At 37.5% G+C, this 57,671-nt stretch carries 53 protein-coding genes and 1 riboswitch (1 of these 54 running past the window's edge); of the genes, 42 read left to right on the top strand and 11 right to left on the bottom strand.

What is annotated here, in order from left to right; translation table 11 throughout:
- The 6 genes from D1Z92_RS02960 to D1Z92_RS02935 form a co-directional block, all read left to right on the top strand.
- Positions 1–155, top strand: partial view of a dipeptidase gene (locus D1Z92_RS02960; RefSeq protein ID WP_164931429.1) — the 3' end only. The gene continues 796 nt to the left of window position 1, outside the view; the window shows 155 of its 951 coding nt (coding positions 797–951); its start codon lies off the left edge, out of view; it ends in the stop codon at positions 153–155.
- A gap of 238 nt (positions 156–393) precedes the next feature.
- Positions 394–2,130, top strand: a complete 1,737-nt coding sequence (locus D1Z92_RS02955; RefSeq protein ID WP_128894170.1) for a 2-oxoacid:acceptor oxidoreductase subunit alpha — start codon at positions 394–396, stop codon at positions 2,128–2,130.
- Positions 2,130–2,996 (top strand): 2-oxoacid:ferredoxin oxidoreductase subunit beta, encoded by an 867-nt coding sequence (locus tag D1Z92_RS02950; protein ID WP_128894169.1) that lies wholly within the window; start codon positions 2,130–2,132, stop codon positions 2,994–2,996. The genes D1Z92_RS02955 and D1Z92_RS02950 overlap by 1 nt, the downstream gene beginning before the upstream one ends.
- 135 nt (positions 2,997–3,131) lie before the next feature.
- The gene (gene pduL, locus D1Z92_RS02945) at positions 3,132–3,701 is read left to right on the top strand and encodes a phosphate propanoyltransferase (protein ID WP_128894168.1); all 570 of its coding nucleotides are present in this window, start codon (positions 3,132–3,134) and stop codon (positions 3,699–3,701) included.
- A gap of 222 nt (positions 3,702–3,923) precedes the next feature.
- Positions 3,924–5,477: a tRNA (N6-isopentenyl adenosine(37)-C2)-methylthiotransferase MiaB gene (gene miaB, locus D1Z92_RS02940; protein WP_128894167.1), complete on the top strand. Its 1,554-nt coding sequence runs from the start codon at positions 3,924–3,926 to the stop codon at positions 5,475–5,477.
- Between the two features lie 70 nt (positions 5,478–5,547).
- On the top strand, positions 5,548–5,985 hold the full coding sequence (locus tag D1Z92_RS02935; protein ID WP_128894166.1) for a YlbF/YmcA family competence regulator: 438 nt from the start codon (positions 5,548–5,550) through the stop codon (positions 5,983–5,985).
- A gap of 137 nt (positions 5,986–6,122) precedes the next feature.
- Here D1Z92_RS02935 and D1Z92_RS02930 read toward each other — a convergent pair whose 3' ends face one another.
- Positions 6,123–6,977: a DUF4915 domain-containing protein gene (locus D1Z92_RS02930; RefSeq protein WP_128894165.1), complete on the bottom strand. Its 855-nt coding sequence runs from the start codon at positions 6,975–6,977 to the stop codon at positions 6,123–6,125.
- Positions 6,978–7,302: 325 nt separating this feature from the next.
- On the opposite strand from D1Z92_RS02930, the gene D1Z92_RS02925 reads away from it, so the two are divergent.
- Positions 7,303–7,995 carry a class I SAM-dependent methyltransferase gene (locus tag D1Z92_RS02925; RefSeq protein ID WP_128894164.1) on the top strand — a complete coding sequence of 231 codons (693 nt, stop codon included), beginning with the start codon at positions 7,303–7,305 and terminating at the stop codon, positions 7,993–7,995.
- 100 nt (positions 7,996–8,095) lie between these two features.
- Positions 8,096–8,797: a class I SAM-dependent methyltransferase gene (locus tag D1Z92_RS02920; protein WP_128894163.1), complete on the top strand. Its 702-nt coding sequence runs from the start codon at positions 8,096–8,098 to the stop codon at positions 8,795–8,797.
- 175 nt (positions 8,798–8,972) lie between these two features.
- Here D1Z92_RS02920 and D1Z92_RS02915 read toward each other — a convergent pair whose 3' ends face one another.
- A complete protein-coding gene (locus tag D1Z92_RS02915) occupies positions 8,973–9,698 on the bottom strand; it encodes a glycosyltransferase family protein (protein ID WP_164931428.1) in 726 nt (241 codons plus the stop codon).
- 166 nt (positions 9,699–9,864) lie between these two features.
- Here D1Z92_RS02915 and D1Z92_RS02910 point away from each other — a divergent pair, with 166 nt between their 5' ends.
- Genes D1Z92_RS02910 through D1Z92_RS02900 form a run of 3 tightly spaced genes read left to right on the top strand, consistent with a single transcriptional unit; the run spans position 9,865 to position 12,322 of the window.
- Positions 9,865–10,605 (top strand): sugar phosphate nucleotidyltransferase, encoded by a 741-nt coding sequence (locus tag D1Z92_RS02910; protein WP_128894161.1) that lies wholly within the window; start codon positions 9,865–9,867, stop codon positions 10,603–10,605.
- A gap of 25 nt (positions 10,606–10,630) precedes the next feature.
- Positions 10,631–11,488, top strand: coding sequence for a dTDP-4-dehydrorhamnose reductase (rfbD, locus tag D1Z92_RS02905; protein WP_128894160.1), 858 nt, complete (start codon positions 10,631–10,633; stop codon positions 11,486–11,488).
- 6 nt (positions 11,489–11,494) lie between these two features.
- A complete protein-coding gene (locus tag D1Z92_RS02900) occupies positions 11,495–12,322 on the top strand; it encodes a glycosyltransferase family 2 protein (RefSeq protein WP_240666550.1) in 828 nt (275 codons plus the stop codon).
- A gap of 15 nt (positions 12,323–12,337) precedes the next feature.
- Here the strand turns inward: D1Z92_RS02900 and D1Z92_RS02895 are convergent, their stop codons facing one another.
- Positions 12,338–13,333 carry a hypothetical protein gene (locus D1Z92_RS02895; RefSeq protein WP_128894158.1) on the bottom strand — a complete coding sequence of 332 codons (996 nt, stop codon included), beginning with the start codon at positions 13,331–13,333 and terminating at the stop codon, positions 12,338–12,340.
- Between the two features lie 241 nt (positions 13,334–13,574).
- Between D1Z92_RS02895 and D1Z92_RS02890 the strand changes: the two genes are divergently transcribed.
- From D1Z92_RS02890 to D1Z92_RS02840, 11 genes are all read left to right on the top strand, one after another.
- Positions 13,575–14,645, top strand: a complete 1,071-nt coding sequence (locus tag D1Z92_RS02890) for a glycosyltransferase (protein ID WP_128894351.1) — start codon at positions 13,575–13,577, stop codon at positions 14,643–14,645.
- A gap of 138 nt (positions 14,646–14,783) precedes the next feature.
- Positions 14,784–16,067 carry a hypothetical protein gene (locus D1Z92_RS17550; RefSeq protein WP_240666549.1) on the top strand — a complete coding sequence of 428 codons (1,284 nt, stop codon included), beginning with the start codon at positions 14,784–14,786 and terminating at the stop codon, positions 16,065–16,067.
- A gap of 213 nt (positions 16,068–16,280) precedes the next feature.
- On the top strand, positions 16,281–16,460 hold the full coding sequence (locus tag D1Z92_RS02880; protein WP_128894157.1) for a hypothetical protein: 180 nt from the start codon (positions 16,281–16,283) through the stop codon (positions 16,458–16,460).
- Between the two features lie 265 nt (positions 16,461–16,725).
- Positions 16,726–18,186 (top strand): polysaccharide deacetylase family protein, encoded by a 1,461-nt coding sequence (locus D1Z92_RS02875; RefSeq protein WP_128894156.1) that lies wholly within the window; start codon positions 16,726–16,728, stop codon positions 18,184–18,186.
- A 69-nt stretch (positions 18,187–18,255) separates the two neighbouring features.
- Positions 18,256–18,963 carry a hypothetical protein gene (locus tag D1Z92_RS02870; RefSeq protein ID WP_128894155.1) on the top strand — a complete coding sequence of 236 codons (708 nt, stop codon included), beginning with the start codon at positions 18,256–18,258 and terminating at the stop codon, positions 18,961–18,963.
- 43 nt (positions 18,964–19,006) lie between these two features.
- A riboswitch (cobalamin riboswitch) is annotated at positions 19,007–19,227 on the top strand.
- A gap of 194 nt (positions 19,228–19,421) precedes the next feature.
- Positions 19,422–20,231 (top strand): DUF4430 domain-containing protein, encoded by an 810-nt coding sequence (locus D1Z92_RS02865; RefSeq protein WP_164931427.1) that lies wholly within the window; start codon positions 19,422–19,424, stop codon positions 20,229–20,231.
- Positions 20,232–20,292: 61 nt separating this feature from the next.
- Positions 20,293–23,889: an S-layer homology domain-containing protein gene (locus D1Z92_RS02860; RefSeq protein ID WP_128894153.1), complete on the top strand. Its 3,597-nt coding sequence runs from the start codon at positions 20,293–20,295 to the stop codon at positions 23,887–23,889.
- Between the two features lie 150 nt (positions 23,890–24,039).
- Positions 24,040–24,558 carry a DUF4430 domain-containing protein gene (locus tag D1Z92_RS02855; RefSeq protein WP_128894152.1) on the top strand — a complete coding sequence of 173 codons (519 nt, stop codon included), beginning with the start codon at positions 24,040–24,042 and terminating at the stop codon, positions 24,556–24,558.
- Between the two features lie 4 nt (positions 24,559–24,562).
- On the top strand, positions 24,563–25,447 hold the full coding sequence (locus tag D1Z92_RS02850; RefSeq protein ID WP_164931426.1) for an energy-coupling factor transporter transmembrane component T: 885 nt from the start codon (positions 24,563–24,565) through the stop codon (positions 25,445–25,447).
- Complete coding sequence (locus D1Z92_RS02845) at positions 25,420–27,228, top strand: ABC transporter ATP-binding protein (protein WP_164931425.1); 1,809 nt, start codon at positions 25,420–25,422, stop codon at positions 27,226–27,228. The genes D1Z92_RS02850 and D1Z92_RS02845 overlap by 28 nt, the downstream gene beginning before the upstream one ends.
- Positions 27,216–27,914 (top strand): ECF transporter S component, encoded by a 699-nt coding sequence (locus D1Z92_RS02840; RefSeq protein ID WP_128894149.1) that lies wholly within the window; start codon positions 27,216–27,218, stop codon positions 27,912–27,914. The genes D1Z92_RS02845 and D1Z92_RS02840 overlap by 13 nt, the downstream gene beginning before the upstream one ends.
- 317 nt (positions 27,915–28,231) lie before the next feature.
- On the opposite strand, the gene D1Z92_RS02835 is transcribed toward D1Z92_RS02840, so the two are convergent.
- From D1Z92_RS02835 to D1Z92_RS02815, 5 genes are all read right to left on the bottom strand, one after another.
- Positions 28,232–28,657, bottom strand: coding sequence for a hypothetical protein (locus D1Z92_RS02835; RefSeq protein ID WP_128894148.1), 426 nt, complete (start codon positions 28,655–28,657; stop codon positions 28,232–28,234).
- Between the two features lie 270 nt (positions 28,658–28,927).
- Positions 28,928–29,884, bottom strand: a complete 957-nt coding sequence (locus D1Z92_RS02830; protein WP_240666548.1) for an aminoglycoside phosphotransferase family protein — start codon at positions 29,882–29,884, stop codon at positions 28,928–28,930.
- Positions 29,885–30,275: 391 nt separating this feature from the next.
- Entirely contained in the window at positions 30,276–31,241 is a 966-nt protein-coding gene (locus D1Z92_RS02825; protein WP_128894146.1) for an aminoglycoside phosphotransferase family protein, read from the bottom strand.
- Between the two features lie 505 nt (positions 31,242–31,746).
- Positions 31,747–32,061 carry a hypothetical protein gene (locus D1Z92_RS02820; protein ID WP_128894145.1) on the bottom strand — a complete coding sequence of 105 codons (315 nt, stop codon included), beginning with the start codon at positions 32,059–32,061 and terminating at the stop codon, positions 31,747–31,749.
- A 95-nt stretch (positions 32,062–32,156) separates the two neighbouring features.
- Complete coding sequence (locus tag D1Z92_RS02815) at positions 32,157–32,522, bottom strand: helix-turn-helix domain-containing protein (RefSeq protein ID WP_128894144.1); 366 nt, start codon at positions 32,520–32,522, stop codon at positions 32,157–32,159.
- Between the two features lie 369 nt (positions 32,523–32,891).
- Between D1Z92_RS02815 and D1Z92_RS02810 the strand changes: the two genes are divergently transcribed.
- Entirely contained in the window at positions 32,892–33,419 is a 528-nt protein-coding gene (locus D1Z92_RS02810; RefSeq protein ID WP_128894143.1) for a YfiT family bacillithiol transferase, read from the top strand.
- Positions 33,420–33,423: 4 nt separating this feature from the next.
- Here D1Z92_RS02810 and D1Z92_RS02805 read toward each other — a convergent pair whose 3' ends face one another.
- A complete protein-coding gene (locus D1Z92_RS02805) occupies positions 33,424–34,182 on the bottom strand; it encodes a hypothetical protein (RefSeq protein ID WP_128894142.1) in 759 nt (252 codons plus the stop codon).
- Between the two features lie 256 nt (positions 34,183–34,438).
- Here D1Z92_RS02805 and D1Z92_RS02800 point away from each other — a divergent pair, with 256 nt between their 5' ends.
- The 13 genes from D1Z92_RS02800 (at position 34,439) to D1Z92_RS02740 (ending at position 48,684) form a co-directional block, all read left to right on the top strand.
- Positions 34,439–35,098 carry a hypothetical protein gene (locus tag D1Z92_RS02800; RefSeq protein WP_128894141.1) on the top strand — a complete coding sequence of 220 codons (660 nt, stop codon included), beginning with the start codon at positions 34,439–34,441 and terminating at the stop codon, positions 35,096–35,098.
- Between the two features lie 333 nt (positions 35,099–35,431).
- Complete coding sequence (locus D1Z92_RS02795) at positions 35,432–36,280, top strand: hypothetical protein (RefSeq protein ID WP_128894140.1); 849 nt, start codon at positions 35,432–35,434, stop codon at positions 36,278–36,280.
- Positions 36,281–36,675: 395 nt separating this feature from the next.
- Positions 36,676–37,434 (top strand): YveK family protein, encoded by a 759-nt coding sequence (locus D1Z92_RS02790; protein WP_128894139.1) that lies wholly within the window; start codon positions 36,676–36,678, stop codon positions 37,432–37,434.
- A gap of 386 nt (positions 37,435–37,820) precedes the next feature.
- A complete protein-coding gene (locus D1Z92_RS17785) occupies positions 37,821–38,333 on the top strand; it encodes a VanZ family protein (protein WP_128894138.1) in 513 nt (170 codons plus the stop codon).
- Positions 38,330–39,217, top strand: a complete 888-nt coding sequence (gene galU / locus D1Z92_RS02780) for a UTP--glucose-1-phosphate uridylyltransferase GalU (RefSeq protein ID WP_128894137.1) — start codon at positions 38,330–38,332, stop codon at positions 39,215–39,217. The genes D1Z92_RS17785 and galU overlap by 4 nt, the downstream gene beginning before the upstream one ends.
- A gap of 36 nt (positions 39,218–39,253) precedes the next feature.
- Positions 39,254–40,633: an O-antigen ligase family protein gene (locus tag D1Z92_RS02775; protein ID WP_128894136.1), complete on the top strand. Its 1,380-nt coding sequence runs from the start codon at positions 39,254–39,256 to the stop codon at positions 40,631–40,633.
- On the top strand, positions 40,634–41,965 hold the full coding sequence (locus D1Z92_RS02770; RefSeq protein WP_128894135.1) for a lipopolysaccharide biosynthesis protein: 1,332 nt from the start codon (positions 40,634–40,636) through the stop codon (positions 41,963–41,965). It abuts the gene before it with no gap.
- Between the two features lie 22 nt (positions 41,966–41,987).
- Positions 41,988–42,794, top strand: coding sequence for a glycosyltransferase family 2 protein (locus tag D1Z92_RS02765; protein WP_240666547.1), 807 nt, complete (start codon positions 41,988–41,990; stop codon positions 42,792–42,794).
- On the top strand, positions 42,781–43,968 hold the full coding sequence (locus D1Z92_RS02760; protein WP_128894134.1) for a glycosyltransferase family 4 protein: 1,188 nt from the start codon (positions 42,781–42,783) through the stop codon (positions 43,966–43,968). Before D1Z92_RS02765 ends, D1Z92_RS02760 begins: the two co-directional genes overlap by 14 nt.
- Complete coding sequence (locus D1Z92_RS02755) at positions 43,959–45,098, top strand: glycosyltransferase family 4 protein (protein ID WP_128894133.1); 1,140 nt, start codon at positions 43,959–43,961, stop codon at positions 45,096–45,098. The genes D1Z92_RS02760 and D1Z92_RS02755 overlap by 10 nt, the downstream gene beginning before the upstream one ends.
- Positions 45,099–45,115: 17 nt before the next feature.
- Complete coding sequence (locus D1Z92_RS02750; RefSeq protein WP_128894132.1) at positions 45,116–46,264, top strand: glycosyltransferase; 1,149 nt, start codon at positions 45,116–45,118, stop codon at positions 46,262–46,264.
- Between the two features lie 123 nt (positions 46,265–46,387).
- A complete protein-coding gene (locus D1Z92_RS02745) occupies positions 46,388–47,194 on the top strand; it encodes a glycosyltransferase family 2 protein (protein WP_128894131.1) in 807 nt (268 codons plus the stop codon).
- Positions 47,195–47,325: 131 nt separating this feature from the next.
- Positions 47,326–48,684 carry a sugar phosphate nucleotidyltransferase gene (locus tag D1Z92_RS02740; protein ID WP_128894130.1) on the top strand — a complete coding sequence of 453 codons (1,359 nt, stop codon included), beginning with the start codon at positions 47,326–47,328 and terminating at the stop codon, positions 48,682–48,684.
- Here the strand turns inward: D1Z92_RS02740 and D1Z92_RS02735 are convergent.
- The gene (locus D1Z92_RS02735) at positions 48,665–50,329 is read right to left on the bottom strand and encodes a PA14 domain-containing protein (protein WP_128894129.1); all 1,665 of its coding nucleotides are present in this window, start codon (positions 50,327–50,329) and stop codon (positions 48,665–48,667) included. The genes D1Z92_RS02740 and D1Z92_RS02735 overlap by 20 nt on opposite strands.
- Positions 50,330–50,535: 206 nt before the next feature.
- On the opposite strand from D1Z92_RS02735, the gene D1Z92_RS02730 reads away from it, so the two are divergent.
- Positions 50,536–50,904 carry a YybH family protein gene (locus D1Z92_RS02730; protein ID WP_128894128.1) on the top strand — a complete coding sequence of 123 codons (369 nt, stop codon included), beginning with the start codon at positions 50,536–50,538 and terminating at the stop codon, positions 50,902–50,904.
- A 61-nt stretch (positions 50,905–50,965) separates the two neighbouring features.
- Here the strand turns inward: D1Z92_RS02730 and D1Z92_RS02725 are convergent, their stop codons facing one another.
- The gene (locus D1Z92_RS02725; protein WP_128894127.1) at positions 50,966–51,814 is read right to left on the bottom strand and encodes a DUF1259 domain-containing protein; all 849 of its coding nucleotides are present in this window, start codon (positions 51,812–51,814) and stop codon (positions 50,966–50,968) included.
- A 223-nt stretch (positions 51,815–52,037) separates the two neighbouring features.
- Here D1Z92_RS02725 and D1Z92_RS02720 point away from each other — a divergent pair, with 223 nt between their 5' ends.
- From D1Z92_RS02720 to D1Z92_RS02700, 5 genes are all read left to right on the top strand, one after another.
- A complete protein-coding gene (locus tag D1Z92_RS02720) occupies positions 52,038–52,586 on the top strand; it encodes a nucleotidyltransferase domain-containing protein (protein WP_128894126.1) in 549 nt (182 codons plus the stop codon).
- 15 nt (positions 52,587–52,601) lie between these two features.
- Positions 52,602–53,528 (top strand): AraC family transcriptional regulator, encoded by a 927-nt coding sequence (locus D1Z92_RS02715; RefSeq protein ID WP_128894125.1) that lies wholly within the window; start codon positions 52,602–52,604, stop codon positions 53,526–53,528.
- Positions 53,529–53,572: 44 nt separating this feature from the next.
- Positions 53,573–56,032, top strand: a complete 2,460-nt coding sequence (locus D1Z92_RS02710) for an excinuclease ABC subunit UvrA (RefSeq protein WP_128894124.1) — start codon at positions 53,573–53,575, stop codon at positions 56,030–56,032.
- On the top strand, positions 56,029–57,060 hold the full coding sequence (locus D1Z92_RS02705) for a serine hydrolase domain-containing protein (protein WP_240666546.1): 1,032 nt from the start codon (positions 56,029–56,031) through the stop codon (positions 57,058–57,060). Before D1Z92_RS02710 ends, D1Z92_RS02705 begins: the two co-directional genes overlap by 4 nt.
- A gap of 355 nt (positions 57,061–57,415) precedes the next feature.
- The coding region (locus tag D1Z92_RS02700) for a hypothetical protein (protein ID WP_164931423.1) at positions 57,416–57,671 on the top strand (256 nt) is incomplete at its 3' end.

The following is a 57,671-nucleotide window of genomic DNA, read 5'->3' as shown; positions in this document are numbered from 1 at the left end:
ATTTTGATGGTATTGCACAGTGGACGTTAGATTTAGAAGATTCGGGAAAATACAACAATCTAGTCAACAATCTATGTAAATACTATAGTGAAGAAGAAGTGCATCAATTTCTTTGGAAAAATTGGTTTGATTTTTTCATGAAATGGCTACCCTAGATTTTAGAGGGACGATGAGTATAGTATACGGGTGTGAAAGCATGAAAGCGCAATCAATCTAAATGCGGCATGAATTTGATCTAAAATAGCTATATGAAAGTTCACATTCATGCCTTGTTTTTTTTTGCTTAAAATCATATTATGAATATACAGTGAACAATTTTTTTTATCGAATAGTGTAAGTATCCTTATCGAAATTTAATATTTCCATTTAACAGATTAAAAGGGAGTGGGCGTAGTGGTTAGCCAACTATCGTGGAAAATTGGTGGACAGCAAGGGGAAGGATTAGAAAGTACGGATCGCATATTTTCAACTGCGTTAAATCGCATGGGATATTATTTATACGGTTATCGACATTTTTCTTCTCGTATTAAAGGCGGGCATACCAATAATAAAATAAGAATTGGTACGAAACCAATTCGTTCAATTTCAGATGATTTAGATATATTAGTAGCGTTTGATCAAGAGACTATTAATTTAAATGCACCTGAATTGCGTGATGGCGGAGTCATCATTGCGGATGCTAAATTTAAACCAACAAAAGATGATGATATTAATGCAAGATTGTTTGCAGTTCCGTTTACAGCTATTGCTGAAGAATTAGGTACATCATTAATGAAAAATATGGTGGCAACAGGCGCTTCCGCTGCTTTATTGGGACTTCCGATCGAATCAGTGAAGGAAGTTGTGGAACAAGAATTTAGCAGAAAAGGAAATGCTGTAGTAGAAAAGAACAATGAAGCCGTAGAAAAAGGCGCATCGTATATCATTGAAGAAGCAGGCACATTAATCGAAGATTTTAAATTAGAGCCAGCTGATGGTGAAAAAAGATTATTTATGATAGGGAACGAAGCAATAGGACTAGGAGCAGTAGCAGCAGGTTGCCGTTTCATGGCAGCATATCCTATTACTCCAGCATCTGAAATTATGGAATACCTTATTAAGCGCTTACCTGAGCTAGGTGGTACTGTGATACAGACGGAAGACGAAATTGCTGCTGCAACGATGACCATTGGTGCTAATTACGCTGGTGTTCGTGCATTAACGGCATCTGCTGGTCCAGGACTTTCTTTGAAAGCAGAAGCAATTGGTTTAGCAGGTATGACAGAGACGCCGATTGTTATCGTAGATACACAACGAGGTGGTCCAAGTACAGGATTACCTACGAAACAAGAACAAAGTGATTTGAACGCGATGATTTATGGAACGCATGGTGAAATTCCTAAAATTGTCCTTTCCCCAAGTACGATAGAAGAGTGTTTCTATGATACGGTAGAAGCATTTAATTTGGCGGATAAATATCAATGTCCTGTTATCGTATTAACAGACTTGCAGTTATCACTAGGAAAACAAACTTCAGAGATGTTAGATTTTGATAAAGTTGAAATAGATCGAGGAAAATTGTTAGAAGAGGCATCGGAAACAGATAAGGAACATCTTTTCAAGCGTTATGAATTCACAGAAGATGGTATTTCGCCTCGTGTGAAGCCAGGTACAAAACATGGAATTTTCCACGTTACTGGTGTAGAGCATGATGAAGAAGGTAGACCTTCTGAAAACCCAGTGAATCGTAAAAAAATGATGGATAAACGAATGAAAAAGTTAGAAAACCTACAAGTGACGGACCCAATCAAAGTGCAAGCAGAAGCAGAGGAACCAGATTTATTAATTATCGGTATGGGATCTACAATCGGAACAATCGATGAAGCAAGAGTTCGTTTACATGAGGATGGTTTGAAAACGAATCATATTACGGTTCGTTTGATGAATCCATTCCCCGCAAAAGAATTACAACCACATATTGATAAAGCGAAAAAAGTAGTCATTGTAGAAAACAATGCAACGGGACAGCTTGCTTCACTCGTGAAACTTAACATTAATCAACATGAGAAAATTAACAGCATGTTAAAGTATGATGGAAATCCATTTTTGCCAGCTGAAATTTATAGTCATTGTAAGGAGGTGAGCAACTAATGGCAACGTTTAAAGACTTTCGTAATAAAGTAAAGCCAAATTGGTGCCCGGGTTGTGGTGATTTCTCCATTCAAGCTGCGATTCAACGTGCTTCGGCTAATATAGGGTTAGAACCTGAAGATTTAGCACTTGTATCCGGTATTGGTTGTTCGGGAAGGATTTCTGGTTATGTACATGCATACGGTTTTCACGGCATTCATGGGCGTGCATTACCGATTGCACAAGGTGTGAAGATGGCAAATCGGGAGTTGACCGTAGTAGCATCAGGTGGTGACGGTGACGGTTTTGCGATTGGAATGGGTCACACCGTTCATGCGATTAGAAGAAATATGGATATTACGTACATCGTAATGGACAATCAAATATATGGTTTGACCAAAGGCCAAACTTCACCGCGAAGTGCAACTGGATTTAAAACAAAGAGTACACCAAAAGGCTCCATCGAATCCACACTTGCACCACTAGAATTGGCACTAGCAGCAGGTGCAACGTTCGTGGCTCAATCCTTTTCTAGTAATTTAAAACAGTTGACACATTTGATTGAAGAAGGAATGAAACATAAAGGCTTCTCTTTCATTAACGTATTCAGTCCATGTGTGACGTTCAATAAAATCAATACGTATGATTGGTTTAAAGAAAACATTGTAAATCTTGATGATGAATCCAGTTATGATTCGAACAACCGCACGATGGCGATGGCGAAAATTATGGAAACGGACGGTTTAGCATGCGGGCTCATTTATCAAGATAAAGATAAAGGAAGTTACGAACAACTCTTATCTGGCTTTAAAGAAGAAGGGTTAGCGAATCAAGACATTGCATTAAACAAAGAAAAGTTTGAACAACTGGTGGCAGAATTTCAATAAATTTGTGAAAACATGTGGATTCATTCACATGTTTTTTGCTTTAATGAAACAAAATAGTTATAATGTTTAAGTTAATATTACTGTAATAAAATATTATTGTAATAAGTAATAAAATTGCTGAAAGGTAAGATGGACATGAAGGAAGTACCAATTGGTGTATCTGCACGACATATACACTTATCAGAAGAACATATCGCTACATTGTTTGGAAAAGGATATGAGCTGACTATATTAAAAGATTTATCTCAACCTGGTCAATTTGCAGCAGTAGAAACTGTAGCTGTTAAAGGAAAAAAGGGTGAGTTTTCAAAAGTACGTATACTTGGTCCTGCTCGAAAACATACGCAAATTGAATTGTCTCAAACCGATGCATTTGCGATTGGGGTGAGCCCACCAATTAGAGAATCAGGTCACATTGAAGGAACACCAGGTGTGACGATTATCGGTCCTGAGGGTCAAGTGGAGTTAGAAACTGGTGTGATTATTGCTGCAAGACATATTCATTTTCACACGAAAGACGCGGAAAGATGGAACATTAAAGACAAGCAATTATTACGCGTACAATTAAAAGGGAAAAGACCACTAACATTTGACGATGTAATTGCACGTGTATCCGACCAGTATGCACTAGATTTTCATATTGATACGGACGAAGGCAATGCGGCTGGTGTGAAAACAGGTGAAACGGCGGTTATTTTGGACTAGTTCCTCACTACCGTATGAACACAATAAGCACTACCGCTTATCTGATTAACTTGCAACAACCACGACGAAAAGACTGAATGTAACCTTCATATGAGGGCAGTTCAGTCTTTTTGTATTAACTTGAACTACGTTTGTAGCATGGATTCATGGATTCTAGCATCAAGACATGATATAATGTCATAATGTATGTAAACCATTTTATTAGGTGGGAAGTGATTTGTAATGAATAAAGAAACGAAGGACTACAGTGAATACTTTAACTTCTCAGACGCAAAAATAATTCGTGAAAACGAAGATGGAAAAATCATTAGAATTAAAGGCAGAGAAATTAATATTCTTTCTGAGCCTTCCTATAGACAAGAAAAGCAGCGTGGTAAAGAAGAAATTAAAGTGTTGTATAATGAGGCTATATCGGAAGAAATGCAGCATTTTGGTCAAGGTAAATTTTATATGCTACAAACGTACGGCTGTCAAATGAACGAACATGATTCAGAGACGATGCGCGGTATGCTGGAAGAAATGGGTTACCGAGCTACAGAAGATAGAACAAAAGCGCACATTATTTTGCTCAATACATGTGCAATTAGAGAAAATGCTGAAGATAAAGTGTTTGGTGAACTAGGGCATATGAAAACGCTAAAACGTGAAAATCCAAACCTTATTTTAGGTGTATGTGGATGTATGTCTCAAGAGGAATCTGTTGTCAACCGTATTTTACAAAAACATGCCCATGTGGATCTTATATTTGGTACGCACAACATCCATCGTCTGCCACATCTTATCCAAGAAGCTCATTTTGGTAAAGAGATGGTAGTGGAAGTATGGTCCAAAGAAGGTGACATTATTGAGAACTTGCCGAAAAAGCGGGAAGGGCTCAAGGCATGGGTTAATATCATGTATGGCTGTGATAAATTTTGTACGTATTGCATCGTACCATTTACTCGTGGGAAAGAGAGAAGTAGACTTCCACAAGATGTCATTAATGAAGTACGTGAATTAGCTAGACAAGGATTTAAAGAAATTACATTACTAGGGCAAAACGTAAATGCATATGGCAAAGATTTTGTGGATATGGATTATGGTTTAGGGGATCTAATGGATGACATCCATAAAATTGATATCCCACGCGTTCGTTTTACAACATCCCATCCTCGTGATTTCGATGATCATCTCATAGAAGTGTTGGCTAAGAAAGGTAATTTAGTGGAACACATTCATTTACCGGTTCAATCTGGTAGTACGGAAGTATTGAAAATCATGAGTAGAAAGTATACTAGGGAACATTATTCTGAACTAGTGAAGAAAATTAAAGCAAGTATTCCAGACGTCGTGCTAACAACGGATATTATTGTTGGTTTCCCTGGAGAAACAGATGAACAGTTTGAACAAACGATGGATCTCGTTCGTGAAGTAGAGTACGATGCAGCGTATACGTTTATCTATTCTGCAAGAGAAGGAACGCCTGCTGCAAAAATGGAAGATAACGTGCCAATGGACGTGAAGAAACAGCGTCTCTACCGCTTAAACGAATTGTTAGGTGAACAGAGTTTGAAGAAGAATAAGCAATTAGTAGGCCAAGTTGTTGAAGTGTTGGTAGAAGGTGAAAGCAAAAATAAGAAGCACATGCTAACAGGTAGAACGAGAGGCAATAAACTAGTGCATTTTTCGGGTTCAGCAGACTTAACCGGACAGTTTGTTAACGTGAAAATAACTTCTGCACAAACGTTCTTGTTAAAAGGAGATCGTATGGAGGAAGAAAAATCTGCTGCAATATAAAGTCTTATCACTGTTATGATCACAAAACATGATGGGTCAGTGAATGAATAATGATATAGGAGTTGTTTCCATGGAACAGAAAGAGAAGCAAGGGGAATGTGGCATGAAGAAGCATCAATCGATTAACCTCGTCGTAAGAGAGGATATTATGGCTAGTACGAAGCAATTATCAGCGCTTATCGGAACCTCAGATGAGGTTATTGCTTATCAACAAGCCGAGAAGAAAATACAAGATAATGAACATGTTCAATCCTTAATACAAAGTATTAAAAAGAAGCAAAAAGAATTGGTAGGCTTCGAATACTTTAAAAATGATGACATGATAAAGAAAATCGAAGGTGAAATGCAAGCATTAGAGAATGAGCTAGATGAAATACCACTTGTTCAACAATTTAAGCAATCGCAAAGTGATATCAATTATTTATTGCAATTAGTCGTGTCTATTATTAAAGATAGTTTAGCTGAAAAAATACAATTGGAAGAAGATCAGCCTGTATCTAATTCGTGATGAGCTGATCCCTACTTCTTTTTCAAAATCAAAAATAGACCCTATAGTGTAGTGAAAACCACGCTGTAGGGTCTTTATTCATTTTATTATTAGCCTATAGTTGAAGTGTTAAATCATGTAATGTGTAACGTAGTATGTTAAGATATAAATTTAATACTGTACACTTCTGTAGAAGGAAGCTTAATAAACTCCGCTTTATTTGTTCGTTTATCGTAAATATGGAACCCACATTGATTTACAGTAAGATCACTTTTATTACGTGAGATACTCTCTCCGATAAAGACGAATTCATCATCGATAGCAAGTCCTCTCATATAACCTGCTTTGAACTTTATAATGGTTTCTTCTTCTCTTCTTACTTCCATCGTTCCGGAATTGCAAAAATACATTTCATCTTTATAAAACATAATGCTGTGAGGTTGAACGAGCCCGAATAAGTAAATACCAAGTTCTTCTTGTTTTTCTGATAAGTAATTTGTTACGACTCCTTGATTGCTATTGAGTAGGGGGGCTTTGTTGGTCGTATGAGGATGATTTCTTATGTCAGCAAACGAAGAAACGTATAGCAGATCGTTGTGAAAAATCAAATCATTGGAATGATTTTTTCTATGCAAGGGAATCTCATCTATTTTTTTTAGCGGACTTAATTCATATTTCCCAATTAACCTTGCACCTGTCTCCATAATATATAAGTGATCTTTGTAATACGTCATCCCATGCAAATCTTTTAATCCACCTGACGGAGCATATTGCTCTACTAACTCGAAATGAAGGTTGTATTTCGCTATACTTCCTAATTGTTGATGTGCAGCATAAAAGTGATCACCAACCCGCTCGATTCCTCTTGTATCTTTATTGGATACTTTTATCATATCTATTTGCTGATCGTAGCATGAAAGAAGATATATTCCCCCATTAGCGTTACAACAACTAATGATCAGTTTTAAAGGGTGTGGAAATGAAATTTCTTTCAGTGAGACTTTACATTGCATCTATTTGACCTCCATTGATCCATGTTATAGCCATCATTCAACTCATTGTATGCAGCTTAGGAGGTAAATGTGTGGCGAAAATACGTTGATATGTAAAGCCAAATTTTAATTCTCCTTCAGATAATGTAATCATCTTCATATTTGCTTGCATAAAGTATATAAGGCATCAGCATGACGGGTTACAAAACAAATAAAAGACAAATAAAAGATTTTACCTGTGTCATGAGTCAGCAGGTAATGAAACGTGGATAACGTAGTAATACAGTATAGTCGTAAGTTATAAGGAGAAAAAGGAAGCTTTAAATGTATGGGAGGATTTTGTCATATGCATCGCTTTTGGAACCAAATGTTAAAGCCTCTATTTTTGCATGCAAATGTTAAGCGCATCGTACAGATTGGTGCCGAAAATGGGGTGTTTACGACCAAACTGCTTGATTATTGTAAGCAATGTAGAGGTACATTGTATGTAGTAGATGGAAATTTAGATGTTAGTCCATTTAGTAAAGTGTTTAAAGATCACTTATGTCATTTTTCAGATGAGTCAAAAGATGTTTTACCGCAAATTCAACATTATGATGCTGTGCTAATGGATGGAGATCATAATTGGTATACGGTATATCATGACTTGAAAATGGTCGAAAAGAAAGCAAGTCAATTAGGTCAGTTCCCACTTGTTGTATTACATGATACAGCTTGGCCTTACGGGAGACGTGACATGTACTTAGATCCTGAGCAAATTCCAGATTCCTACCGTCATCCCTACGCTCAGAAAGGCATGATTGCTGGACAATCGCAACTAGCGGAAAGTGGTGGTTTTAATGCTATGTGTTACCACGCGTTAGAAGAAGGTGGGGAAAAAAATGGCGTACTGACGGCAATAGAAGATTTTTTGAAAGAAACACCATTTTCATGTTCACACTACCAATTTGAAACATGTAATGGGCTGTCTATTATTTACCCTGATACATCAGATCATAAGCAGTGGATGAAATACGTCATGAAAACATCTGGACTGTAAGTTGCTACAGCATGATTACTAACAAAAGCAACACATTACAATATCATACATGATTATTTCTTCATGTATCTAGGTAATAAAATAGGAGGAAGATAAAAACATGAATAGGTTCTGGAGTAAACTAACAAAGTTAATACTCGTAACGGAGCAGCCAAAGGTCATCGTGGAAATAGGGGCAGAGAGAGGACTGCATACGGTAAAACTATTAGAATATTGTCAACATTTTGACGGTAAAGTGTATGTTATTGATCCACTCCCATTATTCGATGTGCCATCCTATAAGCAAGTATATCAATCTCATTTTGTACATCTTGCGCATGTGAGTTTGGAGGCATTGCCGGAAATTGAAGATGACTATGATTTAGTCTTAGTAGATGGAGATCATAATTGGTATACCGTTTACCATGAGTTAAAAGAGATTGAGAAAAAAGCAAACAAAATGGGGAGGTTCCCTATTATCATTTTACATGACATTGAATGGCCATACGGTAGAAGAGATATGTACTATAACCCTGATACCATCCCAAAAGAATATATTAAACCGCATGCCAAAAAAGGAATAGAGCAAGGGAAGTCATCGTTACTAGAAGAAGGGGGATTCAATGCCACATTATTTAACGCAGAGCAAGAAGGTGGAGAAAAAAATGGCGTGCTGACAGCAGTGGAGGATTTTCTAAACGAAACGAAATGGAATGTTAGCTTTCACCGTGCAGAATCCAATAATGGTCTAGGTATTATTGTTGAAAAAAGCGAAAAACGAGATGAGTTAATGAAATATATTATTCATTCTTCTGGACTATAAAGTGATTATCATTAGCAATTGCATGATCTATACTAGTATATGAACTCCACATTAAAAATGAAGAACAATACATTTCCATACTTTGAGGAATTTCTGGTATCCGTTTAATTTTTTTATGATTATAGTCTAGTGCAATTATTTTTCAGTAAGGGCTGACGCATAGCGTCGGCTTTTTTTATATCATTCCATTGAAATGATGTCGGTATTCTAGTAAAAAGGATAAAAGATGTTGTTTATATTTCTCCAGCTCCATGTCCGTAAATTCGTTGTCATTGTCTTCTTTTTTAAACTTGTGCATGTCAATGTCGTGTATCACTGGCGGAATAGCGAAGTAAGGTATAACGACATCCAAATCTTCAGCATGAAAATTTAAAGATTGCGACGTGTCATAGAAGTGGAATGCTTTAATATTTTCATTCCATGGAATATCATACTGCGTTGCCATGAGTAATCCATCAATGGCTTGCACGCTTACATATTCACCTTCTTTATTTTGTCTTTCTTGTTCATCAAAAGAGATGTATTGAAACGTGTTTCGATATTCAATAATATGTCCGAATTTCTCTTCTCCTTCCCACCAGATGCCTTTTTCAGGTAACGTTTTGGTGCCACAGAGACCGATCATACCGACTTGTTCATGCGCTTGAAAAAGATGTAACATATTCTTAATAAAAAAATAATCAATAATATAGCAATCTTGATGTACATATATTTTATATTTTGCTTTACTGGCTTTCATCCCTTCATTATAAGCGACTGTCATGTGCTCAGCATCATAAATAGGATGGATGCTTAGTTCATAGTCATCTGGTACATACAATGCCTCTAAGTGAGCTCTACACGTGTCAAATAGCCTGTCGTCGTGGACACAGCATAGGACTGCAATTTCTTTTTCATGCAAGGTCATTCCTCCTCCAGACGTAAAGACTCCAGGTATATTATGATATAATTACTTTATGAATTCACGTTTTTGAATATGAACACTTTCGTCACGGTTCACGTATGTTAGAAGATGAAATAGTTACAGTGTCGTTTGTCATGCCATCACTACAAAGAGGAGGAACAACATGAAGGGCATTGTACTTGCTGGTGGTACTGGATCAAGGCTGTATCCGTTGACGAAAGTAACGAATAAGCATTTATTACCTGTCGGGAAATATCCTATGATTTATTATGCGATTGATAAATTACAAAACGCGGGAATTCGAGATGTGTTAGTCGTAACGAGTAAAGAACATATGGGTGACATCGTCAGTACACTAGGAAGTGGAACTGCATTTGGGGTTGACTTAACTTATAAGGTACAAGATAAACCCGGAGGTATTGCACAAGCTTTGCGAATGGGAAAAGATTTTGTGAAGGATGATTTAGTAACCGTCATTTTAGGTGATAATATTTTCCCTGATTCAATTAAAATGTATGTAGAACGTTTTAAACAACAAAAAAAAGGAGCCATGCTGTTACTTAAAGAAGTAGAGGACCCGCACCGCTTTGGTGTAGCAGAAATACAAGGTGACCGTATTGTTTCCATTGAAGAAAAACCAAAAAAACCAAAAAGCAATTACGCTGTTACCGGTATTTACTTGTATGATCATCAAGTATTTTCATGGGTGGATCAATTGAAGCCATCAGATCGAGGGGAATTAGAAATAACGGACATCAATAATATATATATTAAACAACGGAGCTGTGCGTTTGATTTGTTGAATAACTGGTGGACTGATGCAGGTACGCATGCTTCCTATTTATTAGCTAATCAGTTGGCTAGCAATCTTTCACTGTCATGTTTAAACATCGAAAGCTGCTGATCGTGATAAGGAGAAGGAGAGAAAAATGAAAATACTTATAACTGGAGCTAACGGTCAACTGGGGCAAGATATGGCGCTAGGACTGTGTGAACAAGGAGAAATATTTGCTTTATCAAGAAATGAACTAGATATAACCAATCACGATGAAGTCATGGAAAAAGTAAAAGCTATACAACCAGATATCATTTTGCACACTGCTGCTTATACGAATGTAGATAAAGCAGAAGAGGAAAAAGATCTAGCCTTCTTAGTGAATGCGTACGGCACGAAACATGTAGCGATGGCTGCAGAACAGGTGAAAGCAAAGTTAGTGTATTTTAGTACAGATTATGTGTTTGATGGTGCCTCTTCTGTGTTATATCAAGAGTTTGATCAGACGAATCCAATTAACTATTATGGTAAATCCAAATTAGCGGGAGAAAGGTTTGTAGAGCGTTATTGCAAGCAATCTTTTATTATTAGAGTGTCTTGGCTATATGGTCTTTACGGCAAAAATTTTGTAAAAAGTATCATTAATCAGGCAAAAATGAAAAAACCACTACGTGTAATTGATGATCAAATTGGTTCTCCTACGTTTACGCATGATGTCGTTCAGTTTTTAAGAGAGTTAATCATAACGAGTCACTATGGTATTTATCATGTTTCTAATACGGGCTCTTGCTCTTGGCATGAATTTGCAACCCATATCGTTGATTTACTAGGTTTTGATGTGAACGTGGCAAGTATGAAAAGTAGCGCGTTAGAACAAACACGTGCAGCCAAACGACCTCACTTTTCCACATTAGATCATCAGGCTATTCGGTTACATGGTTTCTCGGTGCCACGACACTGGAAAGAAGGATTACAAGATTTTGTACAACAATATAAGGCAAGAGAGGGGTAAATGAGGGTGGTAAAGCCAACAGCGTCTATTATTGTTTTATCACGTAATGGATTGGATTATACGAAACAGTGTGTAGAAAGTATTTATCAACATACAGATGTCCCATTTGAATGTATTTTTGTAGATAATGGTTCAACTGATGGAACAGTAAACTTTCTAAATACACTCGATCATGCTACAGTCATTGCAAATGAGGAGAACAAAGGTTTTGCAGGTGGCAATAATCAGGGGATGAAGCAAGCTTGTGGCGATTATATCGTGCTGTTAAATAACGATACAATCGTTACACCACATTGGCTATCCAGACTCATAGCCTGGTTGGAAAATGATAAAAGCATTGGTATCGTAGGGCCTAGATCTAACAATGTATATTCTGCACAGCGGGTACCTACTGTACCGTATTCATCCCAAGATGACATGCATGCTTTTGCAGCTCAATGGCATGAAGAGCGCAAGGGGAAAGGATTCATTCCTCATAAATTAATAGGACACTGCATGGTCTTCTCAGCTGCTCTAATGGAGGCGGTAGGGGGGCTGGATGAACGATTTTTCCCAGGTAATTATGAGGATGATGATCTTTGTTTACGTGTTAATATTTATGGAAAAAAGTTATGGGTGGCAGATGATGTCTTTATTCATCATTACGGACATGGCACATTTAAATCAAATCAAATTCAATACAATACGAGCTCCCTTAAAAATGCAGAGCGTTTTGTAGAGAAATGGAGCATAGGAATCTCAGGTTTTGAATTAGAGAGATTCGGCTATGATCCATCTACTATTGTAAAGAGAGAAAGTATATTTATCCCCGATAGGCATCGTATTCCTGTTTGATGTTAAAGATGACGCTTATGCATGAAGTCTTTTAATTTTAGTGACGTATCTTCTTTCTAACTCATCTTGACTTAATTTTTGATCCATTCCCGTTTCTGGCATTGGAATTTCATGCTTAGACACTTCGAATTTATCCACCTCTTTTAATATATTTTCCATAAAAGGTAGTCCAGGACTGTATATGAATGTACCTCCGACTTTAAGGGCATTCAGTATTTCCACATACTTTTGCGCATAGGACTCATATTGTCCATCTTGGCGTAAATGATGGTGCCAAAAATGATTGGAAAACGCCATGTTAGAAATAAGCGTACCCCACTTTAGCGGTGAAAAATAAAAATCAAACCAATTGGTGCGAAACAAGTATGGTTTCTTCGTTGTGATATTTCTATCGAAGCCGTATGCTTCCACATCTTGCTCACGTAAATCATTCACAAGCCGAGCATCAGAACCACAACCAATATCTAAAATAGGACCTTGCATGTGATCTAATGATAATCCAAGTACTTTCATCTGAAAACTTGGACTATATTGTTGGCATGGAACGATCGTTTCTTCTTTTTGATTCAAATACGATTGAAACAGTTGGTTGCCGTTGCTTTTTGTTAATAGGGACATGATACGCTCATGATGATGAACAAACATTTCTTCTAATGCTACTAATAAATCTTTGCTTTCATTGGAGTAAGTGGAGTGCAGAGTATTTAGAAGTGTTTTAAACAGTGTTTGTAGTTGGATTTCATCTTGTTTTGTTAAATTAATATATTGATTTACCTGGTTAAATTGATGGGAAACCGAGAGAGCGAGTTCATTTGCAAATGTATTAAGTTGCTTACTATCCATTTGAAGCGTGCCGAGATAAGCTTTTATTTTTTCTTTATGTTCAATTAGTCCTTGCAATTGCTCTGAAGTATATTTAATACGAACGGTGCCGTCAGCAGAAGGTTGAAATAAGTGAGATGGCTGCTGTGGATCTATAGGTAACATGAGATGTTGTTTTAATAATTGCATCGTATTCCCTCCAAATTTTCATTCCATAATAGCGCAATAGGTTACGACGTTTCACCTATTACCACCTTAAATATAAGTATAATCATAAAGGCCTCTAAAATAGGCGCTTATAACACCAAAATACAGCAACTATCATATCATATATCATGTTCCTTAGCATGCAACATAACGTAAAAAAAATTTTACATGATAAAGATAGGCTTTTTATTTTTTGCATAATCAAGTGACAAGAGGTGACATGATGATAACGATTAGTCTTTGTATGATCGTTAGAGATGAAGAGAAAACATTAGCAAGAGGATTAGATACGATAAAACATATTGTCGATGAAATAAATATTATTGACACAGGCTCTATAGATAAAACGAAAGAAGTTGCTTCCCGTTATACAGATCGTATATTTGATTTTAAGTGGATAGATAACTTTTCCGCAGCTCGAAACTTTGCTTTTAGCAAAGCAACGAAAGATTATATTTTTTGGATGGATGCGGATGACGTCATATTAGAAGATAGTCAACAACTATTTTTACAATTAAAAGAAACGCTAGATCCTACAGTGGATTCTGTTTCTATGAAATACAACGTTGGTTTTGATGAATACGGCAATGTATTACTTAGTTATAGAAGAAATAGACTGGTGAAGCGGATGAAGTACTTTAAGTGGATCGGCATCGTACATGAGTATCTTGCTGTAAATGGGAACATTTTTAACAGTGATATATGTGTCACGCATAAACAAATCGAACATGAAACGCATCGAAATTTAAACATTTACGAATCTCAGTTAGCTAAAGGAGTGGAGTTAGCACCTAGAGACACCGTATATTATGCAAACGAGCTAAGAGATCATCGAAAATGGGAGAAAGCAATAACATGGTATCGCAAATTTCTAGATGATAAAAAAGGTTGGGTAGAAGACAATATCCAAGCATGTAATAACTTAGCACTTTGTTATGAGGCATTAGGAGATAAAGAAAATGAGTTCCACGCTTGTTTGGAGTCGTTTAAATATGATACTCCGAGAGCGGAAGCATGCTGCCGTATGGGTTATTACTTTTTAAATAAAGAAATGTACGATCAATCTATTTTTTGGTATGAGATGGCAACAAAAATTCCAATGCAAGAAAGTGAATGGGGTTTTCAAAATCAAGCCGCATGGACATGGCTGCCTCACCTACAGCTATGTGTTTGTTACTATAGAAAAGGAATGTATGATAAATCTTACATTCATAATGAAATTGCACGACAGTATCGACCAAATGATCAAAGTATTAAACACAATAGAAAATTACTAGAAGACTTAGGATATTGAAAGTTCTGAGTTATTTCATCATCATCATCATTTGACTAAATTTGTTCAAATTGGTGTTTGTAGCAGTGTTTGTACCCAGTCAAGTTGTTACTTCCTTTCATAAGATACAAGAAGTACATGAGAAAGGAGTGAAAACAATTGGCTAGAATAAGAAACCTCATTGTTAATAGTGGTTTTGAGACAGGATCACTAGCACCTTGGACAACAGGTTTCCCTCCTGCAGAAGTACAATTATTTTTCAATCCAGCAACTCCAGTAAATACACCGAACTTGTTTGGTAGTTGGGCAGTTGTGCTATCAGGTGGAACCGATGGCGTTTTTATACAGCAATCTGATATTCCAGTGACGGAATTTGACCAATACGAACTTATTTTATCTGTAGCAAACAAATGGGGAGGAGCATTAGATGCAGCCGCTTTAGGTGTGACCATTCAGTATTTTGGTTTGCTTGGGGATCTAAGAGGGACAGAAACATTTACCATATTAGAGAGAAACTTGCCCAATGCAGAAGAAGGCTGCTTTAAAACAATCTATAAAAATCTAGAGCAAGTACCAGCACTTGCTGTTAGAGCGACATTAACATTAGTAAAAACAGCATCAGTTGCTTCTGCCGTAGATATGGTTATTGACCAAGTAGAACTATTAGCAGTAGAAGATATTGGAGGAGGAGCAACGGGTCCAACTGGTCCAACGGGAGCAACCGGCCCAACAGGAGCAACAGGAGCAACTGGCCCTACAGGTCCAACGGGAGCAGGAACAACCGGAGCGACAGGTCCAACCGGCCCAACCGGTCCGACAGGAGCAACGGGAGCAACGGGTCCAAGTGGTGGTCCTCCAGGTCCGACGGGTCCAACGGGAGCAACTGGCCCAACGGGAGCAACTGGCCCAACAGGAGCAACCGGTTCGACAGGAGCAACGGGTCCAACGGGAGCAACCGGCCCAACAGGAGCAACCGGTCCGACAGGTCCAACCGGAGTAACGGGAGCAACCGGAACAGGTGGAGTTATTGATTTCCTTCAAGGGACGACAGCATTAGCTTTAACCAACGGAGTATCTTCTGATGTGTTTGGTAACGGATTAACACTGACGATCCCAACGGGAGGAGCAGCGTGCTTTAATACGATTGTCAATGTATGTTACAACGGTGTTCTGACGGGCGCTTCTGTCATTATTGATATCAATATCAGCTTAACTAAAGACGATGTAGTGATTAAAACGTTAAAATTACAGCAAGTATATAATTTAAATAATATTAGTATTATTGACTTACAACCTTCATTAATTCATGTTGATACAGCAGCAGGTACCGCGAACTATAACGTTGTTATTGATACTTCTGTAAGTAATGGAATAACGGGAGCACCATTAATTACTGCACAGGGCAGAGTGTTGAAAGCAATCCTCGGAACTTCAGCAACATAAAAAATTGCAATTTGAGGTTTAGATCATCCCTTTTACTTATAACAGTAGAGGGGATTTTCATGTTTCATACATCATAACCTTTCTACATACTTTTACTATCAACGTAGAGTTTTTATGGTAACAAGTCATTTCAATTTATGATTTTATTTTTAGGAAGAAGATTCTAGTACAAGAAAGACTTTAAATATAAATAGAAGAAAGGAGGAGATCAGTATGGCCAAGAGCAATCGCGGTAAGCCGTTACGTCAATTATTTGCAAGAGGTAGAGGGACATGTCCAATTTGTAAACGAACTCGAATTAAGTTATTATATGAGATAAAGGGAGAAGATGGTAATAATATGAAGGTGTGCAAAATATGTAGTAAAAAGAATCATGGCGTTTCAAAAAAATAGATGGAGTATATCATGTTGTTTGATGCAGCATATTTTACATGCTAACGTGACTAAATTATAGAATGGAGTGCGTGAGAGCAACTCCATCTTTTTGAGTCTTTATATTTGCTTTTTCTTGTGCTATGATCTCTATCATTAGTCTTTATACCTCCTATGTTGATGTAACATTGTATTTTTATGTGTATCCCAACTTATACAAAGGAAATATGTTTATTTTTGCATGTAGTTAAACAATAGTTTGATAGAAAGGAATTATATTTTATTTATGAAAAAAACTAGATTTATAGTGACCATCTGTTTGATGGCATTTGTTACGATGATGCCTTATCCAGCTTTTGCAGAAGCACGAAACGTTACACAGAATGAAAGGAATAAACAAACCAAGGAAGAAACAAGCAAAGAAATAAAGGAAGAGTCAAATAAAGAAAAAAGAGAAAAGTTAAGGAAAGAATCAAATAAAAAAAACAATGAAGAAACAAATCAAGTAATTGGTCAAGAACTTGATAAAGAAATACATAATGAAATGAACCAACAATCAGAGCACGTAAATAAATTGAACTACGAAGCATATCAAGTAGCACAGCAATTAAAAGTAGGAAATACAAGATCAGATTTGGAAGCGGTGTTTGGTAAACATAAAATTGAAGTGTTCAACTCCGATGGGACAACACAATGGTTGTATGAAATACATGTAAATACAACAGGGGAGTTTCAACCAGTCCTTCCCTTAACTTCTAAGCAACGAAATGATGTAGATATATCTGACATTGATAAAGAGAGTAAAGTACAGCTTTTGGTTACATTCAATAACAAAGGGCTAGCAACGCTTTTTCAATTATATTATGTGGGACAAGACCAGCAAATATATCAATGTATGATTAATAAAGACAATAAACATGTCAATGACCACATTCAAGTCATAGCAGAAACACCTTCATTGTTGCAAGAAAGTAAGGAGAATCATATTTATTATCACGATAAAGTACATATTTTAATATACCATGATCTAGCAGAAGAAAATGATGTCAGTGGTTATACGATTACACCACAGTTGTTTGAATCACAGCTGACGACGTTACTGGAACAAGGGTACAATATTATCGGTATGGATGAATTTGTGTTATTTATGCAGGGAGAAATACAAATTAGTCCAAACGCGGTGTTGTTGACTTTTGATGATGGTTACGAAAGTTTTTATTCTCTAGCTGCACCAGTGTTAGAAAAACATGATCTTTTAGCAACACATTTTATTATTGGTGAGCGAAGAGATAATGGTTACGCACATCATATGACTTGGGATCAAATGAAAGAATTAAAAGCGGAAGGCATGAGCTTCTATAATCATACGTATGATTTGCATAAAGATATCCCTATCCATGAACAGGATACCATGCAGCCTGCGCTGACCCATCGAATGTATTTACAAGATGAGCAACGAATAGAAACAGAACAAGAATATAAAGATAGAGTGATAGAAGACATACTGTATATGGAAGAACGCATTGAACAAGAGTTAGGAGATCAACGTGCACTATTGGCGTTTCCTTTCGGAGCTTACAATGAGCAGGTCATAGCATGGCTAAAGCAAAATGGATTTCAATTTTTCTTTTCGATAGAGCCAGGAATTAATGAATTTGGACAAGATGTATTTTATCGCATCAATGCTGGTTCTCCACACATCACAGCGGAGCACCTATTACAAACGATGCAAAAGTACGAGAAATAGTTAGCTCGTCATATCTTACATTCATTTCAGTCACGCTAATATTTCTAGTGGGCGGAGGAGTAAGAAAGAGTGAAAAACATGTTGAAAAAAATAACAAATAAACAGGTTAAATGGTTTATTTTCCTTGGTATATGTGTTGGTTGTTTCTATCTTTATACATTATGGCCTCAGCCATTAACCGATAACCTTGAAGCAGACGAATTGGTGCTTGAATTGATTCAAGAACATGCTGAGTATGGTGGTGGGATTGGCAGTACCACGAAGTGGGGGTATAAATTCATGAATGTAGATGAAGATGTGGAAGAAGAATTAGTCGCTTTTACTCAAGGCGCAGTACATTTGGGTACACTATTGATTTTTGATGACGTGGATAATAATTATGTGTTCATAGAGGAAAAAGGATGGAATGTAGTGGATATAAAAGAAGTAGTTCCACTTGTAGAAAACGAAAATATGAAACTATTTTATGCTCCTAATCATACTGGTGGAACTGGGTATCATGCAGAAATTGGGTATATGTGGTATGTAAAAAATGGGAAAATAGTAGAGGCATGGTCAGGTATTTTAAAAGAAGAAGAGTATTTTCAACATCATGTTCAATTTAAAATTGGAGCTTTTACTATGAATGAATCAACTTCGGAGTTGTATTATTGGTTAACTTCAACGCAACAGTCTTATTCTACACAGGATATAGAGGAGCGGGAGCTTCAACCAGCTGTAACGACATCCTCTGTTTACGATTTTAACGGGGGAGTATTTATTCAACAGAATGAATAGTTTGTATTGTATAATGCTGGGAAGTATGCTACATTGGAACTAATTTCATATTTACTTTTATAGTGCTGAACATCTCTACTAACATATTGGAAGTTAGATGAATCAGATTAAAAGGGAAGTTCGGTGTAAATCCGACGCGGTCCCGCCACTGTAATGCAGAATAACCTATCCATCATATCCACTGTTTAACTTCATAGTAAACGGGAAGGAGATAGCGTTGTGATGATGCTAAGCCAGGAGACCTGCTATAAAAGTTTGCTTTGTAGTTTCTCACGAGGATGGGAGGGTAGCAGTATATCGTGATTTTGCACGATTTCATGTTGAACATGATATGTCATCGTGTTTTCAATGCTTGGAAGATACAGCACCTATTCGAAGAGAAAAGGTGTTTTTTTGTGTATCTAAAAAAACAATGCACATCAATTTTTTCAAAAAAAGAAGAAGAGGGGAAATTAAAAATGAAATTATTACAAAAAGTTAGTGCAGTTGTATTATTTAGTTTGCTTTTCATTGTAACGTTGTTTTCTTCCCATACTGGACATGCTATAGATCAAAGCAATGTATTAAGTGCAAACACTTCGGAACAGGCTATTGAAGTGAAAGTAAGAGTAGAAGGATGGGAATCCACTATCATTCCGCTAACAGAATTAGAAGTAGAACCGTATGATATTACCGATGTAGTAGGAAACAATGAAGTGGGTAATTGGTATAAAAACAATGATACAACGCTTGCGATACACGCCATTATTAAAGCTTTAGAAAATGAAGGAATGGATGTTACAGATCCTTATGTAATCGATGTTGCATATAACGGAAATTACATTGCGGGTATTGCCAATGAATGGGAAGGGGATCAAGGCCCTGCATCAGGATGGATGTATAAACTTAACGGTGTATTACCTTCTGTCGGAGTTGGTCAACAAACGCTTGCGGATCAAGATGTGATAGAGTTCTTTTACATTGGCCATTACAATACATACGATTTTGGTCAAATTTCTGCAAGTGACACCAACATTCAACAAGGAGAAGACGTAAAAATTACTGTGGAAGGACAACCTGCTAGTTGGGGCGAGCCGCTACCATTTGAGTCTATTGAACAAGCAACGTTGGTGATTAACGGTAATTCCACCACGTATACGACGGATGCGAATGGAGAAGTGACCATCTCTTTTACAGAACCAGGTAAATATGAGATAACGGCAAGTAAATTTGGCCCTAATTCCTATAACTTAGTTCGACCTGTTCCTATTACGATCGTAGTAGAGTAAATGGGTTTCATTACAGCGAGAGAAAACCATGGTTCGTGATGTAATATAGGAGGGGAAGAACTTGAAAAAGGCTACATTAGGTTGGACAAAATACTTTTTGATCATGTTGACATGTATGATGTTGACTGCTTCGTTATTGTCCACACAGACTGTCAATGCGACGGAGGCTGCTGATGATGCAGTACTAAATGAAGCAGTGTCTGAAGCTGCGAGTTGGATTATGTCCCATAGTGACTTTTCAACATATGATAACTTTACAGATTGGGATGCCATCGCATTAACACGCAGTGGTTATGATTTGGAAGCTGATTATTTTCAAGCAACCTATCAATATGTTTCTACAAATTTTAAAAGACTACGAAAAGTAACAGATTTAGAAAGGGTCGTTCTTAGTGTAACTGCAATGGGGAATGATCCCACTTATATCGCTGGTTATGATTTTATAGATGCCATCGTGAATCATAGGCGAATGACCAGTCAAGGCATTAACGGACCTGTATTTGCATTGTTAGCGCTAGATAGTAATGACTATGAAGTGCCAGATGACGCGACATGGAATAGAGAGAACCTAGTAGCGTGGATACTACAGCAACAAAATGACGATGGAGGCTTTTCGCTTACCACGGGGTTTACTAGTGATGTAGATTTAACTGCAATGACACTACAGGCATTAGCATCATATCAAGAAAATGTCCAAGTCCAAGAAGCGACGGATAGAGCGTTAACTTGGCTTTCTAGTCAACAATATAGTAGCGGTGGTTTCCCAGGGGCATGGGGCGAATCTAGTGAAAGTGCATCACAAGTGATGATCGCATTAACGAGTTTAGGCATTGACCTTCACGATCCTCGCTTTGTAAAAGATGGCAATGATGTGCTGACGTATTTACTATCTTATCAACAGGAAGATGGTGGCATCTCGCACAGTTTGGATGGTAGTAGTGATAATATTGCTACCCAGCAAGCCCTACTTGCTTTAAGTTCATTGCAGAGAGTAAACAATGGACAACCTAGCATATATGATATGCAGGACATTAAGGCCCAAACGTTGTATGTTGAGATTGAAGCGGGAACGTCGTATACATTGCCACAAGCGTTGTCTAATAGAGACAATACGAAGCCTATGCGTTTATATTTTAATATCCTTCCAGATGCAAATGGTGATGTAACACTTCCAGCGGTGTATGCTGCAAGAGGTAGTAACGTATTAGAGATTGAAAATGGAACAGAGATTGGTAGTCCATGGAATAAAAATATGTTGGCACCTACGGTCTTAGTAGAACCTTCTCTTTACGAGTCAAGTCTTAATGAGATGTTGGAAAAAGAAGGTAAGCAAGACTTCATTTCTACAGCAGTGTATGCTGTAAACGTGGGTGATCCAAATGGAATTGAACTAAGTGAACATGCGACGGTCATATTACAGGGACAAGGACACAAAGAAGCTGCCTACGTGATGGCAGATGGTTCGTTAAAGGGAATACCGAAATATGAGGCTGCTACCATACGTTCGGTAACAACCTCAGTATATGATGGAAGTATTCACCGTGTTGCTTCCTCTTCAACTGACATGCATCATACGCATGCTTCTGTAACAGAGCGTGTATATGTTGATGCTTCATTGCAAGAAATACTGTCTTCCCCTGTGAGTGTTACGGAAGCGGTGTACGCCAATGATGTCATGTACGCGTATGAGCAAAATGGAGATTTGGTGATTAAGACGAAGCAGCTGCAAGGGTTGTTAGCTTTCTTGGCAACGAAAAAACAAGGGGAAGACCCAGATGATGATAGTGGTGATACTAGCGATCCCAACCAGCCTGCCAAACAAACCGTAACGTTATCTGTAGAAAAAAGAACCATAGATGAGGGAGATATACTATCTACTACTACCGTAGAAATACAAGAAGGCGATACCGTCTTCACCGTGTTAAAGAGAGTATTGAATGATAAAGGAATTTCTCTTTCTTATGTAGGTTCTAACGCAAAATTGTACGTAGACGGTATAGATGGCTTGTTTGAATTTGATGCTGGACCTAACAGTGGCTGGATGTACTCTGTCAATGGTTCGTATCCACAATACAGCGCAGGTATTTACGATCTTCAAGATGGGGATCGCATTCGTTGGAGATATACAACAGATTTAGGAAAAGATATTGGCGGATATCTTGGTAGTGACGAAGAAAAAGAGAGCAGTGAGGAAAATGCTCCTAAAAACATAAATGAAGATGCATATGTACAGACATTGAATAACGTATCGAACTGGATACAGAAACATGTAGATTTTACGATGCATGATCATTTTCATGACTGGGATGCTATCGCTTTAGCTCGTTCTGGAGAAGCGGTTCCAGATGGTTATAGTAAGGCACTGCAAGCATTTATAAAGGAAAACGAAGGTTCTTTCCGTAAAGTTACGGATGTGGAACGCATGGTGCTTGCTATTACGGCATTAGGGAAAGATGCAACATCGTTTGCTGGTTACAACTTGATTGAATACATCGTCAATCACCCTAACATGACAATGCAAGGCACAAATGGTCCAGTGTTTGCGTTAATTGCTTTAGATGCTAACAATTATACTGTGCCTGAGCAAGCATTGTGGGATAGAGAGAAATTAAGTCAATGGATACTAGAGCAGCAAAATGAAGACGGTGGATTTCCACTTCATCTGGATGAAAACGAAAATACAGACAGCGATATCGACATTACTGCCATGGTACTGCAAGCATTAGCACCTTACCAGGATAAAAAAGAAGTAAAAGAAGCTACGGAGCTTGCATTGGCATGGTTATCTGAGATGCAATTAGATAATGGCGGTTTTACAGCCTGGGGAGATGAAAACAGTGAGACCATTTCTCAAATGATCATTGCATTGACGGCGTTAAATATCGATGTATACGATGAAAGGTTTGTAAAAAAAGATGGAGATTTACTGTCTGCGCTAACTTCTTTTATCCTTGCAGATGGTGGTGTTGCACACGTGCAAGGAGAAGATAGTGACTTTATCGCGACGCAACAAGCGATGCTGGCATTTGCTGCCTATGATCGTTATTTGGCAGGAGAGAACAGATTGTATGATATGACAGATACTGCTTCCTTATCTCATTTTATAGACGCTGCATCTATTTCAGATTGGGCTTACGACAGTGTAGCATCCGTGGTCGCTCGTGGTTTCATGCAAGGAATTGATCCTTTACAGCCACAGTTTGCTCCGAAGCAACATATTACACGTGCAGCATTTGCTACATTACTCGTCAATATGTTGCAAGAACAACCGGCGATTGCTAGTAAAACATTGCCTTTTAACGATGTAAAAGCAGATGCATGGTACTACGACGGAGTGAGTCAAGCATATGCACTGGAATTCATATACGGTAACACCGATACGACGTTTGCACCTTACCGTACGATAACAAGAGAAGAAATGGCAGTGATGCTAGAAAGATGGTATGTGTTCCATCAAGGAGAAGGAAATAACAAACCATCTACACTGAAAAACGATGTGTTAGACTACACACTCATTTCGGATTGGGCATTGGAAAGTGTTGAACACATGTATGGTCTAGGCATGATGCAAGGAGACGGTCAGTCTTTCCATCCACAGGAAAGTGTAACGAGAGAGATGGCTGCCGTTGTCATTGCGAATATGTTAGAACAGCAATAATTTGGTTTTGTTACACAGGGGGACGTCATCCCCCTTTTTTCTACTTGTTGTCATCTTTATAAAATGTTAAGTATGAAATGTAAAATGTAAAAGCAAATGTGTTAAGTATGAACGATGTAAGTCATGACATGACGTAAGGAGATTGAAGGTATGCTTAGTATGTTAAGTCATAGGATCTGGAATAAAAAAATAATTGCATTTGCAACGCTTTTTCTATTGGTCGTTATTTTAATAGGTTGCCAAACGCAAGTCGTTGAGCCCTCCATATCCATATCACAAACGGATGAGGAAACACCACTGGAGACCGTTCTTTTTTCTATTGTAGGGCCGCCTGACGTTGGTGTGATTTTTGAAGCAACGGAGATAGAGTGGCAGGAAGATGACACTGTCCTCGAACTATTGAAAAGGGTGACTAGACAGCATGAAATTCCGATGGAATACAGAGGAAGTGGTGCAATGGCGTATATTGAAGGTATTGATAATATATATGAGTTTGATAGAGGATCAGGAAGTGGATGGATGTATGCCATAAATGGTAAGTTCCCGAATCGGAGTGCAGGAATATGGCCAACCACACCAAATGATGAAATTGAATGGCTATATACGGAAGACTTGGGAGAAGATATCGGAGCTGCACTAGATGGGTTGTGGGATGGGAAGGAGGAATAATGACTTGAATGACTTTAAACACCTTCATCCCATCATTAGTTTTAGTTACTTCTTTTGCGTGATCCTATTCTCTTTTATGATGAAACATCCACTTTATTTGCTTGTCATCTGCTTGACTACACTATGTTTACATAAGCTATTAGACGGAGGAAAAGCGTTGAAGAAAAGTGTTTTCTATTACGCGCTCCTTTCTTTGTTCGTTATGATTTTAAATCCTATTTTCTCTAGTAGAGGTGCAACGATACTTGGTTATGTGTTTGATCACCAAGTGACATTAGAATCTATCGTATACGGCGTATTGCTGGCTGTGGCATTATTTAATGTGCTCATCTTATTCAAAGCATACGAACTGGTAATCACTCCGGAAAAATTTTTATACTTGTTTGGCACCATGTTGCCGAAATTAACGTTTATGATCCATGTTTCTATCCGTTTTGTTCCTGTTTTTCAACGTAGATTGAAAGAAATCATGGACATTCAAAAAACACAGGGTGCTTTCCAACAAGACACCACACGGAGACAAAAAATGAAAGAAGGAATGGAGACCTTAAGGACGCTGATTACATGGTCACTGGAATCTTCTTTACAAACGGCGAGTTCGATGCGTGCGAGAGGATACGGTATAGGAAAAAGGAGTTCTGCTGTACATTATGTGATGGATAGCAGGGACGGTCTAGTGGGAATATGTATGTCTTTTTTATTGGTTATTGTGATGTGTGGCTATGTTTATGGTTTGGGCACGTATGACCCCTATCCGCAGTTGCAACCACTACATTTATCTGCACTATTTTTGCTGCACTTGTTGTGCTTTTGTCTATTTTTATGTATCCCGATTTTTGTATTGTTGAAGGAGAGATTACTGTGGCATTATATCAGATCGAAGATGTAAGTTTCACGTATCCAGAAGCTGCTGCACCGGTGCTTAAACATATACATGTGCAAATCGAAAAAGGGGATTTCATGCTCATCATCGGTGCATCTGGATGTGGGAAAACAACGCTCTTACATCAGCTCAAAATGGAAGTACGTCCAGAAGGATCGCAAACAGGAAAGATCTCATATGAAGGGGAAGCGCTGGAACAGTTAGAGTCGTTTCGATCTGTCTCTGAAATTGGTATCGTGTTTCAAGACCCTGAACAGCAAATTGTCATGCCTACGGTATGGCAAGAGTTGAATTTTGCAATGGAAAATTTGGGTTATGAGAGAGAAGATATACAACGAAGGGTAGCGGAAATTGTACATTTTTTCGGCATGGAGAGTTGGTTGCACATGCCTATACAAGCGCTTTCTGGCGGGCAAAAACAAATGGTCAATTTAGCTTCTGTATTGACGTTAAGACCAAAAGTCCTGCTGCTTGATGAACCGACAGCGCAGTTAGATCCCGTTGCATCGCAAACGTTTTTAGAACTGATTGCGCGCATTCACGAAGAGTTATCGGTAACGATTGTGATGAGTGAACATCGACTGGAGCAAGTCGTTTCATTTGCAACAAAATTGATGATATTACAACATGGTAACGTTGTACACTGTGATACCGTTCCATCGACGTTAGCCTTCATGGCACGCCAAGAAGAAGGTGTTTTCCACCCTTTTTTACCGTCTATTAGTAAGTTATTTTTTGCGAAAGAGAAAGAAGAAAAAACGTTAGTGGGACAAGCGTTACACGGCATAGAGCAAGTGGATAACAGACGGATAGCGTCACGGGAGGCTCAACAACATTCCATTCCGATTACGGTTAGGGAAGGAAAGACGTGGTTTGTATCCAAATGGAGGGAACGACATGCTCAGAAACATCGAGAGCAGGATGTTGTTTCCAACAAAACGATGCTTGCTAACAAAAGAGGAAAAGGGGAAACAGCTACAGAAAAAGAAGTACATGGTTATGTCACTACTCCACCAGTGATGTTGGAATTCAAAGATGTATATTTTCAATATGAAAAAGACATACCGTTCATTTTACAGAAAGCGTCATTTCATATTAGACAAGGGGAACTGTTCACACTGTTTGGTGGAAATGGATGTGGCAAGTCTACGTTGTTGAAAACGATAGCGGGTATGTTAAAACCACAGCGAGGAAGTATATATTGGAGCGGAGAAGCTTTGCACCGTATGAAGTCAAGAAAAAGGCAGGAGATCATTGGTTACGTAGGACAGCAGCCACTGCTTTATTTTACGAGAGAGACCGTGGAAGAACAGTTGATGACGAGAATGCAACAACTAGGCTATGCAGGGGCGTTGCATGAAATACAAGATATCATCGAGCTGTTTGAGATGGAATCTTTTTTGAAGTCACATCCGTATGATATTAGCGGTGGAGAGCAGCAAAAAGTAGTGCTCGCACTCGTGCTAATGGCGAATCCTTCACTGCTTTTACTGGATGAGCCAACGAAAGGTCTCGATCCAAAGGCGAAGGAAAATCTTGCCCTATTACTGATAAAGTTGAGGGCAAGAGGGAAGACGATCATGATGGTGAGTCATGATGTTGAATTTACAGCACGTTACGCCACCACCTGTGCTTTACTCTTCGATGGTGCTATTACTGCTATGAGTGATACGACTACTTTTTTCAGTGAGAATTTTTTCTTCACCACAGCGATGCATCGTGTAGTAAAAGAGCAATTACCAACAGCGATTACGGTAGAGGATGTTCTAGCTCAATGGGGAACGTAAAGCGTATCGTTTTAATATGTTGTTATGTACTAAGTTTACTACTGTTAATGATGACGCTGTGGATGAAAGATTATTTTATCGTCGCGAGTTTGATCATGATTGGATTAGCCATTGTTTCATTTTTTATACGATTTGAAAAGAAAAATAGGAAAGTGGAAGCCATCGTCTTGATTGCAGTATTGGCCGCGATTGCAGCAGTGAGTCGCATTCCATTTGCAAGCCTTCCGAGTGTGCAACCGACATCGTTTGTCATTATGATGTCCGCGCTTGCTTTTGGCAGTGAAGTCGGTTTTTTAGTAGGATGTCTGGCTGCCATCGTATCCAATATGTATTTGGGACAAGGCCCGTGGACGCCTTGGCAAATGTTTAGCTGGGGTATGTTAGGGTTTACTGCAGGTTTATTACGTTATCGTTTTTTCATGTCATCGTTGTGGGTTAAAAATGCATTCGGTTTCGTTTGGGGATTTCTGTACGGATGGATGACCAATGTGTATTTTGTTTTTGCTTTTATGGGTGCGCCGTCATGGCAAGCTTATGTTGCTGCTTGTATAAACAGTTTTGCCTTTGATCTTGCTCACGGTCTTAGTAATGTGTTTTTCATTACGATTTTTTCAGCACAATGGATGAAGATGTTACAACGTGTCAAGCGAAAATATGGTTTGCTCACTGAGTCAGATGAAAAATAAAGCAGTCTATGCTTTTTAACTTTCATCTGATTTTTTTATAATGAGTATGAAGAAGGGATGCGTTTCGTTTTCAGCTGTAAAGGTAACTAAGAAATGATGGAATATAAGTTATACGTCCTAAGTGTCCAGGCGTAAAAGTCTTGTTACAGTGATTTCTCCACCTAAAACAAATGAAGAAGGTAAAACATAAACATAAGGGGTGCATATTGAATTGAGCCCCGAATAGCAGATACTTAAGATAAGTGTATCTATTCGGGGTTTGTATATATTTTTTTATGTCCGCTAGCAAATTTTATGTAATTTAAAAAACATTTATATTACCAAGGTTTTACTTCTAGTATATCAAAAAGATTGTCAATATAATCATAGTCTATGCTCTTTGTGTTATCTTCAAAAATAAAAAAATTATATCTAATACTTTCATTACCATTCATTATAAATTCTTTATACCTTTTTCCGTTTTTATTGTAAATAGTTATATTTAAATCATATCCTAATCTCCAAAACACAAATTCATTTTTTTGAAATCTTATTTCGTTAAGGTTAGAAATAATATGTTCAATCTGATTTTCGTTAGTAACAGTAATTTCATCGCCACTGTTCCCACTAAAGATTTCAATTTTAGATACTTCCGATGGATCAATGGTTATGATTTTATGAGGAATAAATGTAAGAGAGAATATTCCAGCAAACATCAAAAGGATAGATATGATTATCAATAAAACTTTTTTCCACTTTTTCAAAAAACTCACTCCTTAGATCGGTTCAACCTTTTTTATTTCATATTATTTAATGTCTCAAAAAAATGATGAGACATTAAATTTTGGAAGTTGCTGATACCTATAACTTCCATTTACTAAGAGCGTAAGTTAGTTTTTCATACTTAAAAAGCAGTTCATTTTTATGAGCACCAAATGAAACACTCTCAATTACATTTTGTTGGAATCATATTGATTTTTCTTGCTCTATATGCAGAAACAATGCGTTACACATACTCTTTTTCATGTACACTACTACAGTAATAGGTCATGCTTGTACCAAAGCGGTTTTGTTTGCTCAAAGTATTGGTGATCCTCTAATATGGTATAGATTCTATCCATCATCTGCTCTAATTCTTCAGGCTTCACTTGTATTATCCATACAACAGAGGAAATAAGGGACATGGCTAAGTAGAGACTATACAGCTGCCAAAATAACGTTTCTGGTTGTTTGGTATTGAAGTAACCATTTATTTGTCCGATGCAAAAAGGGATACTACTCTCTCTACTGAACAGCCCAATTTTAAGGAATTCATGGATAGGATCTCCCCAATCAAACCGATTAAAATCAATCACACCTGAAAATTTCTTGTCCTTCACAATAATATTGCCAACTGTAAAATCATCGTGTTGAAACAAGTTAGGGCGACCCTTCATGAGAGGAAGATGTGCTTCGATAAACGATAGTATTTTTTCACTTTTTTTAATTACTACGCCACACGCTTTGTACTTCTCTATGTATTGTTGATGTTTGAATATTTTTCGATCATACCATGGAGCAAGGGAAGGGGGAGCTGCTACCTGATGGATCAGACGGAGTGTCTCTCCCGCTTCTTTTCCAATCTGCATTTGTTCTTTTTCTGAACAGTAAGGTAAAGCTTCTGCAGCATCCTGTCCTTCTACATAGGACAAGAGCATATAGCCGATGTCTAAGTCGGGTATGCTTCCTATTTGTATTGGTTTTGAACATGGAATGCGGAGCTCTTTCATTTTTTCTAGTATTTCATATTCCATTTGCTTATGTTTCATCTCTTCCATTGCAAATGTTCTTAGTAATTGCGTTTCCTTTTGTTTTGAGTGATTTTCGGTGGTCGTAATGACGTATTTTTGATCAGCAGAGTAACCTTTATGAATGGGGGTGATGTCTAGACTGTTTTTTAATATTGGAATGGACGCTAGCAACAACGACGGATCTATTGTATAGTGCTTCAAGCATATACCTGCTTTCATGAGATATTTTCTAATCATAAGTAACAAATTAGAAGTGAAATAATGTGAATGTGCAGTCTATGAGATCAGAAGGAATTATAGTATAGCTGAAATCTTCTTTTGGGACAAGATGGTAAAAGGTGTGTATAGGAGAATACCACATGATGTGTTATTTAGAAAAAATCTTTCTACTAATCAATCTACCTTTTCTGTTTCTAAATTGAATCGTTGCACTTTTTGGACTTTTGTTTCTTATATTACAGAATCTAAACTGTTTTATTTTCACTTTTCCTCTCTTTGGAGAACTAACGATAGAGAATGTAAGATATTTTGACTTATATATTAGATGTAAGACGTCAACATTTTGTTTGTGTCAACGACTAGTAAAATGAAATTATATATTATGAGAGATAACATCACCTTTGTACCATGCTGGTTTTGTTTTATCAAAATAATGATGATCTTCTAGCACCGTGTTGATTCTATCCATCATTTGTTTTGATTCACCACCTTTAAAGTGAGTTATCCATACAACGGAATAAAACAGATACATGGCCAAGTAAAGGGAATATTGCTTCCAAAATGAGGGGGGTGGCTCATGTGGATGGAAGTACCCTTTAATTTGCCCGATACAATACGGGATACTTATTTCTCTACTCAATAGACCTAACGGATGAAAGTCATGCATAGGATCTCCCCAATTAAAACCATGAAAATCGATGATACCTGCAAATGCTTTGTTTTTTACAATGATATTATCAATATGAAAATCATTATGTTGGCATTGGTTGGGACGGCCCTGCATAACATGCATGTGCTCTTCGATAAAGTACATTATCTTGAAGTCATGATTAATCGTTACACCACATTGTTTATACGTTTGTATGGTGTGTTTATATTGGCTCTGCTTTCTATCAGACCATGGTTTAATATGACTAGGGGCTTGGTGTTGATGGATAAGACGCAATGATTGTCCTGCTTCTACTCCAATAAAATATTGCTCTTCCTGTTTACAATGTGGCAATTGGCTTCTTGCATCTTTCCCATCGATAAAGGATAGAAGGATATAACCTAATTTGTATCGTTCTATTGTTCCTATTTGTAATGGTTTGGAACAAGGGAGATGGTTTTGTTTCATTTTTACTAGTATCTCGTATTCTTGATGCTTTTGCTCCATGTGCTGGTTATCAAAAGTTTTTAATAGTAATTTTGGACCTTCTTTTGTCACTATAATATATTTTTTATCTGTTGAAAATCCTTTGCAAATGGGAATGATGTGTGGAGGATTGTGTAGTGAGAAGGGAATGTGGATATACGATAGTAAAGATGAAGGATGGGGTGAGGGGAAAGTGTTCCTCATAATACACCAACTTTCTATGATGTCATATTTAATGAATAATCGGTGTGTAAAGAAGAAGTTTGATTGGTTCAGAATTGAATCCTATTATAACCAATAAAGAGTAGGGATGCAAAGTAGCAACAGAGGATGTTCGACACTGTGCTGTGCATCGTTAGGTGTTACACTATGTGAGGATGAAAAATGCTTTCTTTTACATTTGTATTCACATTCGTTCATTTTATCATTGGTGCTCTTTGGTTCGTTACATGGATGAACAGAACGTTTACGTACTTGTATCATAAATGATGGTCAGCGCACATGCTGAGTGAATTGCCAAGGTTAACCGTTAGCATATATAGTGGACCATTTTTCAATACTTTATATGTAATGTTTGTTTTACATTATTTAAAAAAACGATCATGAATCATACACTACGGAACATGTATAGTGTATCGTTAATCGCGTAAATCGTTAGTTACTTTTATTTTTAAAACTTTAACTTATGCTGTTTACATGTGTGAACAGTCTAAAAATCAAACAATCTCTGCTTAAGGACAGGCGTTTGAATTCTTTTGATTTTTAATGATTTTCTGGCATCCACATAATTTTTATCTGTTAGGCAATAGTCTGTATTACCATATAGCAAATGTTGGATTAGTAATAAACAACAAGCATCTTCTTGAATAAGCGGGCTTAAGCTTGTGTTCAAAATGATACTGTTATCTGGAGTAAGATAGCCTAGTATCCCATTTTTAAAGTGATAATTTTCAATTTTAATGCCCATTTCGCGTGCTAACAAAAATGGATTTTCATTACGTATTCTGCTAAGTATATTTGGCATGATGACCCTCTACACCTCTATAAAAGAAATATTTTTTTAATATATGTACGCATAGCTAGATTTATTTTTCTGTCTTGTATATGTGCTTCTCGTTTTTACCCTTTTCTCTCTAAAATGTTATTTCGATAAAAAACTTTTAAAAAATCAAGAAATCTCGTTTCTTCCGTTTTTTCTAAACTCATTTTACTAAAAGTAATGGTTGATTTTTCTAATAATCTACTTATTTCCTTTTCTTCTTCTTTACTCAATGAAATTTGAAATGTAGGATCGTCTGTCCTGTTAAGTATATAATCAACCGTTACATCATAATGTTGTGATAGAATGATTATTTTCTCTAAATCAGGTTTCAACTCCCCTTTTTCATAACTTACATACGTTAGTTTAGGTATGCCGATGATTTTCGATACTTCTTGAGGAGTCAATTGATGTTGTTCTCTTAGTTCTTTCAGTCTTTCTCCCATAACTTTTTGCCTCTTCCTTTTCTTATGTCAGTCTAATACTCCATTCATTATAATGCAATTATCGACAAAATACACCATAGTTCTAAGTTGTTTTTAAGTTGAATGTTCCTTCATTGTACATGGAGATAGAAAGAATAGAAGGCTTGTTCGTTTCCAAATAACTTTTTTTTCTAATTATAAAAATATTATACTTACCAAATTCGCTTTAATCAAGATTTGGTTTTATTTTACTATTTTATATTACTTGTCTTCCCTTCTATCATTACAAATTACATTGAAACAAATGATATAATATTAGCAAATTTTAGTATAAAATGAACAAGTAACAAATATGTGTAGATGAAATATAACAGGTGAGGGGGTTACATTATGGAACATATTCAGTATCCTATTGGAAGATTCAAAATGCCAGTAAACAAAGATAAGTCTTACATACAGAACATGATACAACAATTAAAGAAGGCACCTCAGGCATTAGAACAAGCGATGGAGGGATTAACAGAGCATCAGCTAGATACTCCATATCGGACTGGGGGATGGACAATTCGTCAAGTTGTACATCATATTGCAGATAGTCAAGTGAATGGTTATCAGCGATTTAGACTGGGACTGACGGAAAATAATCCAACGATTAAGCCGTATGATCAAGATGGTTGGGTCATATTGGAAGATGCAGCTATGTTACATCCTCATGTTTCTATTCGATTGCTGAGTTTGCTTCATGAGCGATGGATTTGCCTAGCGCATTCTCTCACAGAAGAGCAATGGAAACGAACATATCACAACCCAGAATCAAATGAAAGTATCGACTTAAATACAGCTTTATGTTTGTACACTTGGCACGTGAACCATCACACTGCACATATTTTGAACAAACGAGAACGTGAACAATGGTAGTTGTTCATACTTCATGGTCTGGAATTAATGTTCCATCTTTGTATATATAATGGAATGACACTGTGCCAGGATCAAATTGTACTATAAACAACTTGTTTTTATCATCGTAAAGGACAAAGTATGCATTCATTAATTTATTTACATCTACACCTTGTATATGACCTTCATTGCATTTATATATCATAGTACTAGACACTAGACTGACAGAAGTAATGAGTTCATGTATACCATCACCATCTAGGTCTACAATACTATTTTCACCTGCGGTAATGAGTAGTATTGTAGGTACAGTATGGGATACATCAATATAGAATGATACCTCATACGCTGCACCTTGGAACCCTTTTACTACAATTAAATCTTTACCGAATACTTTCACTTTTTTTGTGGATATAAGTTTATCTGTAGCAAAATTATATTCTCCGTATCCTATCAATCCAATCTCGTAAATGATCGTATCCATTCTTATACCAGTATAAATAACTATAAGTTCTTCATCACTTAATTTTGTATAAAATAAAATGTTGTTGTTGTCTACTTCTTCGGTGTGTAAAATATTTATTTCTTCGTTTTCAATTGTATTCATCTCTATATTACTTTCGACTTCTTCTGTATAAACAATCGTGAAGATACTACTATCTTCTTCTATAACATTAACGTTTTCTTGGATCTGAGTTGATGTATTAAGCTCATGCTCATGATCAGTCATATAACCTGTAATAATGAATAAAATGAATAATTTAAGCACATGAAGAGTATTCATTCTAACGGAGACCTCCTTTTATATTGCAGAGCTTACTTATTTATATCGTTAGCGATTGATTTTTTTATAGCTGATCAGTAAAATAAAATCATCATCAATAAAATACATATTTATACATTAACATGCTTATAATGTAAAATACAAGAGATAGTATATGATACTCAAGCGTAAAGAATAAGAAAAGGAACGGTAGAATGGTAGGAAAGATAGAAACTTTAATTTTGCCATTCTTGAAGATAAAAGAGGGGGAATTAACTTGAAACATATCATGAGTATGATGTCCATATTAGTTGTAGGTATGATATGGATTGGTGGTTGTAGTACAGAAGTAGAAGAAACTGCAATTAATTTAGAAGGAATATCTGAGACCTTAAAAAAAGAATTAGAACTAAAGACGGGTAAAGAAATAACCCAAATGAATGATGAAGATTTACACAAGTTAGAATCTATACGTTTAGAGTATCAAATAGAGGAAAACGAAATCGATAAAAGCAAAGATATTAAAGTGATGTCCAAACTTTCATCTCTTAATGAATTATACATTCAAAATGAAACGAATGTTTGTAAATGTGATATATTCGAGTCTTTAAAAGAAAATGAATTCGTTATTGATAGAACAATAGATGATGAAGTGATTGAATTGATAGAAAAATACGTTCAAGCAATAAATCAACAAGACATAGAAACGCTAAAACAGATGTATGTAGATGATAATGTTATAGACTATGATTTATCTAAAAATTTGATGGATAAAAACATTTCATATTTACTTGTAGGAGCTATAAATCCATACATAGATGGTAATGATCATTTGGTAGTCAATGTAATAATGAACCATGTGGATTCAAAAGAAATAGAATCAGTAGGAATTTATTTTGATCCGTCATCACAATTTAAAATACTAAGTGTGGATTAAATATATCTCTAGGTGAATGTAAATGAAAATGAATTTGACATTGATTTTTGAACAAATACAAGATATTGAGTTATTAGATCAAGATAAAATGAATGTATTTGAAGAGGATATTATAGGATAACAGAAGAATAAAACGCAGCGATACAAATATAAACAAAAAAATATTTGTTGGACTGTGTTTTTTATTACCATTTTCAAACTCATAATATAAACTAATTAAACTAAATTAATAAAAATAGTTAACTTTGTTCAAAATATGTGATATAGTATGTATTGTTAAGAAATGAAGATAATATAAAAATATAATGACAACATAAGAAGGTAGGTAACAACATGGAATTATCCAAGATTATGACTTCAAAAAATGAACATATGGCGAAATCATTGGCTTACCGCTGGTACAGCTTTTACGAAAGAGAGAAAACAGAGGAAACATTACAACATCAGTTGGATATTTTAGCAGATGATGTAGTCATCCATTCCCCGTCAGGAACTGCAAATAGCAAGCAAGAATATGTGGAAAACGTCATGAAATTACCCAATAGTCACCGAAATGCTCATGATGTAAGATCTTTTCAATACAATCAATTGAATGATGAGCAGGCTGAATTACAAATAGACATTGTGTACCACAATCAAGATGAACATGGTGCATTAAGAGCGGTAAAAATCCATTATGATACTGAACTATCCATTTTGAACGGCACATGGGTGTTTACTGAAATTAAAATAACTCCAGTAGAAGAAATACAAATCGATGCGTTTCATGATACATATGTAGAAAACAGAGCCCAAAGTTTTGTACATTACTGGCTTTATTTAATGGAAGCGTGTGAAGGAGATGCTACGCCATTTCAAAAGTTACTTCATGAATCGTTCCATTTAGATTTTTCTTCAACGGAACCGATGACCACGTATGAACAATTTGCATCTTGGTTTGCACAAGTTCCAAATCAAATTAAAACCAGTAGACATGAAATAGAACATATCCAAATCGATAGTGGTAATCCCGATGAAATTCATATAGAAATGATATTTAACTGGAATGCGATAACGGTTTCAGATCAACAAATGACGGCAAAAACAAAGCATCAGTGGGTATTAAAAGAAAATCATGAGAAGTTTATTCGTATTGTTACTGCTAATGTGGAGCAACTAGAATCATTCTCCGTTCAGGAGTAATACTTTTGATTACAGTTGATGTAAAAAGAGGGAGAGTCAAGTAGAACGTTTAGACTCTCTTTTTTTTGCAATCATGAATATAAACGATCACTGCAATGATGAAGATAAAATAACAAAAAACCGAATATTCAATGTAATCAAATTTTGTTCCGTATGAACGTATTAGTAGTGCTTACCTATTTAAAATAAGCAATAGTTGTAATCGTTTTCATTAAAATCGTTCGTTATATAGTAACAGAAAAAGCGAATATTAAAGCATAAACGAGAAAACACAAGAAAAACGTTCTTTATAATGAACAATAACCATATTATCCTATTTTTCAAAAGAAAATACATTCGCTATACTCATACTATAATTCGTTATTGAGAACTAGAAAGGGAGAGATATACTTGTTGTGGAACTAGTGAAATATTGGAATATGATCAAAAAAAGATGGATTGTCATTTTTTTGTTTATTCTCATTTCTTGTTTGACTACTTTTCTTTCCAATCAATATCTCACAGAGCCGATGTATGAAGCTTCGACGAAGTTGCTAGTTTACGATTTTTCTAGAACAGAAGATGGAACGACACAGCTCGACCTCAGTACGCTGAATTCAACTATATTATTGACAAATACATATAAAGAAATTTTTTCCTCTCCCGTTATCATGAATAAAGTAGTGGAGCAGTATCCAGATATGGGATGGTCTGTGGGATGGTTGATGCAATCGGTCAAGATGACAACAATGGATGACTCACCCATCATGACCATATCGATGAGAAGCACATCGTATGAAGAAGCTGCCACTATAGTTAATGTTGTATCTAAAGTTTTCAAAGAACAGATTAATGGGATTATGAACGTGGACAACGTCGACATTTTATATGACGTAATACCAGAATACGATGCTAAACCAGACAGTAGTAATTTAGTTACAAGCTTAGTAGTAAGTTTCGTAATCGCGATGATTGCAGGGTTAACTACGGTTATATTACTTGATTATTTTGATGATAGTATGCAAAACGAAACGGATGTGCAGGAAGTGATGGGATTGCAGACATTATGTGTAGTACATGCTTTTGATAAAAAAGAACGCATAGAAAGTAAAACACTCGTTTCCAAAAAAAGAAGATTGAAACATCGCTACGCTTCCATGGAAAGTGACATATAGCGTTCAAATATAAAGCTTCATTAAACCTTAATGACATGACATATGAATAGGAAAATAAGATAGAAGTCAGAAAAGTGAAAGTATCAAAGGTAATGTCTACTGTACCTTTATCACTGGAGACACTCGGTCATACTGTGGGCCATCATGGCCTTAGACATGTGTTGTCAAAAGTATGATGTGAGGTGGGGTTAGATGCCCGTAATGTTGACAAATGATAATGATATAGGGAAAGAGATAGACGTAGAGAAAGTTAAAGAGATAGATATAAATAGATGTAATTCATGGAGTGGATTTATAATGAATAGATTAATTCGGACAATGACAAGTAAAAGCAATAAGATCATGTATTGCTGTAATGCTTATCTATTACACTAGGTAAGATCACCATGAGATGGAAATTGCGCGTTGCTCATAGCCTTCCGATCCTCATATGTTTATCTTTTATTTATTTTTTTTCTACCCAAAGCTATGAGCAGCAAAATATCAGACCATTGTTAAATAACATGTTATTAAATTTGGACGTACATCATTTTTTTATGGATATATCTTTTTATTATAATCACAAAGAAATAAGTGTTCAAAATCTCGGAATAGATGGTTTTGTGGAATTTTTTATACGGAAAGCCGCACATGTGTTGGAGTTTATGTGTTTAGGCTTTTTTTTATTTCGATGGATACATCAATGGACAAAGGCATATGGAGTCCTATTTAAATTGATATGCTTTTTGATGATTATTCTCCTATTTGCCTCTATAGATGAATTGAATCAAATATTTTCTACAAACCGTGCCCCATATTTCGGCGATGTGATCATTGATCTGTTTGGTTCTATTTTGGGAATGGTGCTCTATGTATGGATAAGACCAAAATTTTATAAGTCGAGGAGAGCTGAGGAATGAAAAAAATTAAAAAAGCAGTTATTCCTGCTGCTGGATTAGGCACACGTTTTTTACCTGCAACGAAAGCAATGCCAAAAGAAATGCTGCCGATCATCGACAAGCCGACCATTCAATATATTGTAGAAGAAGCGATCGAATCGGGGATCGAAGACCTAATCATTGTTACAGGAAAAGGAAAGCGAGCGATTGAAGATCATTTCGATAATGCATTTGAGTTGGAGTATAGGCTGATGGACGCTGAAAAGCTAGATCTGCTCACTGAAGTACAACGATCTTCATCCATTGATATCCATTATATTAGACAAAAAGAACCTAAGGGGTTAGGCCACGCGATTTGGTGTGCACGAAGATTCATTGACGATGAACCATTTGCAGTGTTGCTTGGCGATGATATCGTGGTGGCAGAAGAACCTTGTTTAAAGCAACTAATGACCCACTATGAAGAGACTAACGCCTCGGTCATTGGCGTGCAGAAGGTGCCAGAACACCAAACTCACCGTTATGGCATTATCGATTACGCTGAACAAATGGGTAGGTTGTATGAAGTGAATAGATTCATCGAAAAACCGAAACAAGGAAGTGCTCCTTCTAATTTAGCGATTATGGGAAGATATATTCTTAAACCAGAAATATTTGATTACTTGGATATGCAGGAAAAGGGAGCTGGCGGTGAAATACAATTAACGGATGCGATTCAAAAAATGAATGAAATCGATAGTGTGTATGCATATAACTTTGAAGGCACGCGTTATGATGTGGGTGAGAAACTTGGCTTTATTTTAACGAGTATTCAATTCGCGCTCCACAATGAGGAACTGCGTGATTCCGTCATCCAAGGGTTGAAAGAAATATTAGATGAAGAAACGATATATATGTTGAGCTAAATGATTTGAATGGATGTAAAAGGGAGCCAATAAGGTATGGAAAATTGGATGTCGAAACCGTTTATGTTGCGCATGTGGCTAGGACTATTTATCTTATTTACCTCCCTTATCATTGGTCGTATGGTAACGAAACTAGGCATACATACAAGTACGGAAATCATGATCGTAGTACTTCTTGTGTTTATCGGTTTCGTACTTGTGCTAAGAGATTCCATCGGATACATGCCGTATGTGTTAGCTGTGTGGGCTGTTGCACCAGAACTGAGGAGAGTCGTCGACTGGTCCATGAACGAGTATACTTCGTTATCTCTGATTGCACTGGCTCCATTTCTCGTTTCCTTGTTGTGTATGTTATCTATCCTGAAAAATGTGGATCGGATTTCACCTTTTATAAGTAAAATGATGCTTTTGTTTGCCGTGATTTTAGCGTACGGCATGATATTGGGCATAACGAAATATACCTTATCTGCTGTATTTGAATTGCTGTATTATGTGGTTCCATTTTTAATGTTTCCGTATCTTGCTTTGCGATCGCCTAGTGAAAAAGAAAAAGACGGATTAGTTGTTAGTTATATTGTGATTGCGTTTTTTGTGTCTCTATATGGAATCATACAGTTTATTTTCGCCCCTCCTTGGGATGTATTCTGGATGAACAATGCAGAGATGATGTCGATAGGAAGTCCAGTGCCTTATGAACTTAGAGTGTTCTCTACATTAAATTCTCCAGGGCCTGCAGCAGCCTTTTTGTTTGGGGCATTAATTCCTATGTTATTAGATAAAAGATGGCGATCCGGTCTTGGTTGGATTGCGATGTTGATCATTGCGACGTGTCTTGTTTTAACATTGGTAAGATCGGTGTGGATTGGACTCATAGTGACGGTGTTGCTCTATTTAATATGGAGTACACAAGGTCAAAAATTAGGTAAAATCATCGTGCTTGTGTTTTTCTCTTTATGTGTATATTTTTTGTTACCCTTCATTCCTGGTTCAGAGATGGTGGAACAGAGGTTTAACAGTTTAACTTCACTAGAAGAAGATCATTCCTATACTGAGAGAATGCAAATAGCAGAACATTTAATTCCGATGATTACAGGCCAGCCTTTAGGAAAAGGACTTGGTTCACAAGGAAAAGGGACAAAGTTAAATAATGAAGGAAATGTAGGGGAAGGAGCAATACTCGATAACGGAGTAGGCTCTATTTTTGTAACGTACGGTGTCATTATAGGAAGTTGTTTTTTTATCTTTCTCCTATTGATTTGGCTTAGGTTATGGAAAATGCGCAGTTTTGGGTTGTATCCATGTCTTGGCATAGCGATGTTCAGTGGTTCCATCGCTATGATGATTTCTGACAATAGTTTTGTTGGCGTCAGTGCTATGGTGACATGGTTTTATGTTGGATTAAGTGAGGGACAATAGATGCAGTGGGCAATGAAATCATTTCAATTATTTCGCAATATATGGAGTGCTGATACGGGATTTTCTCATACGCTGAAGACGATGGTGATTAGCATAGGTATTGTGGTTATTAATATGGCGACGGGCATTATTACAGCGAGAGGGCTAGCTCCTACTGGAAGAGGAGATCAGTCGGCGATGATGATCTGGTCGCAATTTTTACCTTTTATTCTCACTTTCGGTTTACCCGCTGCGCTACTTTACAATATGAAGCGCTACAAAGAGGAAAGAGCATCATTATTCTCTGCTTCTATCGTGTTGGGTGTGATGCTCGGTTTTGTAGCAATCGGTATCGGCGTTCTCTTTATTCCGTGGTGGCTGCAGTCTTCTTCACATGAAGTGGTGATGTATGCACAATGGTTTCTATTGCAAGCTCCGATTGTCATGCTGCTTCTCATGAATAATGCGGTATTGCAGGTAGAAGGGGAATTTACACTATATAATCGCCTGCGTTATGTCCCACCATTTGCTACGTTGGTGTTATTATGCGTGCTGATGAGCTCAAATAGACTTACCCCTGTTTCGGTCAGTTTATCTTATTTAATACCTACGATTCCTATCGTGCTGTGGTCCACGCATCATTTGTTAAAACGATATGGCTGGAAGTTGCTTCACTTCAAGCGTTCTTGTCAGCGATTATTTGGATATGGCATTAGATCGTATGGGATTGACTTACTGGGTAACATTTCCAATCATTTGGATAAAGTCATTTTAGTGGCATTTTTATCGGCAAAAGAATTGGGGTTATACGTCGTTGCATTAAGTTTAGCTCGCATGGTGAATATTATTTACCAATCTGCCATTACCGTACTATTTCCGAAAGCTACTGGAATGGCAAAAGAAAAAGTGGTGGACATCACACTTACTGTATTTCGCATCAGCATGTTTATCGGTTTATGTATTGCACTCATTTTAACGGTGATTGCGCCTTATGTGCTCGTGCTGTTGTATGGAGAAGCGTTTGCTGAAGCGATTACTATTTTTCAAATATTACTTTTTGATGCCGTTCTTGCAGGTGGCATCATGATATTGGCGCAAGCGTTTATGGCTTTGAACCTTCCTGGAAAGGTGACGGTGACACAAGGAATAGGGTTAAGTGTAACCTTGCCACTCGTCATCGTATTAGAACCATTATTGGGGCTTGTTGGAGCGGGTGCTGCCGTACTCATCGCGACTTGTTTCCGTTTCGTAGCTATATGGTTGCAATACTGGTTCGTATTAAAAGTGAAGGTGTGGAAATTGTTCTTATTGCCACAAGATGTACGATGGTTATTTCAACAACTAAAGCGATAAGAGGAGAAGGGGTGAGAGAAAGGTGACATCATCTAAACAACTATCTGTCGTCATGATCGCACAAGATGAACAGGAACGGATTGAACAGTCTATTTTATCCTGCATGCATGTTGCAGATGAGATCGTAGTCGTTGATGGCGGGAGTAAAGACAACACCGTGCAAATAGCAGAACGACTTGGCTGTAGGGTCATTCATCATGCTTTTGAAGGGTATGCGAAACAACGGAATTTTGCTGCAGACCAAGCCGTACATGATTGGATATTTTTTATTGATGCAGATGAGATCGTAAGCAAACCGCTTGCATTATCGATCATGAAATGGAAAGAAAATAAAGAGGAAGAAACAGCAGCATATGCCGTATATCGTATTGGTAACTTTCTGAATAAGTGGTTTGAACAGGGAGAGTATCTCGTACGGTTATACCATCGAAAGCGTGTGAAAATCAATGACACCCACGTCCATGAAAGACCAGATGTAGAAGAGGATAAGACAGGTCAATTAGAAGGGGTGTTATGGCATAATGGTTTCCGCAGTATAGAGGATCATGTGCAGCGCTTTAATAGATATACCAAGTTGGAAGCAGAGCAGGCATACGAGCAAAAACAGAAATTTCATATGGTAAATATGTTGTGGCGTCCGCCAGCAAAATTTGTGCAAAAATATATGGTGCATCAATTGTACAAAAAAGGAGTCGCCGGGTTTGCTGTCGCTGTGTTCTGGAGCTATTACGAATTCATGAAGCAGATCAAACTGTACGAAAAATATATGCCAAGTTCTTCACTAGCTTCAAAGCGGGGAAGGGAGGAAGTGAAGGTTGCAAACAAATAAACTGCATATTTTAATGATTGGCATGGGTTGGCCAGATCAGCAGCCAGGTGGATTAAATACGTATGTATCCTCCATGGCGGAACAGCTAGCACTTGAACATCAATTAGACGTCTTCGTTAGCTGCAAAGAGCAGGTGACTAGTCCAGCAACGTTTCAATTACATAACATTGTGGCCCCAGATAAAGGATTAAAAACAAAAACAAAGGCATTTCAGCTCGCTGCTGCAAAATGGATGGATGAGGGCACTGTCGATGTCGTGTATGCACATTTCGCTCCATATAGCTTAGGTGTCGCTCAAGAAGCGAAAAAAAGAAACATTCCGGTAGTGGTAGGTTTTCACGGCCCATGGAGTCAGGAGATGGAAGTCGAAGGATCTGGTTTTCTCCATGCATTAAAGTGCAGAGCTGCTAAATCGATTGAAATGCAAATGTACCGTCTAGCAGATCGATTCATTGTGCTAAGTGATCGTTTTCGAGCCATTTTACAGGATGATTACCGTGTAGATGATCATCACATTGTAAAAATTGTGGGTGCAGCCGATGAAAAGCAATTTTTTCCTACAAAAGATAAGGAAAAAATAAGAGAGCTTTTACAACTACCGAAGCAAAAAAAAGTAGTACTCTCTATTCGAAGATTAGTGCATCGGATGGGATTGTTGGAACTTGTGGATGCATGGAAACAGGTAGTGGAGCAAGAAGATGATGTGTTGCTTGTGATTGGTGGTAAGGGAGCATTACAAGATCAGTTGCAGCAAAAAATACAAACGTTGGGCCTAGCGCATCATGTACTCCTAACAGGATACATTCCGCAGGACAAGCTCCCATTGTACTATCAAGCTGCGGATTTATTCGTTGTTCCTTCGCAAGCTTTAGAAGGCTTTGGACTAATTACTGTAGAAGCGTTGGCAAGCGGGACGCCAGTTGTCGCTACACCTATAGGTGGGAATAGTGAAATCCTAACCCCTTTTTCACCGCACATGGTATTGAAAGGAACGTCGGCTTTGCATATGGAAGAAGGGCTGAAACACGTAATAAAAAACAGAGAACAGTGGCCCACATCAGCGGAGTGCAGAGCGTACGTGGAGAAGCATTTTACATGGGAAGTCGTTAGTAGACAGGTAGAGGAAGTATTGAAATCATCGTTAGTAAAGGAGGGGAGTGAACCTTGCGCATAGCGTATTTGGATCATACTTCTCGTTGGAGTGGAGGGGAAGTAGCATTATATAATTTGTTAACACATCCCAATGAGGATGTGGAACCTTTGGTCATCCTGGCAGAACACGGCCCACTTGCGGAAAAGTTGCAGGAAGCGGGAGTGGATGTGCGCATTATTCCTTTAGATGAAAAAGTACGCAATAGAAATCGCAATGCATTGACACCAAGTTTACTATCATCCTGTATATCTATGATGCGCTACGGGCATCGTCTGGGAAAAATACTGACACAAGAAAATATCGATGGCATACATACCAATTCATTGAAATCGGCACTCTATGGTGCAGTAGCAGCAAGAAAAGTGAAAAAGCCACTGATTTGGCATATACGAGACCAAATCGCATCTCCATACTTACATCCTCTCGTAGCTAAAACATTGAGAACACTGGTTCATATTTTACCAGATGGAATCATTACGAATTCAACATCTACGCTATCCACATTACAATTACCTCAGAAAAAATTACAGCGGGCAGAAATTATTTATTCCGCTTATGCCGACAAACTAGAGAATCCTGCACATCAAGATCATCGTGAACAGCCATTTCATGTCCTACTTGTAGGGAGATTAGCAGCTTGGAAAGGTCAGCACGTTTTATTGCAAGCAGCAAAATTACTGAAAGATGTACCGCACGTTCATTTTTGGCTGGCAGGTGACGCCTTATTTGGAGAAGAAGCTTATAAGGAAGAGCTTAAAGCCTTCATACAACACGAAAACTTACAAAATGTCACTTTGTTAGGGCATGTCGATCCTATTAAACCATGGCTGCAAAAGGCGCATTTACTCATTCATACTTCCATTACACCAGAACCGTTCGGACAAGTTATTGTAGAAGGCATGGCGTGTGGACTTCCCGTTATTGCATCCGATGCAGGGGGGCCTAAAGAAATTGTAGTACCGAACGAAACAGGATTGCTGATTGAACCGAACAAACCAGCTGTACTTAGTGAAGCATTACAATGGATGCTCGACCATCCGGAACAGCGAAAAGAAATGGGTTTACAAGGAATGCAGCGGGTAAAGCAGCATTTTGTCATAGAACAAACTTCACACAAATTAACGAAGTTTTATCAACGATTGCTACAATAAAAAAAGGATGGTGTGAAATGAAAGTCGCTTTAGCTCATGATTATTTAATCCAGATGGGTGGTGCGGAAAGGGTTGTTGAAGTGCTGCACAGTATGTTCCCAAACGCACCGATTTATACGACAGCATTAGACTCTAGCCGATTACTATACAATTTGAAAAATGCCGATATTCGGACAAGTTGGCTGCAAAAAATACCAGGCAGCGTATCTAATTTCAAGCGTATGTTACCGTTATACCCAATAGCGGTAAAAGATTTTGACTTTCGTGATTTCGATATCGTCATTAGTTCTAGTAGTGCATTTATGAAAGGCATTAAAGTGCCAGATCACACTTTTCATGTGTGCTATTGTCATACACCGATGCGATTTGCATGGGATTACGATAATTACATGATGCGTGAATCGAATCCTGCTGTGATGAAACGAATGCTCGGTTTGTATATGATGTACTTGAAAAATTGGGATGTCAAAACGTCTTCTCGAGTGGATCAATTTATCGCGAATTCTAGTATTGTCAAACATCGTATTGCGAAGTTTTATCAGCGAGATGCCGAAGTTATTTTTCCACCCATTAACACGTCTAGGTTCAACATTTCACCTAAAGTAGACAATTATTATTTAGTCGTTTCTAGATTGGTCAGTTATAAACGAATTGACTTAGCCGTACAGTCCTTTAACGAATTAGGCATACCATTATATATCGTTGGTGACGGACCAGACAAACAGCGATTGCAGTCCATGGCTAAACCTAACGTCACTTTTTTAGGAAGACTGGAAGACGAAGAAATTAATAAGTTAATGGCCAATTGCAGAGCATTAATTTTTCCAGGTGAAGAAGATTTCGGAATCACGCCTTTAGAGGTGAATGCTGCTGGAAGACCTGTTATCGCTTATCAAGCAGGTGGTGCACTGGATACGGTAGTACCAGAAATCAACGGTGTGTTTTTTCAAAATCAAACAGTAGAGAGTGTAGTGCAAGCTGTCAACGTATTAGAAAAGCAGCATTGGGACGGCTCCATCATACGTCAGCATGCGATGAAATTTGATGTTGACCAATTTAAAAACAAGTTAAACCAATTTTTGCAAGTTGCCTTACAACGATTTCAAACTGGCTCACTGTCCCATTCATCTCTAGATGAAGCAGCAGCTTCCAAGCAGCTTTCATAGAAAATCCTTGGACATTTAGCTTTCGAATTTTCTCCGACATGCAACGTCGCAAATAGGCGCACAAGCCCTTCCACCATGCATATAAATATAATACTTTCAAGAAGGGATTGTGGGTAAAGAAACATGACCAATCATCACGAAACAGATAAGATTACAATAGCTATTTTGGCTAAAGATAAAGAACATTTACTGCCTTACTACTTACAGTGTATAGAAAACCAAACCTATCCTGCTTCTAAAATTAAATTGTACATTCGCACGAACAATAATGTGGATCAAACAGCTAATGTACTAAAAAAATGGATCAACAAAGTAGCCCATCGATATGATGAAATTTTTTATGATGATAGTGATGTTAACGCTAAAGTGGAACAATACAAACCACATGAATGGAATGCACTGAGGTTTCAAGTGCTGGGGAAAATTAGACAAGACTCCATAGCATGGGCGAATCAAAAGCATACGCATTACTTTACGGTGGATTGTGATAATTTCATTATTCCTAACACATTGCAACGCATGTACGATACGTTGCTGCCTGTAGTAGGACCATTTATGAAACACGATGATGCAACATCCTCTTATTCAAACTATCACTTTGCAACATGTGCAAATGGTTATTTTGTAGACCATCCGTTTTATTACAAAATACAGCAACAAGAGATCAAAGGTCTGATACAAGTGGATGTGGTGCATTGTGCTTACTTCATTCGGCATAATATTTTGCAGCATATCACCTATTTAGATAACACAGAGCGGCATGAATACGTTATATTTAGTGATAGATTAAGAAAAAGAAAAATTAAACAATATATAGACAATAGAGTCGTATACGGACTTATTACGTTTTGTACACAAAAGGAAAAATGTAATGTTCATGTGCTACACACATTGCAGAGCATGATAGGTCATTCATTATCTAAGGATTAAACCGCAGCCGAAAAATTTGTAAGTCATTTACATTGTACAGTATTTTCAACATGAAAACGTTCAATTGAAATATACACGATGGATTATGGACTAGAAACGACCAGTTAAAAAAATTGGGAGGATGCGAGCATATGAAACTTATACTGCTATCTGGAGGATCAGGGAAAAGGCTCTGGCCCTTATCAAATGATGCAAGATCAAAACAATTTTTGAAAGTACTCTCTCACCCAACGAGGAATGAAAAAGAATCGATGGTACAGCGGGTATGGAGGCAGTTGGATGAGCAAGGTCTACAATCTTCTGCCTATATCGCTACAAGTCAATCCCAAGAAGATATGATTTATAATCAACTCGGTTTAGATGTTCCCCTTATTATAGAACCAGAGCGAAAAGATACGTTTCCTGCTATTGCGCTATCTGCTGTGTATTTATATGCGGTAGAAAAAGTTCCCCTTCATGAAGTCGTTACCGTTATGCCAGTCGATCCCTATACAGAAGAAGTGTTCTTTCAAAAAATACATGAGTTAGAACATATCATACTCCACTCCAACGCACAATTGGCTTTAATGGGAGTAAAACCCCTTCATCCATCCGAAAAATACGGTTATATTATTCCTGAAAATAAAAGAGAAAGCGTAGAAGGAACGACCTATCATACGGTACAGCGTTTTAGTGAGAAACCAAACAAAGCAATGGCGGAAACACTAATGACGGAAGGTGCACTGTGGAACTGTGGTGTGTTTTCTTTTAAATTAGAGTACTTTATTTCCCTACTAGTAGAAAAAGGAATTCCAATAGATTACGAAACATTAGTGAAACAGTATACACATTTAAATAAAATTAGCTTTGACTACGAAGTCGTAGAAAAAGCAGAGCACATCGTGGTGACACCGTATGAAGGAGATTGGAAAGATCTCGGTACATGGAATACGTTGACAGAAGAAATGAGTCACCATACGACAGGGAAAGCTGTCATGACTGAAAACTCGCAAAATACACATATTATTAATGAATTGGACATCCCCGTTACCGTCATTGGCTGCTCCGATATGGTTGTAGCAGCGAGCGCAGATGGTATTTTAGTTACAGATAAGGCCCAGAGTCCACAAATTAAGCAAGTGATAGAACACATAGAGCAGCGACCGATGTATGAAGAGAGTAGATGGGGATGGCAGAAGGTATTAGATGTAACGAAAGATCAATTTGGTAACGAAGTACTGACAACAAGAATGTGCATCAAACAAGGTTGTAACATCAGTTATCAAAGAGATGAAAAACACAATGAAGTATGGACCATCATATCAGGAGAAGGAAAATTCATCCTCGATGGGGAGGCTTCCTATGTTTCAGCGGGAGATGTATTACACATTCCAGCCGACGCCGCTCACACGATATTAGCAAAAAAAGAAATAGAGTGCATTGCTGTGAAGTATGGAATGAGACCGACACAAAAAGATACGACCTATCCGATCATAGCAATGACCAAGTAGTTCCCCAATCGGAAGACTTCTCTAGTGCACCATTATTGTCTCTGAGAAGGATCGATCCGATTAATAACTGACTGTAATCTTTTCGAAATAAAGATTGCCCAATATCGATTTCAGATTGTACGAGCATGCTGCCGCCAAACGTTCCTTGTCCTTGAATGGAACCACCGTAACCACAGTTCACTTCCGTTATGGATGCAAGGGCATACGTATTATCGACTTGTATTAATTTAGCATTGGAATAATTTCCATTGGCTTGAAAACGGTCGAATACAATGCGAGATTGTGCCATCAGTGAACTTTTAAACACGCCAATAGCAGGGATGGAAGGATCGTTGGCTTGCATGCCTACGTTGCGAAATGTCGCTTTTGCGGTATCAAAACAGCGAATAGCCCAACATAGTTTAAACCCTTCTAAATTCACACCATCCACGGAGAAGTTCCCGACTCCGCCAATGCGACCTGTAATATAATCCTTCCCTAACGTAATGACCCCTCTCTCGTCGTTGATATTATTTTCGTACCAACCAGAAGTCATCTGACCGCCATAAAATTGAAATCCACCGCTGTCATTCGACACATGAACGGCTGCAATATTACCGACGAACCATCCATTATAAAATTGAATGTCATTTCCACTCTGTGGACCTGTTCGCAGGTTCACTCCTACATTCACGCCAGCCCACGTCCTGGGCATTATAAAATAACTGCCATAGCAATTGTTAATCAGATCGAAACCAATGTCATAGTTGTCTACAAATACATTTTGTACTTGAAAAGAACGCATCGCATTTAATTTTAAGCCTGCTTTGAAACCAGATGGACGAGCTGTTTTGCCAACGATAGATAAATCTCTAACAAATCCACTCGGTTCGACACCACTTGGTTCATCTGTCCCAACGATAAGTCCGTCATAAGCCGTATTATCATCTGCCCTAATCACGGTATTTTTTGCCCCAGCACCGTATATCATCACTTGATTAGAGGCAGCCACTAAACTATCTGTAATTCGATACGTGCCTTTTGGAATAAATAACGGCAGTCCTTCTGTTACGGCACTATCAATCGCATTATTGAGCGCCTCTGTACTATCGAAATTAGCAACTTCTTCTATCGGTATAGCGTTAAATTCCCTAGCATCCACAACGTGTGGAAATGTATTGTGATCTGGCGGTGCAGAAGGAGGAGCCAGTTGAGTAGTAGGAATAATTTCTTTGCTTTGCGAAGGACTTGACCATCTTAAGTAGACTCTAGCATCTCCAGTATCTTCATAATATTCTAATTTAATTTGTTGTGGCTGGTTACCTTCAACGAGAATTTGTCCGCTCCATTCCTGTAGACCCTGGTTTACCCATCTGTCCACTATCAATTGATCATTAATCCATAGTCGACAACCATCGTCGCTAGCGACATAAAAGGTATATACTTCACTGTATAGCGGGGTGACCGTTCCCATCCATCGTATAGAAAAGCGATCATGGCTTAGCTGTGGATCAGGAGAAGCTCCTTTCCAATCGAAATCGACAGTAGAATCTACTTTCGTGAAAGCGAGGTCATTTAAATCTTTATCCTTAAAATAGTATCCCAATAATCCATTGTTTTGCTGTGGATTGAGTTTGAACGTCTTCCTTTCATAGGGTGGTGACATAAGATGCAGCACTCCTTTTCTATTGGTATCTTATTATCATATGGATGTCATAAGGAGTTTGCTTATTTAAATTTTAATGAAAGATATGTAAATGGGAAAATACTAATATTTAGAAAATAAAAGAAAAAAATAAAAAAAAGAAATGGACAACATTTATCGAATACATGTAAGGAGGCAATAATGAAAGAATCATAGGAGGTAACAGTATGAATCACGAACAAGCGTTACAGCGCTATATTGAAGCAACCAATACACATGATTTTGACAACGTAAAAAAACTTCTTCATCCTCATGCGGTGTACTGGTTTACAGGTAAAAGCTGTACGACGATGGAGGACATACAGCAGTTTTTTGAACAAGCATGGGAAACGATAAAAGAAGAAGTTTATGGTGCCAGTGACATTCAGTGGATAACTGTGGATGATCATTCTGCAACGTGCATTTACACCTATCATTACGAAGGATATATAGATGGTGAATTTGTTAAGGGTAGCGGGCGAGCGACGAATGTATTTTTGAAAGATGAAGAAGAAGGTTGGAAGTTAAGACATGAGCATTTAAGTCGTCATCGTTAAACGATATGGATCAGCAACGCGGGTTCACTATCATAATAGAAGATAGATTCATATGTCGGCTTTAACACTTACAAGCGTGATGGTCGTTCAATACTTTCACAGCTTGATTCATCTGTTTAGCAAAGACAAGTGGCTTTTGAATGCGAACAAAATTAAGATAAATTAAATTCGGTTTGATAAACCAACGACTATAAAGAGAGGAGGGGATCGTTTTTGCTTGTTTATTTAGGACAGCTAAAAACCGTTTCGTTTCGTTTCTTTTTAATGTCACCATACCGATACATAGCGCTCGACCATTGGCATCTACAGATTGGAAGGAGAATGCGAGAAGTCTTGTACTTAGTATTGTAGTTGGAATACCCATAACAGTAACCTTTATATCTCGTTCTTTTACAGATTCACACCAATCTCCAATGACATTAGGCGATCCACCAATAATGTTATTGAATTGTTTACATAATATTCTAAACTTTTTGTTTCTGCTTGGTCCCGGCGTTGGTCTTTTATGGATAAATGGTAGTTTGTTTACAATGACTCTCATTTTTTTAGCAAATTGAAAAGGGTTTTCTACGGATTGAAAGAAGACATTGATCATATTAGGTTTGGAGAAAAGATATTTTTGTTCAATGGAAGTCACGGTAATGTTTTGCTTCGTCAATAAGCGAACAATAGGGGCAACTTCTTTTTCTAATAGGGCTAAGAAACCTAAATTTAACGTCTTACCCGGAATTTTAGTACTTTGAAACCAAAAGATACTATCTAATGGAGAGGTGCTATTTCTTCCTAGAATCGAGACCTTGAACGTACGAAAAACTCTTACACCACAATACTCAGGTAATGCAGAAAGTCCTATCACTTCTCCGCCAATGATTTCACCAAATTTCATACATAACCTTTTTGTTAACTGCATCGTTTCGTGTCACATCCTTTTAAGGTAAATAACACTATAGTATATACAGTGACGTTCAGATGGTTTGTACGATTGACTTATATCGTTGCTAATTGGTTAAACCGCTTATGATGGGCACACATTTGCCATTCTATAATAATAGACAAGATGAAAAAGTGTAAATAAAATCATTTTTTTTCATAGAAAACAAGATGAAGCGAATAAAAGATGAGGAGATTAACAAATGAAAATCTGCTCCAACTTGTATCAACGTATGAAAAACTACCCTCATCCATGGGCTATAGCGGGTGGCTGGTCCATCGATTTGTTTTTAAACAAAGTAACAAGACATCATCATGATATTGAAATTATTATTTTTCGGGAAAATCAACAGGGTTTAAAACAATATTTAAGTGGATGGGTGTTTACGAAAGTAGCTAATGGAGTAATAAGCTCATGGGATGAGAACGAATGGCTGCCTCTCCCCATACATGAAACGTATGCACAGCATAAGAGTGAAAAAATAGAAATATTGCTAAACGAAAAAACAGAAGATGTTTGGGTGTATCGCAGGGACAGTCGTATCATAAGAGAGTTACAAAAAACGATTTTATATACAAAAGAAGAAGTACCATTTCTCAGTCCTGAAATTGCATTGCTCTATAAATCTAAACAGCCAAGATCTAAAGATATACAAGATTTTAACCATGTATTCGAGAAACTGTATCATGAACAAAAAAGTTGGCTTACTCACGCACTAAAAACATTGTACAAAGACCATCCGTGGTTATGAAGAGGAGAATAATATATGGACATACATAGTGAATATCAAAAACGTATCAATAAAGTACAAGATTATATTGAGACCCATTTAGATGACGATCTCACGGTGGATATCCTTGCGGACGTTTCGGGATTTTCTAAGTTTCATTTTAGTAGGATTTTCCGAGGGATGATGAAGGAAACGCTGTTATGCTATATTAATCGCATCAGATTAGAACGAGCTTCAAGTTTACTTTTACATAACCCTATGATGAGTATCACCCAAATTGCAACAGAATTAGGTTATTCAGATTCTGCTGTATTTGCACGTTCGTATAAAAAACATTACGGCATGAGTGCTTCTGAAGCGAGACAGCAATTTAGCAAGCACGGTAAAGTGGATAGCAAGAATGGCAAAGCCAATATTTTTATACCAAGCTACAATGATGAAGCAATGACGTTCAGGAAGGAAAATGTCAGTGTAGAAAAGCCTAGCGTGGAGTTACGGGTCATAGAAGAGATACGCGCTATCTATGTCAGGCACAAAGGCACGTACAAGCAGTTAGCTGCTTCATTTCCAGTATCGTTAAAAAAGCTTTTTCATTTGGCCCAAGTAAAAAAAATGATGCATCCTGATCAAAGTAGACCTTTTGTCATCTATCATGATCATCCAGCATTTACGGAAGAAGAGCACCTCCATACCAGCATTTGTCTCTCTGTTTCACAAAAAGGTAAAGAGCATGATCCATTCGGTTATATCACGATTCCATCAAGAGATTACGCTATTTTCCATTTTACATTAAAAGCGCATGAATACCACTATGCTTGGGACTATATGTATAGTGAATGGCTTCCCCAAAGTGGACTTCAGCCAGATCAAGGTGCGGTGTTTGAAGTGTATCAGAATGACCCTGCGACACATCCGGAGAAAAAAAGTAAGATCGACATTTACTTACCTATAAAATCACTGTAGCCATTTTCCTTCCTTGAAACAATTTAAGGTTACGAGGTGATGGAATGAAAAACATAGTCATACAAGGTGCACGACTTCACAATTTGAAAGGAATAGATATTTCCATACCAAAAAACAAGTTAGTTGTGATGACAGGTGTAAGCGGATCGGGTAAATCCAGTCTTGCATTCGATATTATTTTTGAAGAAGGTCGTAAACAATATTTACAGTCTTTAGGTGTGTTTACGGCTTTGGTCGAAGAAGATAAGTTTGATCACATAGCTGGAATAAGCCCTACTATTGCGGTGCAGCAGAATATGATACGTCAGCGAAACACACGTTCTACTGTAGGAACAAAAACGAACATCCTCAAGATGATGGCTTTGCTTTTTGCAATGAAAAGAGAGATTAGCTGTAGTGTATGTGGCACCATGCTAGATAGCTACTTTACATGCCCACAATGTGAGCATGTAGAAGAATCTTTACCTGTTGGTTACTTTTTATATAACAACCCGAATGGAATGTGTATTCGATGTTCGGGTAAGGGAACATATGCTGAAATTAACTTAAATACATTAATTCCTGATGAGCATACGACCCTGAAGCAAGTCCTCCATACTGTAAATCCTAAACCAGGGTATTTAAAGTTGTTTTATAAAAAGTTTGCAGACTATATTGATATGCCATTTACCGTCATACCAGATGAAGTGAAATTAGACATTTTATATGGACAGTACGTAGAAAGTAATAGCCAACATCGTAGTTATTGCTTACACAGAATTTTGGAAAATCGTTTTGTAAAAGACGGGGACAACTCAGGTGGGCTATTTGAACTTAGTGAGTGCACTGCATGCCAAGGGTTTAGAATTGGAGAAGAAGCACGAAATGTAACGCTAAATGGAAAGCATATTGGTGAATTAGCAAGTATGACCTTGACAGACCTCAAACATTTTATTGTAAATTTGCTAGAGCAGGAAGACAGACAACAGCAAGAAATGAAAGAAACGGCAAAACGTGAATATGTTATGATGCAAGACATCCTCCAAAAAATGAATAGTTTAATTAAAATACGTCTAGGACATTTATCTTTATATCGGGAATTACCAAGTCTTAGCGGAGGCGAGCTGCAGCGGGTCTTTCTCCATGATCATCTAGAATCAAAAATGGATGGTATGATATATATTTTAGATGAACCAACTGCAGGATTACACGAACGTGAAAAGCTGGAAGTACTTCAATCTATACGACATCTTCAGGAACTCGGGAATACGGTGATCGTGGTGGAGCATGACAAGAAAACAATAGAAATGGCAGACTATATCATTGAAATTGGTCCGAAAGCGGGAGTGGAAGGAGGACAGGTTGTGTATCAAGGCAGTGTAGATGGTTTTATGCAATCTACCCATTCTATTTCTGCACCCTATTTTTCAGGGAAAACGAAAATCACAACTAGAACCAATCCATCCATGGTTATGACAAAACATACTCCTAAGCTTACGATCAGCGGAGCGAATATACATCATCTGAAACATATTACGGCATCGATACCGCTTGGCATGCTTGTTGGTGTCACAGGTGTGTCTGGAAGTGGGAAAAGCTCCCTAATATCAAACGCGTTAGTTTCATTGCTTCACCGCCATTTTCATCAACAAGTCGATAACGAAACCTACGCAGAGGATGCTTTTTATAAGAAGCAATTAGATGGGAAAAGAAATACAGTAGAAGCGGGGGCGTTGGAAGGCGTAACACACATATCAGACTACGTTGAAGTCTCTCAAGTTCCTATTGGAAGAAATAAAAATTCTACAATTCTATCGTATATTGGTATATGGGAGAAAGTACGGAAACTATTTGCGGAACAACCTGAAGCTAAAGAGCAACATTTAACGGCAGGTCATTTTTCATTTAACACGAAAGGGGCTTGTGCGACTTGTGAAGGTAATGGACAGGAAAAGCAATGGTTAGGAGGAAATTACTTCATTTATTCTACGTGCAAAGACTGTCATGGGAAACGATACAATGATGAAGTTTTATCTGTCACCTATAAAGGGAAACATATCGCTCACATTCTAGACATGACCATTACGGAAGCCATTACTTTTTTTGCAGATCATAAAGCTATCATTGCAACATTGAACATTCTTCATTCCATGGGTATGGGATACATGACGCTAGGTCAGCCTACTCCTACGCTGAGTGGAGGCGAAGCACAGCGTGTAAAACTTGCAAAGGAACTAGGGAAAAGGCGCAAAGAACAAACGCTATATATTTTAGACGAGCCAACTGTTGGATTAAGTTTATACGATACCGCTAAATTAATGTCTTTATTAGATGAGTTAGTAGTAAAAGGGAATTCCGTCATCGTCATTGAACATGATACAGAAGTTCTGTCTGCATGTGACTGGTTAATAGAACTCGGTCCTGATGGAGGCGCAGGTGGAGGAGAAATTATTGCAGAAGGAACACCGGATACATTAAAAGATAATCCAAATTCAATTATAGGGAGGTATCTACGTCTATCATGATGACCTCCATCTATGAAAGGGACTACTGGCCGACGGAAGAGTGGAAGACCGCATCACTTGAAGATGTAGGGATGGATCCACAAAAGATAGAGAATATGAAATACATGATAAATAGTCATTATAAAAATATGACGGGACTCCTCGTTATTCGTAAGGGATATATCGCATATGAAAAATACTTTAACGGCTTTTCTATGCACGATACACAACATGTAGCATCACTGACAAAAAGCGTGATTTCTGCGCTTATTGGGATAGCACTAGATAAAGGGTATATCGATAGTGTAGATCAAAAAATAGTAGAGTTTTTTCCTGAAGCGATCACTCCCTCTAGTTCCATGTCTTTACGGTGCATAACGATCAAGCATCTCCTTATGATGACAGCTCCATTCCCTTGGAAGCATGAACCGTTTGATCGGCTAGCCAGACAAAAGAACTGGGTGCATTATATTTTGAAACAGTTGGATAACAAGCTTCCGTTAGGAAAGTTTCAGTATAGTACGGCAGGGACACACTTACTGTCTGCTATCCTTACTGCTACGACGGGGATGTCCGCATGTGCATTTGCTAATTATCATTTATTTCGTCACATAGGGATGAAGGAGATAGAAGATGCGTACATGAAGTCGTTTGGAATGAAAGATTTGTTTGGAGATCAGCTGAACGGTTGGGTTAACGATCCGCAGGGCATTACAACCGGTGGGTGGGGATTAACAACAACCGTTCGTGATCTAGCTCGCTTTGGGTTTTTATATTTAAATCATGGGAAATGGGACAATAAGCAGATCATATCGGACACATGGATAAGAGATTCGGTTGCCATGAATGAAAATAAATACGGATACCTTTGGTGGTTAATTCAATTGGAAGATCAAGTAGCGTATACGGCAGCGGGAAGCGGTGGTAATCATATATTTTGTATTCCACATCAAGATCTCGTGGTCGTGATGACATCAAAGACAATCCAAAATCCACAAGAAAGATGGCCACTGCTAGAGCAATATATTCTTCCTGCTATAATAGATTGACGGTTGTAATCATAGCGAATTAATATGATGGTTGTTTGTCTTATGAACTAGGTGTTTTTGTGTAAGGGATGTAGTTATAGCCTCTGCTTGTATTAGCGGGGCTTTTTTGCATACCAAATTTATTCGAATTTTTAGTCTCTTTCTTGTAAAAATTTAATATTTAGAATAAAATTCCTTTATAATAGAATTTAATTGTAATTTATGTTTGTTGGACGGAAATTTGAATCACACATGATAGTAACAGGTACATACGAACATATGATAAATAATTGTAAGGGTGTCACTATTGCAGTATTACCATCATATCAACCATATTGAGTGTCAAGTTTATTCTAATTTAATAGGAGATGTGTATATGAAAAACTCAACAATATCCAAAGGTTTATATGCGATGCTATTAATATGTGTGGTTGTTCTTTTATCTAGCTGTACAGAACAAGAGGCAACAGACACAGAAGACAAAAACATTATAGAAAATGAAGATGAGACAACCGAGGTGAACGAGACGAATGAAATTCAATCTATTTCATTGGACAGTAAAGATTACAGTGATTTAGAGTTTTTAAAAGAAGTTCTTGAAGATAAAAGAATAGTGATGCTTGGAGAAAGCT

The organism is Longirhabdus pacifica (genome assembly GCF_004115085.1).
Lineage (GTDB): Bacteria > Bacillota > Bacilli > Paenibacillales > DSM-105158 > Longirhabdus > Longirhabdus pacifica.
Note: the sequence above shows the minus strand (reverse complement) of the source record. Positions and strands in the feature narration are given on the sequence as shown.

Excerpts from the sequence above, each read along its gene's own strand:
- D1Z92_RS02950 (WP_128894169.1), top strand. The coding sequence starts at position 2,130 with ATGGCAACGTTTAAAGACTTTCGTAATAAAGTAAAGCCAAATTGGTGC.
- pduL (WP_128894168.1), top strand. The coding sequence starts at position 3,132 with ATGAAGGAAGTACCAATTGGTGTATCTGCACGACATATACACTTATCA.
- miaB (WP_128894167.1), top strand. The coding sequence starts at position 3,924 with ATGAATAAAGAAACGAAGGACTACAGTGAATACTTTAACTTCTCAGAC.
- D1Z92_RS02935 (WP_128894166.1), top strand. The coding sequence starts at position 5,548 with ATGGAACAGAAAGAGAAGCAAGGGGAATGTGGCATGAAGAAGCATCAA.
- D1Z92_RS02930 (WP_128894165.1), bottom strand. The coding sequence starts at position 6,977 with ATGCAATGTAAAGTCTCACTGAAAGAAATTTCATTTCCACACCCTTTA.
- D1Z92_RS02925 (WP_128894164.1), top strand. The coding sequence starts at position 7,303 with ATGCATCGCTTTTGGAACCAAATGTTAAAGCCTCTATTTTTGCATGCA.
- D1Z92_RS02920 (WP_128894163.1), top strand. The coding sequence starts at position 8,096 with ATGAATAGGTTCTGGAGTAAACTAACAAAGTTAATACTCGTAACGGAG.
- D1Z92_RS02910 (WP_128894161.1), top strand. The coding sequence starts at position 9,865 with ATGAAGGGCATTGTACTTGCTGGTGGTACTGGATCAAGGCTGTATCCG.
- rfbD (WP_128894160.1), top strand. The coding sequence starts at position 10,631 with ATGAAAATACTTATAACTGGAGCTAACGGTCAACTGGGGCAAGATATG.
- D1Z92_RS02895 (WP_128894158.1), bottom strand. The coding sequence starts at position 13,333 with ATGCAATTATTAAAACAACATCTCATGTTACCTATAGATCCACAGCAG.
- D1Z92_RS02890 (WP_128894351.1), top strand. The coding sequence starts at position 13,575 with ATGATAACGATTAGTCTTTGTATGATCGTTAGAGATGAAGAGAAAACA.
- D1Z92_RS02880 (WP_128894157.1), top strand. The coding sequence starts at position 16,281 with ATGGCCAAGAGCAATCGCGGTAAGCCGTTACGTCAATTATTTGCAAGA.
- D1Z92_RS02875 (WP_128894156.1), top strand. The coding sequence starts at position 16,726 with ATGAAAAAAACTAGATTTATAGTGACCATCTGTTTGATGGCATTTGTT.
- D1Z92_RS02865 (WP_164931427.1), top strand. The coding sequence starts at position 19,422 with ATGAAATTATTACAAAAAGTTAGTGCAGTTGTATTATTTAGTTTGCTT.
- D1Z92_RS02855 (WP_128894152.1), top strand. The coding sequence starts at position 24,040 with ATGCTTAGTATGTTAAGTCATAGGATCTGGAATAAAAAAATAATTGCA.
- D1Z92_RS02840 (WP_128894149.1), top strand. The coding sequence starts at position 27,216 with ATGGGGAACGTAAAGCGTATCGTTTTAATATGTTGTTATGTACTAAGT.
- D1Z92_RS02825 (WP_128894146.1), bottom strand. The coding sequence starts at position 31,241 with ATGAGGAACACTTTCCCCTCACCCCATCCTTCATCTTTACTATCGTAT.
- D1Z92_RS02820 (WP_128894145.1), bottom strand. The coding sequence starts at position 32,061 with ATGCCAAATATACTTAGCAGAATACGTAATGAAAATCCATTTTTGTTA.
- D1Z92_RS02815 (WP_128894144.1), bottom strand. The coding sequence starts at position 32,522 with ATGGGAGAAAGACTGAAAGAACTAAGAGAACAACATCAATTGACTCCT.
- D1Z92_RS02810 (WP_128894143.1), top strand. The coding sequence starts at position 32,892 with ATGGAACATATTCAGTATCCTATTGGAAGATTCAAAATGCCAGTAAAC.
- D1Z92_RS02805 (WP_128894142.1), bottom strand. The coding sequence starts at position 34,182 with ATGAATACTCTTCATGTGCTTAAATTATTCATTTTATTCATTATTACA.
- D1Z92_RS02795 (WP_128894140.1), top strand. The coding sequence starts at position 35,432 with ATGGAATTATCCAAGATTATGACTTCAAAAAATGAACATATGGCGAAA.
- D1Z92_RS17785 (WP_128894138.1), top strand. The coding sequence starts at position 37,821 with ATGAGATGGAAATTGCGCGTTGCTCATAGCCTTCCGATCCTCATATGT.
- galU (WP_128894137.1), top strand. The coding sequence starts at position 38,330 with ATGAAAAAAATTAAAAAAGCAGTTATTCCTGCTGCTGGATTAGGCACA.
- D1Z92_RS02775 (WP_128894136.1), top strand. The coding sequence starts at position 39,254 with ATGGAAAATTGGATGTCGAAACCGTTTATGTTGCGCATGTGGCTAGGA.
- D1Z92_RS02770 (WP_128894135.1), top strand. The coding sequence starts at position 40,634 with ATGCAGTGGGCAATGAAATCATTTCAATTATTTCGCAATATATGGAGT.
- D1Z92_RS02750 (WP_128894132.1), top strand. The coding sequence starts at position 45,116 with ATGAAAGTCGCTTTAGCTCATGATTATTTAATCCAGATGGGTGGTGCG.
- D1Z92_RS02745 (WP_128894131.1), top strand. The coding sequence starts at position 46,388 with ATGACCAATCATCACGAAACAGATAAGATTACAATAGCTATTTTGGCT.
- D1Z92_RS02740 (WP_128894130.1), top strand. The coding sequence starts at position 47,326 with ATGAAACTTATACTGCTATCTGGAGGATCAGGGAAAAGGCTCTGGCCC.
- D1Z92_RS02735 (WP_128894129.1), bottom strand. The coding sequence starts at position 50,329 with ATGTCACCACCCTATGAAAGGAAGACGTTCAAACTCAATCCACAGCAA.
- D1Z92_RS02730 (WP_128894128.1), top strand. The coding sequence starts at position 50,536 with ATGAATCACGAACAAGCGTTACAGCGCTATATTGAAGCAACCAATACA.
- D1Z92_RS02725 (WP_128894127.1), bottom strand. The coding sequence starts at position 51,814 with ATGCAGTTAACAAAAAGGTTATGTATGAAATTTGGTGAAATCATTGGC.
- D1Z92_RS02720 (WP_128894126.1), top strand. The coding sequence starts at position 52,038 with ATGAAAATCTGCTCCAACTTGTATCAACGTATGAAAAACTACCCTCAT.
- D1Z92_RS02715 (WP_128894125.1), top strand. The coding sequence starts at position 52,602 with ATGGACATACATAGTGAATATCAAAAACGTATCAATAAAGTACAAGAT.
- D1Z92_RS02710 (WP_128894124.1), top strand. The coding sequence starts at position 53,573 with ATGAAAAACATAGTCATACAAGGTGCACGACTTCACAATTTGAAAGGA.
- D1Z92_RS02705 (WP_240666546.1), top strand. The coding sequence starts at position 56,029 with ATGATGACCTCCATCTATGAAAGGGACTACTGGCCGACGGAAGAGTGG.